This is a genomic window from Ruegeria atlantica (assembly GCF_013033965.1).
GTDB classification, from domain to species: Bacteria; Pseudomonadota; Alphaproteobacteria; order Rhodobacterales; family Rhodobacteraceae; genus Ruegeria; species Ruegeria atlantica_D.
In genome coordinates, this window is sequence record NZ_WQFE01000016.1 from 1 (window position 1) to 53337 (window position 53337).

The 53337-nt window shown below is 57.1% G+C and carries 68 protein-coding genes and 1 pseudogene (1 of these 69 only partly in view); 50 read left to right on the forward strand and 19 right to left on the reverse strand.

Annotated elements, in window-relative coordinates:
• Positions 1 to 172 precede the first annotated feature (172 nt).
• Positions 173 to 628, reverse strand: a complete 456-nt coding sequence (locus GOW16_RS21105) for a hypothetical protein (protein ID WP_170419352.1) — start codon at positions 626 to 628, stop codon at positions 173 to 175.
• Between the two features lie 228 nt (positions 629 to 856).
• On the opposite strand from GOW16_RS21105, the gene rpsJ reads away from it, so the two are divergent.
• The 6 genes from rpsJ to GOW16_RS21135 all read left to right on the forward strand — a co-directional run bounded on the left by rpsJ (position 857) and on the right by GOW16_RS21135 (position 5271).
• Positions 857 to 1171: a 30S ribosomal protein S10 gene (gene rpsJ, locus GOW16_RS21110; protein WP_008756422.1), complete on the forward strand. Its 315-nt coding sequence runs from the start codon at positions 857 to 859 to the stop codon at positions 1169 to 1171.
• Between the two features lie 18 nt (positions 1172 to 1189).
• Positions 1190 to 1915 (forward strand): 50S ribosomal protein L3, encoded by a 726-nt coding sequence (rplC, locus tag GOW16_RS21115; protein ID WP_117872221.1) that lies wholly within the window; start codon positions 1190 to 1192, stop codon positions 1913 to 1915.
• The gene (gene rplD, locus GOW16_RS21120; protein ID WP_010437039.1) at positions 1912 to 2529 is read left to right on the forward strand and encodes a 50S ribosomal protein L4; all 618 of its coding nucleotides are present in this window, start codon (positions 1912 to 1914) and stop codon (positions 2527 to 2529) included. Before rplC ends, rplD begins: the two co-directional genes overlap by 4 nt.
• Positions 2526 to 2822 carry a 50S ribosomal protein L23 gene (locus GOW16_RS21125; RefSeq protein WP_058272362.1) on the forward strand — a complete coding sequence of 99 codons (297 nt, stop codon included), beginning with the start codon at positions 2526 to 2528 and terminating at the stop codon, positions 2820 to 2822. The genes rplD and GOW16_RS21125 overlap by 4 nt, the downstream gene beginning before the upstream one ends.
• Before the next feature lie 134 nt (positions 2823 to 2956).
• Positions 2957 to 3964, forward strand: a complete 1008-nt coding sequence (locus GOW16_RS21130; RefSeq protein ID WP_170419354.1) for an aldose epimerase family protein — start codon at positions 2957 to 2959, stop codon at positions 3962 to 3964.
• A 272-nt stretch (positions 3965 to 4236) separates the two neighbouring features.
• Positions 4237 to 5271, forward strand: coding sequence for a fatty acid desaturase (locus GOW16_RS21135; protein ID WP_170419356.1), 1035 nt, complete (start codon positions 4237 to 4239; stop codon positions 5269 to 5271).
• Between the two features lie 195 nt (positions 5272 to 5466).
• Here GOW16_RS21135 and GOW16_RS21140 read toward each other — a convergent pair whose 3' ends face one another.
• Positions 5467 to 5862 (reverse strand): MarR family winged helix-turn-helix transcriptional regulator, encoded by a 396-nt coding sequence (locus GOW16_RS21140; RefSeq protein WP_254429866.1) that lies wholly within the window; start codon positions 5860 to 5862, stop codon positions 5467 to 5469.
• A 149-nt stretch (positions 5863 to 6011) separates the two neighbouring features.
• Between GOW16_RS21140 and GOW16_RS21145 the strand changes: the two genes are divergently transcribed.
• From GOW16_RS21145 to rplP, 8 genes are all read left to right on the forward strand, one after another.
• Positions 6012 to 6593 (forward strand): YceI family protein, encoded by a 582-nt coding sequence (locus tag GOW16_RS21145; RefSeq protein WP_170419360.1) that lies wholly within the window; start codon positions 6012 to 6014, stop codon positions 6591 to 6593.
• Between the two features lie 85 nt (positions 6594 to 6678).
• A complete protein-coding gene (locus GOW16_RS21150) occupies positions 6679 to 7311 on the forward strand; it encodes a hypothetical protein (RefSeq protein WP_170419362.1) in 633 nt (210 codons plus the stop codon).
• Positions 7312 to 7643: 332 nt separating this feature from the next.
• The gene (locus tag GOW16_RS21155) at positions 7644 to 8831 is read left to right on the forward strand and encodes an AIPR family protein (RefSeq protein WP_170419364.1); all 1188 of its coding nucleotides are present in this window, start codon (positions 7644 to 7646) and stop codon (positions 8829 to 8831) included.
• A gap of 227 nt (positions 8832 to 9058) precedes the next feature.
• Complete coding sequence (gene rplB / locus GOW16_RS21160; RefSeq protein WP_008757664.1) at positions 9059 to 9901, forward strand: 50S ribosomal protein L2; 843 nt, start codon at positions 9059 to 9061, stop codon at positions 9899 to 9901.
• A gap of 3 nt (positions 9902 to 9904) precedes the next feature.
• Complete coding sequence (gene rpsS, locus GOW16_RS21165) at positions 9905 to 10183, forward strand: 30S ribosomal protein S19 (protein WP_005980699.1); 279 nt, start codon at positions 9905 to 9907, stop codon at positions 10181 to 10183.
• 3 nt (positions 10184 to 10186) lie between these two features.
• Positions 10187 to 10567 carry a 50S ribosomal protein L22 gene (rplV, locus tag GOW16_RS21170; protein WP_039538267.1) on the forward strand — a complete coding sequence of 127 codons (381 nt, stop codon included), beginning with the start codon at positions 10187 to 10189 and terminating at the stop codon, positions 10565 to 10567.
• Positions 10567 to 11277 carry a 30S ribosomal protein S3 gene (gene rpsC, locus GOW16_RS21175; protein ID WP_170419366.1) on the forward strand — a complete coding sequence of 237 codons (711 nt, stop codon included), beginning with the start codon at positions 10567 to 10569 and terminating at the stop codon, positions 11275 to 11277. Before rplV ends, rpsC begins: the two co-directional genes overlap by 1 nt.
• A 12-nt stretch (positions 11278 to 11289) precedes the next feature.
• Positions 11290 to 11703 (forward strand): 50S ribosomal protein L16, encoded by a 414-nt coding sequence (gene rplP, locus GOW16_RS21180; protein ID WP_058283513.1) that lies wholly within the window; start codon positions 11290 to 11292, stop codon positions 11701 to 11703.
• Positions 11704 to 11809: 106 nt separating this feature from the next.
• Here the strand turns inward: rplP and GOW16_RS21185 are convergent, their stop codons facing one another.
• Positions 11810 to 12724 (reverse strand): DUF1194 domain-containing protein, encoded by a 915-nt coding sequence (locus tag GOW16_RS21185; protein WP_170419368.1) that lies wholly within the window; start codon positions 12722 to 12724, stop codon positions 11810 to 11812.
• An 81-nt stretch (positions 12725 to 12805) separates the two neighbouring features.
• Here GOW16_RS21185 and GOW16_RS21190 point away from each other — a divergent pair, with 81 nt between their 5' ends.
• The 13 genes from GOW16_RS21190 (at position 12806) to rpmD (ending at position 18635) form a co-directional block, all read left to right on the forward strand.
• Positions 12806 to 13426 carry a 2OG-Fe(II) oxygenase family protein gene (locus tag GOW16_RS21190; protein WP_170419370.1) on the forward strand — a complete coding sequence of 207 codons (621 nt, stop codon included), beginning with the start codon at positions 12806 to 12808 and terminating at the stop codon, positions 13424 to 13426.
• A gap of 218 nt (positions 13427 to 13644) precedes the next feature.
• Positions 13645 to 14136: a hypothetical protein gene (locus GOW16_RS21195; protein ID WP_170419372.1), complete on the forward strand. Its 492-nt coding sequence runs from the start codon at positions 13645 to 13647 to the stop codon at positions 14134 to 14136.
• Positions 14137 to 14351: 215 nt separating this feature from the next.
• Complete coding sequence (rpmC, locus tag GOW16_RS21200) at positions 14352 to 14558, forward strand: 50S ribosomal protein L29 (protein WP_037311745.1); 207 nt, start codon at positions 14352 to 14354, stop codon at positions 14556 to 14558.
• A 4-nt stretch (positions 14559 to 14562) separates the two neighbouring features.
• Entirely contained in the window at positions 14563 to 14793 is a 231-nt protein-coding gene (gene rpsQ, locus GOW16_RS21205; RefSeq protein WP_039538279.1) for a 30S ribosomal protein S17, read from the forward strand.
• Positions 14794 to 14869: 76 nt separating this feature from the next.
• Positions 14870 to 15238, forward strand: coding sequence for a 50S ribosomal protein L14 (gene rplN, locus GOW16_RS21210; RefSeq protein ID WP_008757934.1), 369 nt, complete (start codon positions 14870 to 14872; stop codon positions 15236 to 15238).
• A 2-nt stretch (positions 15239 to 15240) separates the two neighbouring features.
• A complete protein-coding gene (rplX, locus tag GOW16_RS21215; RefSeq protein ID WP_170419374.1) occupies positions 15241 to 15552 on the forward strand; it encodes a 50S ribosomal protein L24 in 312 nt (103 codons plus the stop codon).
• Positions 15545 to 16105 carry a 50S ribosomal protein L5 gene (gene rplE / locus GOW16_RS21220; protein ID WP_170419376.1) on the forward strand — a complete coding sequence of 187 codons (561 nt, stop codon included), beginning with the start codon at positions 15545 to 15547 and terminating at the stop codon, positions 16103 to 16105. The genes rplX and rplE overlap by 8 nt, the downstream gene beginning before the upstream one ends.
• Positions 16106 to 16124: 19 nt before the next feature.
• Positions 16125 to 16430, forward strand: coding sequence for a 30S ribosomal protein S14 (gene rpsN / locus GOW16_RS21225; protein ID WP_010437098.1), 306 nt, complete (start codon positions 16125 to 16127; stop codon positions 16428 to 16430).
• A 13-nt stretch (positions 16431 to 16443) separates the two neighbouring features.
• Positions 16444 to 16836, forward strand: a complete 393-nt coding sequence (gene rpsH / locus GOW16_RS21230) for a 30S ribosomal protein S8 (RefSeq protein WP_010437099.1) — start codon at positions 16444 to 16446, stop codon at positions 16834 to 16836.
• Between the two features lie 11 nt (positions 16837 to 16847).
• The gene (rplF, locus tag GOW16_RS21235; protein ID WP_010437101.1) at positions 16848 to 17381 is read left to right on the forward strand and encodes a 50S ribosomal protein L6; all 534 of its coding nucleotides are present in this window, start codon (positions 16848 to 16850) and stop codon (positions 17379 to 17381) included.
• A gap of 11 nt (positions 17382 to 17392) precedes the next feature.
• A complete protein-coding gene (gene rplR / locus GOW16_RS21240) occupies positions 17393 to 17752 on the forward strand; it encodes a 50S ribosomal protein L18 (RefSeq protein WP_170356678.1) in 360 nt (119 codons plus the stop codon).
• A 112-nt stretch (positions 17753 to 17864) separates the two neighbouring features.
• Complete coding sequence (rpsE, locus tag GOW16_RS21245) at positions 17865 to 18434, forward strand: 30S ribosomal protein S5 (protein ID WP_170419378.1); 570 nt, start codon at positions 17865 to 17867, stop codon at positions 18432 to 18434.
• 12 nt (positions 18435 to 18446) lie between these two features.
• Positions 18447 to 18635, forward strand: a complete 189-nt coding sequence (gene rpmD / locus GOW16_RS21250) for a 50S ribosomal protein L30 (protein ID WP_008757946.1) — start codon at positions 18447 to 18449, stop codon at positions 18633 to 18635.
• A 99-nt stretch (positions 18636 to 18734) separates the two neighbouring features.
• Here rpmD and GOW16_RS21255 read toward each other — a convergent pair whose 3' ends face one another.
• Positions 18735 to 19166, reverse strand: a complete 432-nt coding sequence (locus GOW16_RS21255; RefSeq protein ID WP_170419380.1) for a MarR family winged helix-turn-helix transcriptional regulator — start codon at positions 19164 to 19166, stop codon at positions 18735 to 18737.
• Between the two features lie 77 nt (positions 19167 to 19243).
• Here GOW16_RS21255 and GOW16_RS21260 point away from each other — a divergent pair, with 77 nt between their 5' ends.
• The 11 genes from GOW16_RS21260 to rplQ all read left to right on the forward strand — a co-directional run bounded on the left by GOW16_RS21260 (position 19244) and on the right by rplQ (position 26949).
• Positions 19244 to 19612 (forward strand): antibiotic biosynthesis monooxygenase family protein, encoded by a 369-nt coding sequence (locus GOW16_RS21260; RefSeq protein ID WP_170419381.1) that lies wholly within the window; start codon positions 19244 to 19246, stop codon positions 19610 to 19612.
• 21 nt (positions 19613 to 19633) lie between these two features.
• The gene (locus GOW16_RS21265; RefSeq protein ID WP_170419383.1) at positions 19634 to 20083 is read left to right on the forward strand and encodes a hypothetical protein; all 450 of its coding nucleotides are present in this window, start codon (positions 19634 to 19636) and stop codon (positions 20081 to 20083) included.
• Between the two features lie 209 nt (positions 20084 to 20292).
• Entirely contained in the window at positions 20293 to 20508 is a 216-nt protein-coding gene (locus tag GOW16_RS21270; protein WP_170419385.1) for a DUF1127 domain-containing protein, read from the forward strand.
• Positions 20509 to 20686: 178 nt separating this feature from the next.
• Positions 20687 to 21547: a hypothetical protein gene (locus GOW16_RS21275; protein ID WP_368039950.1), complete on the forward strand. Its 861-nt coding sequence runs from the start codon at positions 20687 to 20689 to the stop codon at positions 21545 to 21547.
• Between the two features lie 142 nt (positions 21548 to 21689).
• Positions 21690 to 22163, forward strand: a complete 474-nt coding sequence (gene rplO, locus GOW16_RS21280) for a 50S ribosomal protein L15 (protein ID WP_170419387.1) — start codon at positions 21690 to 21692, stop codon at positions 22161 to 22163.
• A 109-nt stretch (positions 22164 to 22272) separates the two neighbouring features.
• Positions 22273 to 23637 carry a preprotein translocase subunit SecY gene (gene secY / locus GOW16_RS21285; protein ID WP_170419389.1) on the forward strand — a complete coding sequence of 455 codons (1365 nt, stop codon included), beginning with the start codon at positions 22273 to 22275 and terminating at the stop codon, positions 23635 to 23637.
• Complete coding sequence (locus tag GOW16_RS21290; RefSeq protein ID WP_170419391.1) at positions 23634 to 24302, forward strand: adenylate kinase; 669 nt, start codon at positions 23634 to 23636, stop codon at positions 24300 to 24302. Before secY ends, GOW16_RS21290 begins: the two co-directional genes overlap by 4 nt.
• A gap of 200 nt (positions 24303 to 24502) precedes the next feature.
• Positions 24503 to 24871, forward strand: a complete 369-nt coding sequence (rpsM, locus tag GOW16_RS21295) for a 30S ribosomal protein S13 (RefSeq protein WP_170419393.1) — start codon at positions 24503 to 24505, stop codon at positions 24869 to 24871.
• 15 nt (positions 24872 to 24886) lie between these two features.
• Complete coding sequence (rpsK, locus tag GOW16_RS21300) at positions 24887 to 25276, forward strand: 30S ribosomal protein S11 (RefSeq protein ID WP_008757289.1); 390 nt, start codon at positions 24887 to 24889, stop codon at positions 25274 to 25276.
• A gap of 115 nt (positions 25277 to 25391) precedes the next feature.
• On the forward strand, positions 25392 to 26408 hold the full coding sequence (locus GOW16_RS21305) for a DNA-directed RNA polymerase subunit alpha (RefSeq protein WP_113791474.1): 1017 nt from the start codon (positions 25392 to 25394) through the stop codon (positions 26406 to 26408).
• A gap of 118 nt (positions 26409 to 26526) precedes the next feature.
• On the forward strand, positions 26527 to 26949 hold the full coding sequence (rplQ, locus tag GOW16_RS21310; RefSeq protein ID WP_170419395.1) for a 50S ribosomal protein L17: 423 nt from the start codon (positions 26527 to 26529) through the stop codon (positions 26947 to 26949).
• Between the two features lie 75 nt (positions 26950 to 27024).
• Here the strand turns inward: rplQ and GOW16_RS21315 are convergent, their stop codons facing one another.
• Positions 27025 to 28005 carry a TAXI family TRAP transporter solute-binding subunit gene (locus tag GOW16_RS21315; protein ID WP_170419397.1) on the reverse strand — a complete coding sequence of 327 codons (981 nt, stop codon included), beginning with the start codon at positions 28003 to 28005 and terminating at the stop codon, positions 27025 to 27027.
• A 144-nt stretch (positions 28006 to 28149) separates the two neighbouring features.
• On the opposite strand from GOW16_RS21315, the gene GOW16_RS21320 reads away from it, so the two are divergent.
• From GOW16_RS21320 to GOW16_RS21365, 10 genes are all read left to right on the forward strand, one after another.
• Positions 28150 to 29535, forward strand: coding sequence for a trypsin-like peptidase domain-containing protein (locus GOW16_RS21320; RefSeq protein ID WP_170419399.1), 1386 nt, complete (start codon positions 28150 to 28152; stop codon positions 29533 to 29535).
• Between the two features lie 4 nt (positions 29536 to 29539).
• Complete coding sequence (locus tag GOW16_RS21325; RefSeq protein WP_170419401.1) at positions 29540 to 30850, forward strand: replication-associated recombination protein A; 1311 nt, start codon at positions 29540 to 29542, stop codon at positions 30848 to 30850.
• 76 nt (positions 30851 to 30926) lie between these two features.
• Positions 30927 to 31733: a crotonase/enoyl-CoA hydratase family protein gene (locus tag GOW16_RS21330; RefSeq protein WP_170419403.1), complete on the forward strand. Its 807-nt coding sequence runs from the start codon at positions 30927 to 30929 to the stop codon at positions 31731 to 31733.
• Between the two features lie 129 nt (positions 31734 to 31862).
• The gene (locus tag GOW16_RS21335; protein WP_170419405.1) at positions 31863 to 32906 is read left to right on the forward strand and encodes an RluA family pseudouridine synthase; all 1044 of its coding nucleotides are present in this window, start codon (positions 31863 to 31865) and stop codon (positions 32904 to 32906) included.
• On the forward strand, positions 32903 to 33574 hold the full coding sequence (locus GOW16_RS21340) for an HAD-IA family hydrolase (RefSeq protein ID WP_170419407.1): 672 nt from the start codon (positions 32903 to 32905) through the stop codon (positions 33572 to 33574). Before GOW16_RS21335 ends, GOW16_RS21340 begins: the two co-directional genes overlap by 4 nt.
• A gap of 4 nt (positions 33575 to 33578) precedes the next feature.
• Complete coding sequence (locus GOW16_RS21345; RefSeq protein ID WP_170419409.1) at positions 33579 to 34286, forward strand: ATP12 family chaperone protein; 708 nt, start codon at positions 33579 to 33581, stop codon at positions 34284 to 34286.
• A gap of 207 nt (positions 34287 to 34493) precedes the next feature.
• Positions 34494 to 35510 (forward strand): amino acid ABC transporter substrate-binding protein, encoded by a 1017-nt coding sequence (locus GOW16_RS21350; RefSeq protein WP_170419411.1) that lies wholly within the window; start codon positions 34494 to 34496, stop codon positions 35508 to 35510.
• Positions 35511 to 35638: 128 nt separating this feature from the next.
• Complete coding sequence (locus tag GOW16_RS21355; RefSeq protein ID WP_170419413.1) at positions 35639 to 36907, forward strand: amino acid ABC transporter permease; 1269 nt, start codon at positions 35639 to 35641, stop codon at positions 36905 to 36907.
• Between the two features lies 1 nt (position 36908).
• Positions 36909 to 38213 carry an amino acid ABC transporter permease gene (locus tag GOW16_RS21360; protein WP_170419415.1) on the forward strand — a complete coding sequence of 435 codons (1305 nt, stop codon included), beginning with the start codon at positions 36909 to 36911 and terminating at the stop codon, positions 38211 to 38213.
• A 12-nt stretch (positions 38214 to 38225) separates the two neighbouring features.
• A complete protein-coding gene (locus GOW16_RS21365; protein ID WP_302478108.1) occupies positions 38226 to 39017 on the forward strand; it encodes an amino acid ABC transporter ATP-binding protein in 792 nt (263 codons plus the stop codon).
• A 48-nt stretch (positions 39018 to 39065) separates the two neighbouring features.
• Here GOW16_RS21365 and GOW16_RS21370 read toward each other — a convergent pair whose 3' ends face one another.
• The 14 genes and pseudogenes from GOW16_RS21370 to rpmH all read right to left on the reverse strand — a co-directional run bounded on the left by GOW16_RS21370 (position 39066) and on the right by rpmH (position 51464).
• Positions 39066 to 39563, reverse strand: coding sequence for a SixA phosphatase family protein (locus GOW16_RS21370; RefSeq protein WP_170419417.1), 498 nt, complete (start codon positions 39561 to 39563; stop codon positions 39066 to 39068).
• Positions 39560 to 40246 (reverse strand): ferredoxin, encoded by a 687-nt coding sequence (locus tag GOW16_RS21375; protein WP_170419418.1) that lies wholly within the window; start codon positions 40244 to 40246, stop codon positions 39560 to 39562. Before GOW16_RS21375 ends, GOW16_RS21370 begins: the two co-directional genes overlap by 4 nt.
• 18 nt (positions 40247 to 40264) lie before the next feature.
• Positions 40265 to 41128: an acetylglutamate kinase gene (gene argB, locus GOW16_RS21380; RefSeq protein ID WP_170419420.1), complete on the reverse strand. Its 864-nt coding sequence runs from the start codon at positions 41126 to 41128 to the stop codon at positions 40265 to 40267.
• 105 nt (positions 41129 to 41233) lie between these two features.
• Positions 41234 to 42637, reverse strand: a complete 1404-nt coding sequence (locus GOW16_RS21385; protein ID WP_170419422.1) for a PepSY-associated TM helix domain-containing protein — start codon at positions 42635 to 42637, stop codon at positions 41234 to 41236.
• 67 nt (positions 42638 to 42704) lie between these two features.
• Complete coding sequence (locus tag GOW16_RS21390; protein WP_170419424.1) at positions 42705 to 43073, reverse strand: DUF2946 domain-containing protein; 369 nt, start codon at positions 43071 to 43073, stop codon at positions 42705 to 42707.
• Positions 43070 to 43723: a ribosome biogenesis GTP-binding protein YihA/YsxC gene (yihA, locus tag GOW16_RS21395; protein WP_170419426.1), complete on the reverse strand. Its 654-nt coding sequence runs from the start codon at positions 43721 to 43723 to the stop codon at positions 43070 to 43072. Before yihA ends, GOW16_RS21390 begins: the two co-directional genes overlap by 4 nt.
• Positions 43720 to 44457 carry an MOSC domain-containing protein gene (locus GOW16_RS21400; RefSeq protein WP_170419428.1) on the reverse strand — a complete coding sequence of 246 codons (738 nt, stop codon included), beginning with the start codon at positions 44455 to 44457 and terminating at the stop codon, positions 43720 to 43722. Before GOW16_RS21400 ends, yihA begins: the two co-directional genes overlap by 4 nt.
• A complete protein-coding gene (gene yidC, locus GOW16_RS21405) occupies positions 44454 to 46283 on the reverse strand; it encodes a membrane protein insertase YidC (RefSeq protein WP_170419432.1) in 1830 nt (609 codons plus the stop codon). Before yidC ends, GOW16_RS21400 begins: the two co-directional genes overlap by 4 nt.
• Positions 46284 to 46406: 123 nt before the next feature.
• Positions 46407 to 47939 (reverse strand): GGDEF domain-containing phosphodiesterase, encoded by a 1533-nt coding sequence (locus tag GOW16_RS21410; protein WP_170419434.1) that lies wholly within the window; start codon positions 47937 to 47939, stop codon positions 46407 to 46409.
• A gap of 71 nt (positions 47940 to 48010) precedes the next feature.
• Entirely contained in the window at positions 48011 to 48904 is an 894-nt protein-coding gene (gene ttcA, locus GOW16_RS21415) for a tRNA 2-thiocytidine(32) synthetase TtcA (protein WP_170419436.1), read from the reverse strand.
• 44 nt (positions 48905 to 48948) lie between these two features.
• On the reverse strand, positions 48949 to 50565 hold the full coding sequence (locus GOW16_RS21420) for an acyl-CoA dehydrogenase family protein (RefSeq protein ID WP_170419438.1): 1617 nt from the start codon (positions 50563 to 50565) through the stop codon (positions 48949 to 48951).
• 76 nt (positions 50566 to 50641) lie between these two features.
• On the reverse strand, positions 50642 to 50881 hold the full coding sequence (yidD, locus tag GOW16_RS21425) for a membrane protein insertion efficiency factor YidD (RefSeq protein ID WP_170419441.1): 240 nt from the start codon (positions 50879 to 50881) through the stop codon (positions 50642 to 50644).
• Positions 50878 to 51304, reverse strand: a pseudogene (gene rnpA, locus GOW16_RS21430) (ribonuclease P protein component). The gene yidD and the pseudogene rnpA overlap by 4 nt, the downstream one beginning before the upstream one ends.
• A 25-nt stretch (positions 51305 to 51329) precedes the next feature.
• Positions 51330 to 51464: a 50S ribosomal protein L34 gene (rpmH, locus tag GOW16_RS21435; protein ID WP_170419442.1), complete on the reverse strand. Its 135-nt coding sequence runs from the start codon at positions 51462 to 51464 to the stop codon at positions 51330 to 51332.
• A 296-nt stretch (positions 51465 to 51760) separates the two neighbouring features.
• Between rpmH and GOW16_RS21440 the strand changes: the two genes are divergently transcribed.
• Complete coding sequence (locus tag GOW16_RS21440; RefSeq protein ID WP_170419484.1) at positions 51761 to 52492, forward strand: TVP38/TMEM64 family protein; 732 nt, start codon at positions 51761 to 51763, stop codon at positions 52490 to 52492.
• 3 nt (positions 52493 to 52495) lie between these two features.
• On the forward strand, positions 52496 to 53337 hold the 5' portion of the coding sequence (locus tag GOW16_RS21445) for a dihydrolipoyl dehydrogenase family protein (RefSeq protein WP_170419444.1). The gene runs 577 nt beyond the window's last position; only the first 842 of its 1419 coding nucleotides appear in the window; it begins with the start codon at positions 52496 to 52498; the stop codon falls past the right edge of the window.

A 53337-nucleotide genomic window follows, 5' to 3' on the forward strand; every position in this document is an offset into this window, starting at 1 on the left:
GAAGGCGGCCGCACCGTCGGCGCCGGCGTTGTCTCGAAAATCATCGAGTAAGGCGCGCTTGCCGCGCCTGGTTGCGGCAGGCGATTTTCCAAAGGAAAATCTGCCGAGAGCAACTCGGTTGAACTAAAGAAGGCCGTCCCACAAGGGGCGGCCTTTTTCATTTAGGTGCCGTTTAACCGAGGCTCCGCCATAAGATTATCAGCCAAATTGTTGTCGGGAATACAACCAAAAACAAAATCGCAGCCGAAAGGCAGGGAGCAAACAGGAAAATTAGCAACGTCATTAAATTGGGTGCTTGCAGCAAGCCGAACCATGCGCCACTAAACGCAAAGAAAAGCAAGGTCAACACAAGAACGATTAGGCCGATCATAGTGGCACAAGTCACAATCTGCCGACCGCTAGTGTATTTTCCGTAGCGCCTAAAATACAATATAGCCGGCATGAATGCACCGATCGCAAACGGTAACAACATCAAAGATATCTGTGCAACCGTTCCCGCGACACCAAAACGCCCGAAAGGCACGCCTCGCGGTATGTCCATAAGATCATGGGAAAAAATGGAAATGAGATGAGATACCGCGACGCCAGGTATCAAGAATAGCCAAAACTGCCAGAATGATTTTGCCACTATCTCACCCCGTACTTGAATGGCAACTTTGTTGAATAGTGGCTATGTCGTCGCTATGAGAAAAGGCGGGCAATACCCCCTTGCCAAACCTCATCAACCCCACTAATACGCGCGAGTTCTCATCAAGAACGTCAAGGCGGGGTGATTCCCGCCTTTTGGGTTCGAAGAGGGTTGGCGATGCGCGCTTGTCCTCCTCTCAACCCCAACGCCTGATAAAAGGCTGTTAATATGCAAAGCCAAAACATCCGTATTCGGCTGAAGGCATTTGACTATCGCGTTCTGGATGCCAGCACGCAAGAGATCGTCAACACTGCCAAGCGGACCGGCGCGAACGTGCGCGGCCCGATCCCGCTGCCGAACAAGATCGAGAAGTTCACGGTTCTCCGTGGCCCTCACGTTGACAAGAAATCCCGCGACCAGTTCGAGATCCGTACGCACAAGCGTCTGCTCGACATCGTTGATCCGACCCCCCAGACCGTTGACGCGCTGATGAAGCTCGACCTCGCTGCTGGTGTGGACGTCGAGATCAAGCTGCAGTCGTAAGATCGGAGGGTATAGATTATGCGCTCTGGTATTATCGCAAAAAAAGTTGGCATGACCCGCCTGTTCATGGAAGACGGCAAGCAGATTCCTGTGACCGTTCTTCACCTGGACGGCCTGCAGGTCGTTGCACAGCGTACTGCTGACAAAGACGGCTACACCGCCGTTCAGCTGGGCGCCGGTGCTGCCAAAGCAAAACGCACCTCGAAGGCCATGCGCGGTCACTATGCCGCTGCAAAGGTCGAGCCTAAGCGTAAGCTGGCCGAGTTCCGCGTCTCCGAAGATGGCCTGATCGAAGTGGGCGCCGAGATTTCGGCAGAACACTTCCTGGAAGGTCAGAAAGTTGACGTTTCGGGTACTTCGATCGGTAAAGGCTTTGCCGGTGCAATGAAGCGCCACAACTTCGGTGGTCTGCGCGCCTCGCACGGTGTTTCGATCAGCCACCGTTCGCACGGTTCGACCGGTCAGTGTCAGGACCCGGGCAAGGTGTTCAAAGGCAAGAAGATGGCCGGTCACATGGGTGCTGCCCGTGTTACCACCCAGAACCTGGAAGTCGTCAAAACCGACGCCGACCGTGGTCTGGTCTTCATCAAAGGCGCCGTTCCCGGACCGAAATCGGGCTGGGTCACCGTCAAGGACGCCGTCAAAAAGAAAGCACCGGAAGGCCTGCCTTTCCCGGCTGCTGTGAAATCGGCTGCAACCGAAGCACCTGCGGAAGAAGCTCCCGCGGAAGGTGGTGAAGCATGAAACTTGATGTAATCAAACTGGACGGCGGCAAAGCCGGCAACATCGAGCTGGATGCGGACCTGTTCGGCCTCGAGCCGCGCGCGGACATCCTGCACCGTGTGGTCCGTTGGCAGCGCAACAATGCGCAGGCCGGCACCCACAAGGTCAAGACCCGCTCGGAAACCAGCTACTCGACCAAGAAGATCTATCGCCAGAAGGGCACCGGTGGCGCACGCCATGGTGACCGCAACGCGCCGATCTTCCGTGGTGGTGGTATCTACAAAGGTCCCGTCGTGCGTTCGCATGGTCATGACCTGCCGAAGAAGTTCCGCAAGCTTGGCCTGCGCCACGCTCTGTCGGCCAAAGCCAAGGCAGGTGAACTGGTCGTGATCGAGAACGCCGAAGCCGAAGGCAAGACCGCCGCTCTGGCCAAACAGGTTGCAAACCTGGGCTGGAAACGCGCTCTGGTCATCGACGGCGCGACCGTGAACGAAGGGTTCCTGAAAGCGTCCAAAAACATCGAAGGTCTGGATATCCTGCCGTCGATGGGCGCAAACGTCTATGACATCCTCAAGCGTGACACTCTGGTGCTCACCAAAGCGGCTGTCGAAGCACTGGAGGCTCGTCTGAAATGAGCGCGAAGGCAGAACACTACGACGTGATCCGCAAGCCGATCATCACCGAAAAGTCGACCATGGCGTCTGAGAACGGCGCGATTGTCTTTGAAGTGGCGATCGACAGCAACAAACCGCAGATCAAAGAAGCGGTTGAATCGCTGTTTGGTGTCAAGGTGAAGGCGGTGAACACCACCATCACCAAAGGCAAGGTCAAACGGTTCCGCGGCCAGCTGGGCAAGCGGAAGGACGTCAAAAAAGCATATGTGACCCTGGAAGAGGGTAACACCATCGACGTGAGCACCGGTCTCTGATCGGAGCCGTCTTTGGAGAGAACCGAAGGCCCCTGCAAGCGCAGGGGCCTTTTTTGTTGGCTATAGCTTGTCCGGTCACGTTGTGTATGGGTCAATCCTATGCACAGTAACCGACGAGCAGTGAGGTGGTTGATATGCAGGCTGGGCAGCAGGTTCGTGACTTCGGGACAACCCGCGATGGTCAAGTCATCAAAAGCATCGACATCGGGCAGGGGGTGCTTTCTGCACGTATTCTGACCTACGGCGCGACACTGCAGGATCTGCGTCTGCAGAAATGTGGGCATCCGCTGATTTTGGGCTGGCCGAAAATCGGGAGCTATGAGGACAGTACCGCTTATCTGGGTGCTATGGTTGGCCGTTGCGCCAATCGGATCGCGCGCGCGACATACAGTCTGGATGGCGCAACCTATCAACTTGATCGCAATTATTTGGGTACGCACACTTTGCACGGCGGAGCGTGGGGTACGGACCGCATGGTTTGGGACATCACCAGCGTGACTTCGGAAGCCGTCACTTTGAAGCTGAACCTTCCGGATGGTCACATGGGCTTTGGTGGCGACTTGGCAGTGACAGTGACCTATCGGATCGAGGCGGAGGCCACACTGAGCGTCGAAATGGAAGGGCGTACAACGTCGGCAAGCCTGTGCAATCTGACCCCGCATATCTATTTCGACCTCGACGGCGGTTCAGACATCCGCAAGCACGAATTGACAATACATGCGGATCGCTTCACCGCCGTTGACGACGACCTCATTCCCACGGGCGATACCCTCAGCGTTGGGGGCACGCCCTTGGACCTGCGGTTACCACGACCTTTGGGGGACTGGGCATATGACCACAATTTCTGCCTGTCCGAAAACCGCATGCCCTGCCGTCCTGTGGCGACGTTGACCAGCCCGTCCGGTCTTTCGATGAAACTGGAAACGACCGAGCCAGGTTTGCAGGTCTATTCAGGCGCGTCTTTGGATGAAGGTTTGCGTAGTGGTTTGGGCGGCCAGCCCTACGGACCTTTTTCCGGCGTCGCACTGGAACCACAAGTCTGGCCCGATTCAATCAATCAGAAAGGGTTTCCCAACGCGGTATTGCGGAGCGGTGAAACCTATCGCCATGTTTCACGATATGTGTTCCAGGGCGAGGTTTGAGGCCAAGCGGATCCGCCGCCAGTTGGGCCACCGGACAGACGTCAATAACGCAAATTTAACCAAGGTTGAGGGTTACACCATCGGCCAGAGCACCTATCTCTGATCGGATACGTCGATGGGTAACCATGAGGACCCCTGCGAAAGCTGAGGCTTTCCTGAGTAACGACATCAAAGAAAATGAGCGTGAGGCCATCGCCTCTTCCAGAATTCGCTTGCTATGCCCCGGCGGTAGGCTATGCGGTTTCTACAAACAAAAAAGACATGGCAGGCGCATGACCACACCCATTCCTTCGACCCGGGGCAACCCAAATATGACCGCTGCGCGGGATTGGGTTACAACACTTGCCAAATACCGCGAGCCGAACGAATGGCGCAGCTCCTTTGAGCTGGGCGTCAGCATTATCCCCTTCTTCATGCTATGGACGCTGTCCTGGATGTCGCTGTCGATTAGCTATTGGTTGGCATTTGTGATCGCAGTTCTCAACGCGGCCTTCCTGCTGCGCCTGTTTGCGATCCAACACGATTGCGGACACGGGGCGTTCTTCAAGAACCGGACGGTCAGCGACTGGGTTGGACGGGTGATCGGCGTGCTGACCCTGACGCCCTATGACGTCTGGCGCCGTACGCATTCCAACCATCACAACAGCTCGGGCAATTTGGACAAACGGGGGATGGGCGATATCCACACCCTGACTGTGGCTGAGTACCAATCCAAGACGCCCATGAACCGGTTCTGGTATCGCGTTTATCGCAATCCTATCACCCTGTTTGTCCTTGGCCCCGGTTATCTGTTCCTGTTCCAGAACCGCCTCCCGCTGGGTCTGACGGGTAGCGTCAGGTTCTGGGTTAGCGCGATGGGCACCAACGTCGCCATTCTGGCCGCACTTCTGGCGGTCTACTACTTTGGCGGGCTGATGCCGGTGCTGCTGATCTTTCTGCCCTCAACCCTGATTGCCGCAACTGCCGGAGTATGGCTGTTCTATGTGCAGCATCAGTTCGAGGACACGCACTGGAATCCCGATGAGGACTGGCAATTGCACGAGGCCGCCTTGCACGGAAGCTCACACTACATCCTGCCGTCCCTGTTGCAGTGGTTCAGCGCCAATATCGGCATCCACCACGTGCACCACCTGTACAGCCGCATTCCGTTCTACCGCCTGACCGAGGTGCTGCGCGATCATGATGAGCTGGCTAACAGCAACCGGATGACGATCCGCGAGAGCCTCGCCAACGCGCGCCTACACTTGTGGGACGAGCAAAGCCGTCGTCTATTGTCCTTCGCCGAGGCCCGCGCGCTTTATGAGTGAAGGGTAGGATCTGCGGCCAGCTGGGCCGTCGGAAAAGAGCAAAAAACACATGTAACCTGGAAGAGGGGAGCACTATCGACATGTCTACCGGTCCCTGATCGAACCCGTCTTTGGTGAGAGAAAAAGACCCCGCGATAGCGGGGTTTTTTGTGCCCCAATATGCGGTGCCGGCCTATGCACGCTATCTGAGACCCTTCAGTCTGGACTGGCCTGATCCTGTTCCGCTTCGATGAATGCCTGCCATCCGTCGACTTTGCCAAAGGCGCGCAATCTTTCGTGCAGCATAGGGCCGTAGATGGACCACATGCGTTTTCGCAAGTCCCGGCCCTTTTCCGTAACTTTCAGAACTTTTCCACGTCTGTCACTATCATATTCGACGAACTCCACCAGGCCTTCTGCCGCGAGCCGCTTGCTCAAATGAGAGAGGTTCGACTGTTCGAATATAGTGTCTTGTGCAAGCTCATACGGACGCAATCGGCCCCCGTGCCGTTCGAGAGACCAAAGTAGATCGTACCATTTCAGCGGTGGAAGGCCCGCTTTTTTCAAAGCCATGCCGATGTCAGACTGGATACGTCGGGTGGCTCGGTTCATTGCGACCCAGATTTCTGTCTCAAATTTTGTTGGCAGATCGTTCTTCACAACTTCGTGTTTGCCTTGTTTCTGATTGCGGTCTTGGCTCGATTTTATTAGATGAAAATTCATCTACATTCCAGTGCCTTTCGGATAAAAGGAATACCACCATGACCTTAAAGTCTATGATTGCCGCCGCTGCTTTGACCGTTGCAGTGACACCTGCACTCGCGCAGACCTATAAGACCGATCAGGGGCATACCGAAGTCCGGTTCGGTTGGAGTCACGCAGGTGTCTCGAACCAAACAGGCGAGTTTACCAAAGTAGACGGCACGTTGGATCTGAATGCCGATGATGTGGAAGCTTCGGCGTTGAGTGTGACGATTGATGCCAACAGTTTGGCTTCGGGATTTGGACCTCTGGATGACCACCTCAAATCTGCGGATTTCTTCGAGGTTGAAACCTATCCCGAGATCACCTTCGTAAGCACCGAAATCAAACGGACCGGCGATACAACGGCGGATGTGACCGGAGATCTGACCATCCATGGCGTGACCAAGCCCGTAACCCTGCAGGCCACGCTGACCCATCAGGGCGAGCATCCTTTGGGTGGCGCTATCGAGTATTACAAAGGAGATTGGGTTGCTTTCTCGGCGACCGGAGAGATTGATCATACGGAATTCGGTGTCGGTCCGTTCTCGACCGGACCGATATCCATCATGATTGATACCGAGATGAAGGCGGACGGGTGAAATCGTAGCTGGGCCATCGGAAGGACGTCGATTCAGCATAGTTTACTGTGGAAGAGGGTAACTCAATCGACGTGAGGACAGGCCTTTGATCCGCCGCTTGCTGCAACTATTCACGGCCTCGGAGGTTCAACCCGCCGGGGCCGACTTCGTTTCTGACCCTGCGACTGTTCGTGTGCAGGTGCTGGAACAGATGCGGGCGTTCAGCGCCGAGCCGTATTTTCAGATCGCTGATGAACGGCTTGGGCTGTTATCGGTGTTCGATGACCTGAAATACGACCGGGCGGATGTGGACATGATCTCTCCGGCGATGCGCAAGCATGTGATCGGAAAGCTTGGGCCGCTTGGGTTTCGTCAGATATCCGGCACCGTGCTGGAGCACGCCGAGGCCGATATGCGCGTGCACATCCCCAAGTTCCATGCCCTCGGTGCATCGCCCTTCGACATCACGCGATACACTGACAAACGCCCGCAGGACTACTGTTTGCTGACGCCCACGCAGGTGGCCTGCCAGTACGTGGATCACTACACGCTGGACGACGCGGTGCAGCGGATCGAGGCGCTGATTGCAAAGCACCCGATCAACCTGCTTAAACTGGTGGATTATCTGGAGGGCAAACCCAAACATCGTGCCTTTCGCGAGGTGTTGGGCCATATCAAACTCAAGCAGCGGATTGCGGTGGAGTCCGAGCCGCTGTGCCGCAGGCGGTCCCTCGGATAGGGGCACAAGCCGCGCCAGTGATTGCCCGTGGGATGGCGCGGCAACGGCTTATCAGCGCAGTTTATGGTGCCAAATACATCCGAACTCCTAGTGAGACGCAAACGTCCCCAAAGCGCCGGCCCGCCGGGACGGGCAGTCGCTGGCGCGGCGGCCTTCGGCCTTGTCCCGCGCCGGGTTAAACACGGCGGTGGGGACTAAGCATGACCAATTGATCACATTCAAAAGATTGACTGTGTGATCCTTGTGTGTAATCTGATGATGTCGGTCGCCGGATGGCGGCACGGCAGTTCGAAATGAGCAGTCGGAGACTGCATCAATATAGGAGACTTGGTATGACCAATACCAACAAGGCGACAATTGTCGTCCCGCTTGCGCGTCGCATCCCTGATCCCAACTTCAAAGATGAGTTTGGCCTCGAACGGCACATATTCGTTGTGCCGGTTAAGAACCTACCGAAAGGTATCAAACTCGATCCCAATGCTCGCCGGCCCAAAACCAGCAAACGAGTGTATCAGAAAGTAAAGGCAAGTCTTTTTAATCAAGACTGCGAGCCTGGCACCTTCCATCTTAAAAACAAAGGCATCACTATTGTTGCTCAGAGTGTTCAAACGGTAGCCAAAGACACTTATGAAATATCAATGGTTAATGGTGTTCATGGTATTGTGGATGGTGGGCACACATACACAATAATTACTGACGCCCAGTCGAGTGCCGACTTGCCTGAAGATCAATACGTCACTGTAGAAGTTCGTGTTGGTGTACCTGAGGTGTGGATACCGGATATTGCAGGTGGCCTGAATACTTCGGTTCAGGTGCAAGATATGAGCTTAGACAATTTGGCTAATGCTTTCCAGTGGATAAAAGACGAAATCAAGTCGAAATCTTACTTTGGCAAAATCGCATGGTCCGAGAATGATCCAGGCGAATATGACGCCCGCGACTTAGTGAGTCTGATGGCAATGTTCAACGTGAGTTTGCACCCAAACGATGGTGACGAACACCCAGTTTATGGCTACGAGAAAAAATCGGTTGCTCTCAAGTCATTTGAGCAAAATCCAGCCAGCTTTAAACTGATGCGCCCAATTCTCAAAGACATCCTGCGTCTGCACGACATAATACGTCGTGACTACTATCACATTTGGAATGAGAATATCGACGGTGGGAAAGCGGGGCACTTGGCATTCTCTGAAAAGAAGTCAAAGGGTGTTTGGGAGTTTCCTTTCACAGGCCAGAAATCAGAGTACCGTATGGTTAACGGTGCTCTATATCCGATACTGGCATCGTTTCGTTGGTTTGTGGTGCAAGATCGGTTCTCTGGCGAAATGAAGTGGCGGGATGGTTTTGATGGCATCCTTGGCGCTTGGGACGATGATGCTGTGACACTGCTGAAATCGACTCATGAGATGAGTAATTCTCTTGGTCGAAATCCGCAGTCGGTAGGCAAGAGCCGACCGCATTGGGCTAACCTCCACAATATCGTTGCGAAGCGAGATTTGCAGCGCAAGGCATCCATTGCCTAACTATTGGCGGACGCACGCGTCCGCCAAACATCGAAAATTCAGTCTATACCCCATGGACACCCACCCCCAACACTGCTACATGCTCCCAATCTTGCGGCCCCGGATTCGTTCCGGGGCCTCTGATATTTGTAACCGGGGACCTTCGGGGCCCTATACCCTTGGCACCTACGGGGGCCTATCACATAGCGGGGAACATCCTCGCACTTGCTAAACGGAAGACAGAAAGCATGGCACTCAAGTCGTACAAGCCGACGACGCCGGGCCAGCGCGGGCTGGTGCTGATCGACCGTTCGGAGCTTTGGAAAGGACGTCCGGTCAAGTCTCTCACAGAGGGTTTGACCAAATCGGGCGGCCGGAACAACACCGGACGGATCACTTCACGCCGCCGCGGCGGTGGCGCAAAGCGTCTCTACCGGATCGTTGACTTCAAACGGAACAAATTTGATGTCGCGGCAACCGTCGAGCGGATCGAATATGACCCGAACCGGACCGCATTCATCGCACTGGTAAAATACGAAGACGGCGAGCAGGCATATATCCTGGCTCCGCAGCGTCTGGCTGTTGGTGACAAAGTCGTGGCATCCGCCAAGGCCGACATCAAGCCGGGCAACGCAATGCCGTTCTCGGGCATGCCCATTGGTACCATCGTCCACAACATCGAGATGAAGCCTGGCAAAGGCGGTCAGATCGCACGTGCGGCCGGTACTTACGCTCAGTTCGTTGGTCGCGATGGCGGCTACGCTCAGATCCGTCTGAGCTCGGGCGAACTGCGCATGGTCCGTCAGGAATGCATGGCCACCGTTGGTGCCGTGTCCAACCCCGACAACAGCAACCAAAACCTCGGTAAAGCCGGTCGTATGCGCCACAAAGGCGTGCGCCCGTCGGTTCGTGGTGTTGCAATGAACCCGATCGATCACCCGCATGGTGGTGGTGAAGGTCGTACCTCGGGTGGCCGTACGCCGGTTACTCCTTGGGGTAAGGACACCAAGGGTAAGCGTACCCGCAACAAGAACAAAGCGTCCCAGAAGCTGATCATCCGCTCGCGGCACGCCAAGAAGAAGGGACGTTAATCTATGTCTCGCTCTGTTTGGAAGGGTCCTTTCGTCGATGCTTACGTGCTGAAAAAAGCCGAAGCAGCGCGCGAGTCGGGCCGCAACGAAGTCATCAAAATCTGGTCGCGTCGTTCCACCATTCTGCCCCAGTTCGTGGGTCTGACCTTTGGTGTGTACAACGGCCAGAAGCACATTCCCGTCAACGTCTCGGAAGACATGATCGGTCAGAAGTTCGGTGAATACTCGCCGACCCGGACCTATTATGGCCACGCCGCAGACAAAAAAGCGAAGCGGAAGTAAGTCATGGGCAAGGAAAAGAACCCCCGCCGCGTGGCTGAAAACGAAGCAATGGCGAAAACCCGCATGCTTCGCACCAGCCCGCAGAAACTGAACCTGGTTGCGCAAATGATCCGCGGCAAGAAAGTTGAGAAGGCTCTGACCGACCTGACTTTCTCGAACAAGCGTGTCGCGCAGGACGTCAAGAAGTGCCTGCAGTCCGCAATCGCGAATGCCGAAAACAACCACAACCTGGACGTTGACGAGCTGATCGTCGCCGAAGCATGGGTTGGCAAGAACCTGGTCATGAAGCGCGGTCGTCCGCGTGCCCGTGGCCGTTTCGGCAAGATCATGAAGCCGTTCTCGGAGATCACCATCAAGGTGCGTCAAGTTGAGGAGCAAGCCTAATGGGTCATAAAGTAAATCCGATCGGCATGCGCCTGCAGGTCAACCGCACCTGGGACAGCCGCTGGTACGCCGACACCAAGGACTACGGTGATCTTCTGCTGGAAGACCTCAAGATCCGTGAGTTCATCAACAAAGAGTGCAAGCAGGCCGGCATCGCCCGTGTGATCATTGAACGTCCGCACAAGAAGTGCCGCGTTACGATCCACACTGCACGTCCCGGTGTCATCATCGGCAAGAAAGGTGCAGACATCGAAGTTCTGCGCAAAAAGCTTGCTCGTATGACTGACAGCGAACTGCACTTGAACATCGTCGAAGTGCGCAAGCCCGAGCTTGACGCGCAGCTGGTTGCCGAATCCATCGCTCAGCAGCTGGAACGTCGTGTTTCGTTCCGTCGCGCCATGAAGCGCTCGGTTCAGAACGCCATGCGCATGGGCGCCCTGGGTATCCGGGTGAACGTCGCTGGTCGTCTGGGCGGCGCCGAAATCGCACGGACCGAGTGGTACCGCGAAGGCCGCGTGCCTCTGCACACCCTGCGTGCCGACATCGATTACGCACATGCCGAAGCGATGACTCCTTACGGGATCATCGGGATCAAGGTCTGGATCTTCAAAGGTGAGATCATGGAGCACGATCCGCAGGCACGTGACCGTAAAGCACAGGAACTCCAGGACGGCCCTGCACCTCGTGGTGCTGGTGGCGGTCGTCGCTAAGGAGGGAAAGATATGCTTCAACCAAAGCGTACTAAATTCCGCAAGATGCACAAAGGCCGGATCAAGGGTCTCGCCAAGGGCGGCTCTGATCTGAACTTTGGCACCTACGGCCTGAAAGCTCTTGAGCCTGAGCGTGTAACTGCACGCCAGATCGAAGCTGCACGTCGTGCCATGACGCGTCACATGAAGCGTCAGGGTCGTGTCTGGATCCGCATCTTCCCCGACACTCCGGTCACTGCAAAGCCGATCGAAGTTCGTATGGGTAAAGGTAAAGGTTCGGTCGACCGCTGGGCATGCAAAGTCAAGCCTGGCCGCGTGATGTTCGAGATCGATGGCGTCAATGACGACATCGCCCGCGAGGCCCTGCGCCTGGCTGCGATGAAGCTGCCGATCAAGACTCGCGTCGTGGTTCGCGAAGACTGGTAAGCGACCCGGGGGCGACCCCGTTCGTGACAAGAATGACCCCCGTCGGGAAACCGGCGGGGGTTTTCTTGTTGGCGATCATCTGGCTTCAGGCGCGCCACCGCGTGCCTCAGTCGAGACGCGACAGATTCGGCGTAAGCTCTCGCAGCAATTTCCGCTTCATTGCTTGGTCGTAGTCATCATAGCTATGCGTTACTTCCACAAACGAAAGAGGCCCGCGGACAACCTCGGACAGGTAGTAGACCACCGGATCAGGGCGGGCCCCTGCGACGACCAAACCATTTATGGTGATCCCCCGCGTGGCAATCGTGTCCGAGATCGGTTTGGCCTCGGGTCCGGCGTTCGAGATCCCGTCGCCTGACACATCAATCACCTGACGGCGACAGGGATTTTCAAGCTGATGAAACATCAGATCGGCATGAAGCAGGGCCTCGGAAACGGATGTTTCAGCCATCCAGAAACCACGATTGATCGTTATCAAATCTTCGACAAATTCGATGACGCTTTGCCGGTTGGACAATCGACGCCAGGCGATGGGCTGGCGCTGCTGACCGGAACCACCCCACTGCGTTACGGTGACCTGCATGCCGCCGGGCATCCAAGAAATCAAGCGAATGATTTCGTCATCCAGAAAAGCGTGGCCGATGCCATTTCGCATCAGAACATATTCGAACTTGTCTACCGAGCGCGATACGTCGAGCGCAACAACCAGCGCAACTTCACACGCACGGGACCCCAGCGGCACAAGCGTGATAAAAAGTGATAGAACCAGAGCTTTCACAGGGAAAGACGCTAGCAGTGGCCGCTGTGATCGGCAATTCAATTCATCGAGACCGGTTTTGGTTGCCGGTATGGCGAAAAGTAAACAGAAGCCATTCAACCCACATTTGGACAGGTTGAATGGATCCGGATTTACCTGGACGGCCTGCTCGGGATCATGGCCCAGAAGGCCAAGCAGCACATCGGGTTGGTCACGTTCGCGATCCTGAGCCTGATGATCCCAAACCACTAGACTAGGCTGCACTCTTCTGAAACACACCCGACAGCGCGATTTTCTAAGTCGGCTGGTCTCGCCCTCCTGCCCCGGCTGAGCTATAGCCGGGACATGGCACAGATTGAATCGCTCTTCGTTACCCGTCTTTATCGCGCCGCTTTGTCCGAGTTCGATCCCAAGATCGACGCGGAGGAATTGGAAAACTCCTGCCTTGTTATCGCCGAGGATGATGAGGCCGGGCAGGAATGGTGCGAAGAAAACGGCTATCCGGGTTATACCAGCTATGCCTCGTTGACCGATCTGCCCTGGCGCTTTCCGATCTTCGCCGATCTGGTCGCGGCGTTGGACCAGCACGTCGCGGCCTTTGCCAAAGATCTGGAGTTTGATCTGGGCGAGGGTGAGCTGAAGCTGGAAGACATCTGGATCAACATCCTGCCCGAAGGCGGCATGCACTCCAGCCACTTGCACCCGCACAGCGTAATCTCGGGCACAACCTATGTGACGATGCCCGAGGGGGCGAGCGCGCTGAAACTGGAAGACCCTCGCTCAGGCCGTATGATGGCTGCACCAACGCGTCTAAAGGGCGGGCGGCGGGACTTGCAGCCGTTCATTTATATGAAGCCGCAGGTGGGCGATGTCCTGCTTTGGGAAAGCTGGTTGCGCCACGAGGTGCCGATGAACATGGCCGAAGAAGAGCGGATCAGTGTTAGCTTCAACTACAAGTGGGAGTGAGGCTTCGATATTAGAGGCGGTTCGCTATCGGATGGGTAGTTTTTCCCCAGAGACGTAGGGATTGCGGCAAACTTTACGAGATACTTGGAAGAGGTGAATATTTGAGAACTCTGTTAATTTCATCGCTGATTTGCTTGATAGCTCAGTCTTCGTTTGCAGAGTGCCCGACCAAGAGCGATTCCGGAAAGGGTATCTCTTTGTTCAGCAATGGATCACGGGTGGTTGTAGAACTATTGCCGGGGGCAGACGGTATCATCGATAGGCGTATAAACAAGAGAACTCGCAAACCTATTCTGATCTGGCACTACCCGCACCCTATGCTATTCGGCGAAGCTTTCTTTGCGAAAACAAGTGCAGTAAATCCTCAGCGCGATTACGAACGTGAATTCGAAATGCTGGACAATTTGAACAATGAAAAAACTTGGAGTTCCGAATTTAGTGTGAGATCTGGAGATGGTGTTCCGGATAAGGGGAGCGTCTTTGTCGAGTTCCAAAAGAACCGCATAGAAAGAATTGGAGATTGCAAATACAAAGTCTGGGAGGTTCTAGTGCGTGAGCGGCTATCGGGATCTAAAGAATCTTCAATGAAGGTTCTGTATTCTCCAGACTTAAGGCTGGTTCTAAGAAGAGGGGGCTCCTTGCTCAATTCTGGTGTGGTTTGGGATAAACCGTTTGATCGCATTGAAGCCATTAGTCGGGAAAAGGGATGAGCATTGTCGTGATCCGTTTTCATTTCTGCTGCGCACGCAGTCCGGGGCATTAGCCGCCTAAACTTCCTCTTGCCACCCACCCCCTAAACCCTTATACGGCGGCATCCTGCGATCTCCCGGCGTTGTCGGGCGATTCGTATGTCTATCATTCATCCACCAGGTCAAAGGTGACCCTGTAAGGGGCCTTCTGGTGTTTTGAGCAAAGGAAAAAGGCGATGAACGCCCAAGAACTGCGTGACAAGACCCCGGACCAGCTCCGCGAGGAACTGGCTAACCTGAAGAAAGAAAGCTTTAACCTGCGCTTTCAACAGGCAACCGGTCAGCTGGAAAGCACCGCTGGCATCAAAGCGGCCCGCCGCAACGCTGCCCGCGTCAAAACCATTCTGAACGAAAAGGCCGCTGCTGCGGCATCCGAGGAGTAATCAGATGCCCAAGCGTATCCTGTCCGGAATCGTAACCAGCGACGCCAACGAGCAGACCGTGACCGTTTCGGTTGAACGCCGCTTCAAGCACCCGCTGCTGCACAAAACCGTTCGTAAGTCCAAGAAATACCGGGCTCACGACGAGAAGAACGCCTTCAAGGTCGGTGACACCGTACGCATCATCGAATGCGCACCGAAATCGAAGACGAAACGTTGGGAAGTTCTGGAAGCGTAAGCTTCCGGGATTTTTCCATTTGTCGAAACCCTGGGGGATCTAACGAGACCAGCCCCCACAGGTCGGGAGAAACCACATGATCCAGATGCAGACCAATCTGGATGTCGCTGACAACTCCGGCGCTCGCCGAGTTCAGTGCATCAAGGTCCTGGGTGGTTCCAAGCGTAAATACGCCTCCGTCGGCGACATCATTGTCGTCTCGGTGAAGGAAGCCATCCCACGCGGCCGCGTAAAGAAAGGTGACGTCCGCAAGGCCGTCGTCGTACGCACCGCCAAAGAAGTTCGTCGCGAAGACGGCACCGCGATCCGTTTCGATCGCAACGCCGCCGTCATCCTGAACAACAACAACGAGCCCGTAGGTACCCGTATCTTTGGCCCGGTTGTTCGTGAACTGCGCGGCAAGAACTTCATGAAAATCATCTCGCTGGCTCCGGAGGTGCTGTAATCATGGCTGCTAAACTCCGCAAAGGCGACAAGGTCGTCGTGCTGGCCGGCAAGGACAAGGGCAAAGAGGGTACTATCACCTCGGTTGACCCGAAAGCCGGTAAAGCTGTTGTCGATGGTATCAACATCGCCATCCGTCACACCCGCCAGACCCAGAACTCGCAAGGTGGTCGCCTGCCTCAGGCAAACCCGGTTGAACTGTCGAACCTGGCTCTGCTGGACAAGAACGGCAAAGCAACCCGCGTTGGCTTCCGCATGGAAGGTGACAAGAAAGTGCGCTTCGCCAAGACCACGGGGGACGTGATCGATGCTTGATAACGCAACCTACACCCCGCGTCTGAAAGCTCAGTACGCTGAAACCATCCGTGCCGCTCTGAAAGAAGAGTTCGGCTACAAGAACGACATGCAGCTGCCCAAGCTGGAAAAAATCGTTCTGAACATCGGTTGTGGTGCCGAGGCGGTCAAAGATTCGAAGAAAGCAAAAGCTGCTGTCGAGGATCTGACTGCGATTGCCGGTCAAAAGGCCGTTGCAACCAAGGCGAAAAAGTCGATCGCGGGTTTCCGCGTCCGTGAAGACATGCCGCTGGGTGCGAAAGTAACCCTGCGCGGTGACCGGATGTACGAATTCCTGGATCGTCTGATCACTATCGCGCTGCCGCGCGTTCGTGACTTCCGCGGTGTGAAGCCGTCTTTCGATGGTCAGGGCAACTTTGCCATGGGCATGAAAGAGCACATCGTGTTCCCGGAAATCGATTTCGACAAAGTCGACGAAGTCTGGGGCATGGACATCGTAATTGCCACCACAGCGAAAACCGACGCTGAAGCAAAGGCACTGTTGAAAGCTTTCAACATGCCGTTCAACGCGTAAGCGCCGGGAGGATTGAGACATGGCTAAAAAAGCAATGATCGAACGCGAAAAGAAGCGCGAACGCCTGGTGGCCAAATATGCCGCAAAGCGTGCCGAGCTGAAAGAAATCGCGAATGACGAGAGCAAGCCGATGGAAGAGCGTTTCAAAGCGCGTCTGAAACTGGCGAAACTGCCGCGCAACAGCTCGGCTACCCGTCTGCACAACCGCTGTCAGCTGACCGGTCGTCCCCACGCTTACTACCGTAAGCTGAAGGTCAGCCGTATCGCGCTGCGCGAGCTGGGTTCTGCTGGTCAGATCCCCGGCATGGTGAAATCGAGCTGGTAAGGGAGACATAGATATGAATGATCCTATCGGCGATATGCTCACCCGTATCCGCAACGCGCAAATGCGCGGCAAGTCCACTGTTTCCACCCCGGCTTCCAAGCTGCGCGGTTGGGTCCTGGATGTGCTGGCGGACGAAGGTTACATCCGTGGCTACGAAGCGACGACCGGTGAAAACGGTCATCCGGCCATCGAAATCAGCCTGAAATACTACGAAGGCACCCCTGTTATTCGCGAACTGAAGCGGGTCTCGAAGCCCGGTCGCCGCGTATACATGGGCGTCAATGACATCCCGCAGGTCCGTCAGGGTCTGGGCGTGTCGATTGTCAGCACTCCGAAAGGTGTGATGTCGGACGCAAACGCTCGCTCCAACAATGTTGGTGGCGAAGTGCTCTGCACCGTCTTCTAAGGAGGTCTGCAATGTCTCGTATTGGTAAAAAACCGGTCGAGCTGCCCAGCGGCGTTTCCGCCTCTGTGTCGGGTCAGACCATCGAAGTCAAAGGTCCGAAAGGCACCCGCAGCTTCACCGCGACTGATGACGTAACGCTGTCGGTCGAAGACAACGTTGTGCAGATCAACCCCCGTGGGATGTCCAAGCGCGCGCGCCAGCAGTGGGGCATGAGCCGCACTATGGTTGCCAATCTGGTTGAAGGCGTCACCAACGGCTTCAAAAAAGAGCTGGAGATCCAGGGTGTTGGTTACCGGGCTCAGATGCAGGGCAACACCCTGAAGTTGAACCTGGGCTACAGCCACGATGTTGATTTCACTGCTCCGGAAGGTGTCACCATCACCGCGCCGAAGCAGACCGAGATCGTTGTGGAAGGTATCGACCAGCAGCAGGTGGGCGAAGTCGCGGCCAAAATCCGCGAATGGCGCCGTCCCGAGCCCTATAAGGGCAAAGGCATCCGCTATAAGGGCGAATTCATCTTCCGCAAGGAAGGCAAGAAGAAGTAAGGACGCAAACAATGGCAAACAGCAAAAGAACCCTGTTTCTGAAGCGCCGCCTGCGCGTTCGGAACAAACTTCGCAAAGTCAACGCGGGCCGTGTACGCCTGTCGGTTCACCGTTCGAACAAGAACATCAGCGTTCAGCTGATCGACGACGTTCGTGGCGTGACCCTGGCTGCAGCCTCGACCCTGGAAAAAGATCTGGGTGTTGTTGGCAAGAACAACGTCGAAGCGGCCACAAAAGTGGGCGCGGCCATCGCCGAGCGTGCCAAGAAGGCAGGCGTCGAAGAGGCCTATTTCGATCGTGGTGGCTTCCTGTTCCACGGCAAGGTGAAGGCAGTTGCCGACGCCGCGCGTGAAGGTGGTCTGAAGATCTAAGACTTGCGGGCAGCTTTGCGGCTGCCCCGATGATCCGGGGGCCCTGACAACAGTCGGGGCTCACTTGGATTGAACAAACGGCGCCGAGCGCCACAGTAAAAGGGATGCCAAGATGGCAGAACGTGAAAACCGTCGGGGCCGTGGCCGCGACCGTGAAGAAGCACCGGAATTTGCAGATCGCCTGGTCGCAATCAACCGCGTGTCGAAAACCGTAAAAGGTGGCAAGCGCTTTGGCTTCGCCGCTCTGGTGGTTGTCGGCGATCAGAAAGGCCGCGTCGGATTTGGCAAAGGTAAAGCGAAAGAAGTACCTGAAGCCATCCGCAAGGCGACCGAACAAGCCAAGCGTCAGATGATCCGCGTGCAACTGCGCGAAGGTCGTACCCTGCACCACGACATCGAGGGCCGTCACGGCGCTGGTAAAGTGGTTATGCGCACAGCACCTGAAGGTACTGGTATCATCGCCGGTGGTCCGATGCGTGCCGTGTTCGAAATGCTGGGCGTCAAGGACGTTGTTTCCAAGTCGCTGGGCTCGCAGAACCCGTACAACATGATCCGTGCCACCATCAACGGCCTGCAAAAAGAGCAGAGCCCGCGTTCGGTTGCACAGCGTCGTGGCAAGAAGGTTGCCGACATCCTGCCCAAGCGGGACGAAGCACCGGCTGCTGCTGAAGCAGAAGCATAAGGAGAGCGACCCATGGCAAAAACCATCGTCGTCAAGCAGATCGGCTCGCCGATCCGCCGCCCCGCAGAACAGCGCGCAACCCTGATCGGACTGGGCCTGAACAAGATGCACAAGACCCGTGAGCTGGAGGATACTCCTTCGGTCCGCGGCATGGTCAACAAGATCCCGCATCTGGTTGAGATCATCGAAGAGCGCGGCTAATCGCCAATTCTTCAAAAGATTGCAAACGCCTCCGATTACTTCGGGGGCGTTTTTTATGTGGGTCTGTCTAGCATTTTGCCCGCAGTCAAAGGCGCGCACTCAACCTGAACGCATGCCTTTGATAACCAAGCGCATATAGTCCATGAACTGCGCGCGTTCGGGTGTACTCAAAACCTGCAGAGCCTCGGCATTCACGTTTTGCGCGGCCTCATAGGCGCTGTCTCGAAGAGCGGCCGCCTTGTCGGTTAACCAGATCAATTGGGCTCGGGCGTCAGTCGGGCTTTTTGTTCGTTTTATCAGGCCGTCGCGCTCCATACGGTTGAGCGTGTTGGCCAGCGTTGCCTGCTCGACGTCAATTTTGCCCAGCAGATCCCTTTGCGTCACCCCGTCTTTCACCCAAAGCTCCAGCAAGATCGGGAATTGCCCGACAACGATGCCCAAAGGCGCAATGCGGTTCTGCAGCTCTTTCGCAAACAGCCGCGCCATGTGATTGACCAGATAACCGGCCGAGTTTTCTTTTTCGAATTCCATATCGCAGAATAGCACTTGAATAGCATGCTATTCAATAATATATAGCAAGCTATACAAAAGAATGGAAAGGAATCGAAATGGCTGGAATTGAAGAGTTGGACAGAATCGTCACCCTCGCAGATCAGATGCAGGTCGACGAAGGCCCGGTGGTGCTGATCAACCTGTTTACGGTGGACGCGAACGACGAAGAGGCGCTGCTAAAGGCCTGGGCGCATGATGCGGACTTTATGAAATCCCAGCCGGGATACATTTCGACCCAACTCCATCAGGGCATCGCCGGCAGTTCGACCTTCGTGAATTACGCGATCTGGCAGGACGTCAAAAGTTTCCGCGCCGCCTTCACCCATCCCGAGTTCCAGCGTCGGATCGCCGACTATCCTGAAAGCGCCGTGGCGCGCCCACATCTTCTTCGAAAGATAGCGGTCGAAAACCACTGCGTCGCCTGATGCAAAAACCGGAGTAGCCACATGTTACGAGCAATCCACCCCATCGCCGGAGTAATTGGGTTTTTGACAATCCTCGTATTCTGGACATCCACCTTGTACAGCGAGTTGTTCTCAACCCACGCGACCGTCGCTGCGGTGAAGTCGATGATTGTCAGTGGGCTTTTCATTCTTGTACCCGCAATGGTGATCGTGGGTGCATCAGGCATGACGCTTGGGCGTCGGCGCAAGGATGCGCCGGCGCTTGCCAAGAAGAAACGGATGCCGATCATTGCCATGAATGGCTTGCTGATCCTTGTTCCCGCCGCGATCTACCTGAATGCGAAGGCAAGCGCTGGGTCCTTTGACCTCAGCTTTTATGCCGTGCAGGTCGTCGAACTGATCGCTGGGGCAACCAATTTGACACTGATGGGTCTGAGTATTCGTGATGGTCGCGCTATGACCGCCCGTAAGAGACATGCGCGAAAGAGGTGAAAGCAGCACTTGCTTGCTGCAGTCGGCTGACTCTGTGCGGTTGATTTCTGAAGGCGCATCTGGCCGCTCAGCTATTCAATAGACGCATATCGGCTAGACCGAAACTTCGGTTGTTAGCGTTATCGCCTGAACCTATCTCAGCCCTGTCCAAACAAGGAACGCAAACAGTATCCGGGGAATTCGCCCCGGGCAGAGAAAGGAAGCAAATCATGGCTCACACAGCAACATATTCCCGCGAAGGTTTTGGCCTGAGCGCCCGCATCGTGAACTTCTTCGAGCGTATCAAAGAGGCAAATGCCCTGCGTGCTCAGTTTAATCAGACTTACTCAGAATTGCAGAGTCTGACGGACCGTGAACTGAACGACATCGGCGTTCGCCGCTGCGATATCAAGGACATCGTTCGGGATCACGTTTATTGTTCGTGAACTCACCTATGACCTGACCAAGAGACGCCTGCGGGCGTCTCTTTTGATTCTGGGGTGCCCTTGGCACAATCGACAGGAATTTCGCGCCGACCGTTGCGACCTAGCGGGAAATGAGCCAAACACGCCGTAAGGCGCCTGTCGGAGCCGTTATTGGGAACAGTGCGAAGGGTCAGATCCAGTGAAAGAGTATCAGGTTGGCATGCTATGGATTGAAGGCCCCCTCAGCTTTCTCGAGCAGTTATGTATCAAATCTTTTCTGGATGTCGGTCAGCATGTTCGCCTTTATACTTACGGGCCGGTCACAAACATCCCCGATGGTGTTGAAGTGTGCGACGCGCGCGACGTGCTGCCGGATGAAGAGGTGATCCTGCACAAACGCACAGGCAGTCCCGCGCTGCATTCCGACAAGTTTCGTGTGCAGATGCTGGCGAAAGTGCCGGACATCATCTGGGCCGATACCGACGCGTATTGTGTCAAGCCGTTTACAACTGAAAATGGTCACTTGCATGGTTGGCTGGCTGCGCATGAAATCAACGGTGGCGTGTTGGCTTTGCCCCGTGACAGCGCGACGCTATATGACTTGATCGACTACACCAATCACCCGTATCGCATTCCGCATTGGCTGTCGCCCAAGCAACGGCGACCGCTGATTGACATGGCATTGAACGGCGATACGCCGCACGCAAGCGATATGCCGTGGGGGATTTGGGGGCCGCGCGCCCTGACCTGGCTTTTGCGACAAAACAAAGAGGATCGGTTTTCCCAGCCGCAAGAGGTTTTATACCCTGTAACGTTCAGGGATCGGCGGGCAATGGTACGATCCAACGGAAATGCCGAGAGGTTCCTGACCGAGAACACCATGTCGATCCACTTTTACGGCCGCCGCATGCGTTCATTCATCCACAATCGGTTCAATGGCATTCCGCATCCCGAAAGCATGGTTGGCCGGTTGGTCGAAAAGCATGGTATCGACCCGCATGCAGCGCCCTTGCGGGTGAAAGCCGCAGCAGACGACCGCATCGATCCACCCGACGAATGACGTGTAGGGGCTGCGGGCTTGCCAACTTGCCCCAACAGTCCTATACGCCTGCGGTGGCTTTGCGCCATACGAATCAAAACCAAGAAATGCCGTGTCTGACCCATCACGCTTCGGGGGTCATTTCCGGCTTAGGAGAAGCGAAATGAAACTGCACGAATTGCGCGACAATCCCGGCGCCACACCGAAACGCACTCGCGTTGGCCGTGGTCCCGGTTCCGGCAAAGGTAAAATGGGTGGCCGTGGTATCAAAGGCCAGAAATCCCGTTCGGGTGTGGCCATCAATGGCTACGAAGGCGGCCAGATGCCGCTGTACCAACGCCTGCCCAAGCGTGGGTTCAACAAGCCGAACCGCAAGGAATTCGCCGTTGTCAACCTGGGCCTGATCCAGAAATTCGTCGACGCCGGCAAACTGGATACCAAGGCTGCGATCACCGAAGATGCACTGGTTGCATCCGGTCTGGTCCGTCGCAAACTGGACGGTATCCGCGTTCTGGCCAAAGGCGAAATCAGCGCGAAAGTGAATCTGGAAGTCACCGGTGCTTCGAAATCTGCTGTAGAAGCAGTTGAGAAAGCGGGCGGCTCACTTAAGGTCACAAAAGCTGCTGCGGCAGAGTAAGCGCTTGTGAGCGGGCGCAGACCCGCTTACATAGACCTCAGAGTTTTCCAAGACGCCGCCCGAGCCGGAAAACGGTTCCGGGCGGTGTTTTCATAAGAGAGACCGATTTATGGTATCAGCAGCAGAACAAATGGCAGCCAACACAAGCTGGTCTGCCCTTGGTAAAGCCACCGATCTGCGCAACCGCATCCTGTTCACGCTTGCATTGCTGATCGTCTATCGTCTGGGCACCTTCATTCCGGTTCCGGGCATCGACGGCCAAGCATTGCGCGAGTTCATGGAGCAGGCGGGGCAGGGCATCGGCGGCATGGTTTCGATGTTCACCGGCGGGGCGCTGGGGCGGATGGGTATCTTTGCCCTCGGCATCATGCCTTACATTTCGGCCTCGATCATCGTGCAGCTGCTGACATCGATGGTTCCCGCGCTCGAACAACTCAAGAAAGAGGGCGAGCAGGGCCGCAAGAAGATCAACCAGTATACCCGTTTCGGCACCGTGGCTCTGGCCACCGTTCAGGCTTATGGTCTGGCCGTTTCGCTGGAATCGGGCGATCTGGCGACCGATCCGGGCATGTTCTTCCGTATGTCGACCATGATCACTCTGGTTGGCGGTACCATGTTCCTGATGTGGCTGGGTGAACAGATCACTGCGCGCGGCATCGGTAACGGCATCTCTCTGATCATCTTCGTCGGCATCATCGCCGAGGTTCCGGCCGCATTGGCGCAGTTCTTTGCGTCGGGTCGTTCGGGCGCAATCAGCCCAGCCGTGATCATCGGTGTGATCGTCATGGTCATCGCGGTCATCACTTTCGTGGTGTTTATGGAACGGGCTCTGCGTAAGATCCACATTCAGTACCCACGCCGTCAGGCCGGTATGAAAGTGTACGAAGGCGGCTCGAGCCACCTGCCGGTCAAGGTTAACCCAGCTGGCGTTATTCCGGCGATCTTTGCAAGCTCGCTGTTGCTGCTGCCGGTGACGATCTCTACCTTCTCGTCGGGTGCGACCAACGGGCCGGTGATGTCGTGGCTGCTGGCCAACTTTGGCCCCGGACAACCGCTGTACCTGCTGTTTTTCGCCTCGATGATCGTGTTCTTTGCCTATTTCTATACGTTCAACGTGTCGTTCAAACCGGATGATGTTGCGGACAACCTGAAAAAGCAGAACGGTTTTGTGCCCGGTATTCGCCCCGGCAAGAAAACCGCCGAGTATCTGGAATACGTGGTCAACCGCGTGCTGGTTCTGGGCTCGGCTTATCTGGCGGCTGTCTGTCTGCTGCCTGAAATTCTGCGGAACCAGTTCGCTATCCCGTTCTACTTTGGCGGCACGTCGGTTCTGATTATCGTCTCTGTGACTATGGACACCATCCAGCAAGTCCAGAGCCATCTGCTGGCGCATCAATACGAAGGGCTGATCGAAAAGTCCCAGCTGCGCGGTAAAAGCAAGAAACGCGGCAGGAAGGGACCCGCTCGTCGATGAACATCATTTTGTTGGGCCCGCCGGGTGCGGGTAAAGGAACGCAAGCGCGCCACCTGGTTGAGACACGCGGCATGGTGCAACTGAGCACCGGCGACATGTTGCGCGAGGCCAAGGACAGTGGCACCGAAATGGGCAACCGCGTGGCCGAGGTGATGGCCAAGGGCGAACTGGTTACCGATGAGATCGTCATCGGCCTGATCCGCGAAAAGCTGGAACAGGGTGCCGAAGGTGGTTTCATCTTTGACGGTTTCCCCCGCACACTGGCGCAAGCCGATGCACTGGGTGAATTGCTCGAAAGCACCGGCGAAACGCTGGACGCCGTCATCGCGATGGAAGTCAACGATGACGCTTTGGTGGCGCGGATCACAGCCCGGTCGACCTGCGGCGGTTGCGGCGAAGTCTACAATGACATCACCAAACCGATCCCGGCGGATGGTAAATGCACCAATTGCGGCAAGGAAAACGATTTCAAGCGCCGCGCGGATGACAATGAGGAAAGCCTCAAAACCCGTCTTATGGAATACTACAAAAAGACCTCGATGCTGATCGGCTATTACTATGCCAAGGGTAACTTGTCCTGGGTTGATGGTTTGGGTGAGATTGACGCCGTTCGGGGGGAAATTTCTCAGGTCCTGGATGGTGGTGACTACGTCGGCAACGGCTGATCCAATTCTGCTCTTGACCTAAGCGGTAAAAGCCCATATCGACCCACATCCCTATGGGAATCACGATCGCATGCGGGATTCGTCCCAACTGCCCCGACCACCTCGAATAATACTGGACCCTCTGGCGTCACTGCCACGGTCAAGTGTTGTGAAAAAAGGTTCCGGAGTTACGGAACCGCAACAAAAAAGGAAAGTGACACGTGGCACGTATTGCCGGCGTAAACATCCCGACTGCAAAGCGGGTACCAATCGCCCTCACATATATCACCGGTATCGGAAACACCTCGGCCAAAGCAATCTGCGAAGCCGTTGGCATCGAAGCGACTCGTCGCGTTAATGAACTGTCCGACGCCGAAGTTCTGGCCATCCGCGAACATATCGACGCAAACTTCACTGTCGAAGGTGACCTGCGCCGTGAAGTTCAGATGAACGTCAAGCGCTTGATGGACCTGGGCTGCTACCGCGGTCTGCGTCACCGCCGCAACCTGCCGGTTCGCGGTCAGCGCACCCACACCAACGCTCGTACTCGCAAAGGCCCCGCAAAGGCCATTGCTGGTAAGAAGAAATAAGGGAGGGTCTGACTGATGGCACGTGATAAGACTCGCGTTAAGCGCAAAGAGCGTAAGAACATCGCATCGGGCGTTGCCCATGTGAACTCGACCTTCAACAACACCAAGATCCTGATCTCGGACGTACAGGGCAACGCCATCTCGTGGTCGTCTGCCGGTACCATGGGCTTCAAAGGATCGCGGAAATCGACACCCTACGCCGCTCAGATGGCTGCAGAAGACGCAGGCAAAAAGGCGCAGGAACATGGCGTCAAGACGCTGGAAGTCGAAGTTCAGGGCCCCGGTTCGGGTCGTGAATCGGCTCTGCGTGCGCTGGCTGCAGTGGGCTTCAACATCACGTCGATCCGCGACGTGACTCCGATTGCTCACAATGGCTGCCGCCCACCGAAGCGTCGCCGCGTCTAAGCGATTTTGAATTGAGCTGGGGCTGTGTCTTTTGCACGGCCCCAGCACGTCATTTTAAACCTCGGGCGTCTGCACCTTGTTGGTCATGGGGCGCGGACAGGAATGGAGGGATTACATGATCCATAAGAATTGGGCAGAATTGATCAAGCCGACCCAGCTGGAAGGCAAGCCGGGCAACGATCCCGCACGTCAGGCAACTCTGGTTGCCGAGCCGCTCGAGCGTGGCTTTGGTCTGACTCTGGGCAACGCGCTGCGCCGCGTTCTGATGAGCAGCCTGCAAGGTGCGGCCATCACCAGCGTTCAGATCGACAACGTCCTGCACGAGTTCTCGAGCGTCGCTGGCGTGCGCGAAGACGTCACCGACATTATCCTGAACCTCAAGCAGGTTGCCCTGCGCATGGAAGTCGAAGGCCCCAAGCGGCTGTCGATCAATGCCAAAGGCCCCGCAGTTGTCACCGCTGGTGACATCAGCGAAAGCGCCGGTATCGAGGTTCTGAACCGCGATCACGTCATCTGCCACCTGGACGATGGCGCCGACCTGTTCATGGAACTGACCGTCAACACCGGTAAGGGTTACGTCTCGGCTGAAAAGAACAAGCCGGAAGACGCGCCCATCGGCCTGATTCCGATCGATGCGATCTATTCGCCGGTCAAAAAGGTTGCCTATGACGTTCAGCCGACTCGTGAAGGTCAGGTTCTGGACTATGACAAGCTGACCCTGAAGATCGAAACCGACGGTTCGATCACCCCGGAAGACGCGCTGGCGTTCGCCGCACGTATTCTGCAGGACCAGCTGTCGATCTTCGTCAACTTCGACGAGCCCGAAGCGGCTGGTCGTCAGGACGAAGACGATGGTCTGGAGTTCAACCCGCTGTTGCTGAAGAAAGTGGACGAGCTGGAACTGTCGGTCCGTTCGGCAAACTGCCTGAAGAACGACAACATCGTCTACATCGGCGACCTGATCCAGAAGACCGAAGCCGAGATGCTGCGCACCCCGAACTTCGGCCGCAAGTCGCTGAACGAGATCAAAGAAGTGCTGTCCGGCATGGGTCTGCACCTTGGCATGGATGTCGAGGATTGGCCGCCCGACAACATTGAAGATCTGGCGAAGAAATTCGAAGACGCGTTCTAAGCGCGTCTTCCCCAATGCCCGGGCTTTCCGGGGACAATACGGGCACTTCCGCCCCAAGGAGAGCCGGTGACACGCATCGCCGGCCAGACAAAGCAAAACGCAAGATAGGAATTGAAAAATGCGTCACGCACGTGGTTACCGCCGCCTGAACCGTACTCATGAGCACCGCAAGGCTCTGTTTGCAAACATGGCTGGCTCGCTCATCGAGCATGAGCAAATCAAAACAACCCTGCCCAAGGCAAAAGAACTGCGCCCGATCATCGAAAAGCTGGTCACTTTGGGCAAGCGCGGCGACCTGCACGCCCGCCGTCAGGCCGCAGCTCAGCTGAAAGAAGACAAAGACGTCGCAAAGCTGTTCGAAGTTCTTGGCCCCCGCTATGCCGAGCGTCAGGGCGGTTATGTCCGCATCCTGAAAGCTGGCTTCCGCTATGGCGACATGGCTCCGATGGCGATCATCGAATTCGTTGACCGTGATCTGGACGCCAAAGGCGCGGCCGACAAAGCCCGCGTTGCAGCCGAAGAGGCCGCTGACGAAGAATAAGAAAGCCCGGCTTTCTGATTTAAACCCCTGCGTCCTGGACGCGGGGGTTTTCTTTTGGGCTAAGCTCGCCGCCTCCTATTTCAACCAGCCCCGTTCCCGATAATAACGAGCTGCGCCCGGATGCAGTGGTGCGGGCAGGCCATCTTTGATCATGCTTGCTGGTTTCAACCCGTTCAAAGCTGGGTACCGACGCGCTAATTGGGGCAGGTTTTCAAACGTGGACTTTACGAATGCATAGACGTCGCCTTCAGGCACGTTGGCGCTGCTTAGCAGGGTGGCCTTGTAGCCAAAGGTCTTGGTCGGTGACGTCACGCCTTTATACACGTTCGCAGGAATTGTCGCTTTGCTGACCGTCCTGGAACCGGCGATCAGGCGATCAATCTCGCGCCCTGATACAGCAACCAGTTTAATCGGGCAGGTCTGGGCGGTCTTTTGAACCCAGCCTGACGGGTAGCCGACGATGCTGACAACGGCGTCAATGTTGCCGGAACACAGAAACTTTCGCTGTTTGTTCAGGTCACCGTTTCGGAACGTGCGAAATGCGGAGGTATCCCAGCTTCCCTCGTAGGGAAGTTCTCGGACCAAGCGGGAAGCCGATCCTCCCAGCTGAACACGTTTTCCACTCAGATCCTTGAGCGACGCTATCCCTGATCCTTCGCGCGCAATAACGGTAAGGGCTTCACTGTGAATTGAAAATAATGAGCGTAGCGAAGTGTCCGGCCCGTCATTTTTGAATGCGCCCGATCCATCCAGCGCGTTTTGAGCCCAATCGGATCTCGCGACGACGATATCAAACTTTCCGCGGCGCAGTTTTGGCAGGTTTTCGCGCGCTCCATCCGTGGCACGGGCACTGCATTTGTAACCGTCTGTATCCTTGACGAAGGACTTGCATAGCAGATCACCGACTTTGAAATAGTAACCGCCTTTCCCTCCGGTCCCCATGGTCAGCTTGGTGTCCGCAGCATGAGCGGCTGGTGCAATCGACCAAAAGAGAGTGATCAGAGCGAATGAGGACAAACGAGCGCAAGATAGCTTTTTCAAAGTGAGCCGTTTCAAAGGAGTTCTTCGATTGCTGTAAACTATTTCGGGCCGACATTCCCCGGGTAGCAGCCTCAAGTCAACGCGCGACGCGCATCGACACGCTTGCAATCCGACCATAGGCCTCGCATATCCGGAGAGCGGAAAAACGACGGATACACCATGCGGAAAGTTCTCTGTTCCATGTTGCTGGCGGCCTTTGCCGTCTCGGCAAGCGCCGAAACGAAAGTGCCCCAATCGCAAGCGGAAATTAGCCTTGGCTTTGCACCGGTCGTCAAACAGGCGGCCCCGGCGGTCGTGAACATTTACGCTAAGATTGTCCGTGAGGGGCGCGCCAACCCGTTTTTCTCGGACCCCTTCTTTAAGGATTTCTTTGGCCGCGGATTTGGCGAGCCGCGTCAGCGGGTACAGAACTCGTTAGGCTCTGGTGTCATCTTGACGGCGGATGGTTATGTGGTTTCCAACTATCACGTTGTCGGTACGGCTACCGAAATACGCGTCGTAACCACGGACCGGCGCGAGTTCTCGGCGCAGGTCGTGCTGGGCGACAAGGAAAGCGATATCGCAATTCTCAGATTGGATGCGGCCGAAAACCTCCCTTTCCTGTCACTTCGGGATTCGGATCACGTCGAAGTCGGTGAATTGACTCTGGCAATCGGAAACCCATTCGGAGTGGGCCAGACGGTGTCGTCGGGCATCATATCGGGTCTGGCGCGGACGGGTACGGCCACGGGCAATGCGCGTGGGTATTTCATTCAAACCGATGCGGCGATCAATCCGGGCAACTCCGGGGGGGCGCTGATCGACGTGAATGGCGATCTGATCGGCATTAACACTTCGATCCTGACGCGGTCCGGTGGGTCTAACGGTATCGGGTTTGCGATTCCGGCTAATCTGGTTGCTGAGTTTCTGCGTCAGGCGAAGGCTGGGAATGACAGTTTTGTCAGCCCGTGGGCAGGCGTGACGGGTCAACACATGAGCGCCGATATAGCTGAATCGCTTGGTCTGGTCATTCCGATGGGTGTAGTCATCGCCAACCTGCATGACCTCAGCCCGCTTGCCGAAGCTGGTCTGCGCGTTGGCGATGTGATAACCCATGTGGATGGCGATGAGGTGAACTCACCGGCCGAGATGAAATTCCGCATGTCCGTGGCCGGTGTCGGGGGCACATCGATCCTGACCCGTTTGCGGGGCGAGGACAGCGCAAATGTTGAGGTTGCCCTGATCAAAGTCCCGGAAACGCCACCAGCTGATGAAACCGTCCTAAACGATGAAACCGTGATGCCGGGGTTGAAGGTGGCACGCGTCAACCCAGCCGTGATTGCCCGGTTTGGGTTGCTACTGACGCAAACCGGTGTGGTTGTTGTAGACTCGAATCGTTATGGCGGACGTTCCGGACTGCGTTCCGGTGACGTGGTGCAGAGCATCAATGGTGCGGATATCAAGCACCCGCAGGACGTCGTGCGGGCCTTAACGGATCCCGGACGTCGCGTGAACCTGAATGTGCTGCGCGGCGGGCAACAGATTTCCCTGCGTTTCCGGCTGTGACCGCATGAGTGACCTGTTCGATACAGGGGCAGCCGAGCCTGCACCAAACCCGCACCGCCCATTGGCGGATCGGTTGCGCCCGCAGTCGTTGGCTGACGTTATCGGACAAGAGCAGGTTTTGGGACCGGACGCTCCGCTGGGGGTCATGTTAGCCTCGGGCAGTTTGTCCAGTTTAGTTTTCTGGGGGCCGCCAGGTGTTGGGAAAACCACTATCGCACGCCTGCTGGCGCAGGAAACGGACCTGCATTTCGTTCAGATCAGCGCGATTTTCACCGGCGTGCCAGACCTTAAAAAAGTGTTCGAGGCCGCTAAAATCCGCTGGCAGAACGGGCAGGGCACACTGCTGTTTGTTGACGAGATCCACCGCTTCAACAAGGCGCAACAGGACGGGTTCCTTCCACATATGGAGGATGGGACGATCCTGCTGGTCGGGGCCACGACCGAGAATCCTTCCTTTGAACTCAACGCCGCTGTGCTCAGCCGCGCGCAGGTTCTGGTGCTGGAGCGGCTCAGTCTGGCTGATCTTGAACGCCTGACACAGCGCGCTGAGAAAGAGCTGACCCGTGCCCTGCCGCTGACAGGCACAGCGCGCGAAGCTCTGCAAGAGATGGCGGATGGCGACGGGCGCGCGCTTTTGAACCTGATCGAACAGGTCGCAGCGTGGGCTGTGGATGCGCCGCTGGACCCTGATGCATTGTCCACGCGGCTAATGCGTCGTGCGGCCAAGTACGACAAGTCCGGGGACGAACATTACAATCTGATCTCGGCGCTGCATAAGTCAGTACGCGGATCTGATCCGGATGCGGCGCTTTATTGGTTTGCGCGAATGCTGACAGGGGGTGAAGACCCAAGATATCTGGCGCGGCGGATCACGCGGATGGCGGTCGAAGATATCGGTCTCGCCGATCCTCAGGCGCAAACGACATGTCTGCACGCGTGGGAAACTTACGAACGCTTGGGCAGCCCCGAAGGTGAATTGGCCCTGGCGCAGGCTTTGGTCTATCTGGCTTTAGCTCCCAAATCGAATGGTTCCTATGTCGGATTTAAAGCCGCCATGCGGTTGGCCAAACAGTCTGGCAGCGAGCCGCCGCCCAAACATATCCTGAATGCGCCTACGTCATTGATGAAAGATCAGGGATATGGAGCGGGCTATGCCTATGACCATGATGCCGAAGATGGATTTTCCGGCCAGAACTACTTTCCCGATGGCATGAAACGACCGGTTCTGTATCAACCGGTGGAACGCGGGTTTGAGCGCGAGTTGAAAAAGCGCTTGGACTATTTCGCGAAACTTCGGGCACAAAGGAACGGTTAGAACGCCGCTGCGTCACAGGCGACAGAGCGGATAAAACGGGTTTCCCTTGGGTATTGAGATTCGAGGGAGGAAACTCATGTCCGTTTCAATCGACAAGACAGATGACGTTTGGACCATCATCCTCGACAGGTCGGGCGTTCGCAACGCGGTAGACAGCGAGCACGCCGAGGCAATGGTAGCCGCGTTTCTGGAGTTTGAACAAAGCCCGGCCAAGGTCGCTGTGTTCTGGGGCAAGGGTGGCAACTTCTGCGCCGGATGGGACCTTAAAATGGCTTCGACCCTGTCCGATCCGGAATTGGGTGAGCCTTACTACGAGAAACACGCGTTTCCCATTGGCTCGGCCCCTTCGACGCTGGGCCCGATGGGGCCGTCGCGGTTGGAGTTGTCCAAACCTGTCATCGGGGCGATCGAAGGTGCAGCTGTGGCTGGCGGGATGGAACTTGCGCTTTGGTGCGACATCCGGGTGATGGCCGAGACCGCCTATCAGGGTGTCTTTTGTCGCCGATGGGGCGTCACGTTGATGGATGGGGGAACCGTGCGACTGCCGCGTTTGGTCGGGCAGGGCAAGGCGTTGGAAATTGCCCTGACGGGGCGCAAGGTCGAAGCCGAGGAATGCTATCGCATCGGTCTGGCCGAAAAGATCGTTCCGCATGGTGAGGCGCGTGGCGCCGCCGAAGCTATGGCGCATGAAATTGCCGGTTTCCCGCAGGAGGCCGTGCGCGCCGATCGCCGTTCAATCATCGAGACGCGGGGCATGCCAGTGCGCGACGCGCTGAAGGTGGAATGGACTAACGGTCTGGATGCAATCCGACGCGAAGGTACTGCAGGCGCAGGGCGTTTCCGTGACGGTGTCGGTCGACATGGGGATTTCTCAAACATCTGACCGGTGAAGGCTCAGCGCTGTCCCGGCTTGACTCTTGCGTTGCGGCGCGCGACAGACGCGCATGTTTTCTTGGGCACTTACAGATATGCTTACCGCGCGGACAACCAGCGCGACGCAGGAGATGTCGGCATGAGCGGCGTACAGATGATCACCGTGGCAGAAGGTGACGGCGACCAGCGTCTGGATCGTTGGATGCGCCGCCTGTTCCCGCATGTCAGTCAGGGCCGCATCGAAAAAATGTGCCGCAAGGGTGAAGTGCGTGTGGAAGGCGGACGGGTCAAGGCCTCGACCCGGCTTGAGGCCGGTCAGGTCGTGCGGGTTCCGCCTCTGCCGGAAGCTGATTTCAAACCTGCCGAAGTCAAGCGTCGGATCTCGGACGCGGACACCAAGATGATCCAGTCCTGCGTGATCTATCGCGACGATCATGTTCTGGCTCTGAATAAGCCACAGGGCCTGCCGGTTCAGGGCGGCAGCGGCCAGACCCGCCATGTCGATGGCCTGTCCGAGGCGCTGCGTTTTGGCTATGACGAAAACCCGCGCCTCGTGCACCGCCTAGACAAGGACACGTCTGGCGTCCTGTTGATGGCGCGCACGCGCGAAGCCGCGAAAGGGCTGACAGCTGCGTTCCGCCACCGCGATACCCGCAAGATTTACTGGGCACTCGTGGCTGGTGTACCGACGCCTTATCTGGGCGAGATCAAGACCGGGTTGGTCAAAGCGCCGGGTCATGGCAAGCATGGCGAAGGCGAAAAGATGGTCCCGGTGTACCTGAACGAAATTGACGAAACCCCGGGCGCGAAGCGAGCGCACACGCTCTATGCCACGCTGTACCGGGTGGCCGGGCGCGCCTCGTGGGTGGCGATGGAGCCGATCACAGGTCGTACACATCAATTGCGGGCGCATATGGCGGCGATCGGGCATCCAATCGTCGGGGATGGTAAATACGGTGGCTCAGGTCAGGAAAATCTGGGTGATGGTTGGGGCGCGCAATTGGGCGGAATCATCAGCAAGAAACTGCACCTGCACGCGCGGCAAGCCTCGTTCCAGCATCCGGTCACGCGCAAGACGATCACTGTAAAAGCACCGCTGCCTGAGCATATGAAGCACAGCTGGGACACCTTCGGTTGGACCGAAGATCTGGCCGCTGATGATCCGTTCGAGGAACTGCAATGAGCGCACCCTTGCGTTTGGTGCTATTCGACGTGGACGGAACCCTTGTCGATAGCCAAGGTACCATCGTCGCTTCGATGACCGCCAGTTTTCAGGCGCTGTCCCTGCCGGTTCCCGATCGCAAGGCGATTTTGTCCATCGTCGGTCTGTCCCTGCCCGTTGCTCTGGCGCGGCTCGCGTCCGACCAGAGCGACGCGGTTCAGCAAAACTTGGTTGAGGGCTACAAACAGGCCTATCACGCAAATCGTCTGGCACACGGTGCAGCAAGTTCACCGCTTTACCCCGGGGCGCGGGATGTGATCGAAGCTCTGCATGCCGTCCCCGAAGTGCTGCTGGGTGTGGCAACCGGAAAATCGCAGCGCGGTCTGGACGCTTTGATCGAAGCGCACGATCTGGAACGCTATTTCGTCACCCGACAGGTTGCGGACCATCATCCGTCAAAACCTCATCCGTCGATGATTGACACCGCCAGGTTTGAAACCGGGGTTGATGCCGCGGATACAGTGATGATTGGCGACACCCGGTTTGACATGGATATGGCGCGGGCCGCCGGGGTGAAGGGGATCGGCGTATCCTGGGGCTATCACGACCGATCCGCCCTGAACGGCGCGACCTGCATAATCGAAACATTTGACCAGCTGCCCCGTGCGCTGGATGACATCTGGACCTGAAGACATGAGCGAGTGGAAGCCCAAGCGATTTTGGACCGCAGCGACGGTTGTCCAAGCAGAAGATGGATACACAGTCGAACTCGACGGTCGCCGGGTTAAAACTCCGGCCAAGGCCGGGTTGATTTTGCCGACACGCGCTATGGCTGATGCGGTCGCGGCCGAGTGGGACGCGCAGGAAAAAGAGGTTGATCCGACCCAGATGCCGTTTACCCGGTCTGCAAATGCGGCCATCGACAAAGTGCACCATCAGCACGCCGAGGTTGCAAATATGCTGGCCGACTACGGCGATTCGGATTTGCTGTGTTATCGGGCGACCCACCCGCAGGCGTTGCAACAACGGCAAGCCGATCGATGGGACCCGGCCTTGGATTGGGCCGCTGAAACCCTGGCCGCGCGATTGGTTCCGGTGATTGGTGTGCTGCATCAGCCACAGTCTGTTTCAGCACTCGACGCACTGCGAGGCCGTGTTCACGATTTCAACGACTTCCAGCTTGCTGCTTTCCATGATCTGGTCAGCCTGTCGGGTTCGCTGGTGCTGGGATTTGCCGCCGCTTTGAACTGGCGCCCCGCCGAGGAAATCTGGGAGATTTCAAGGCTCGACGAGACCTGGCAAATCGAGCAATGGGGCCACGATGACGAGGCGCATGCGGCCGCTGAGATTAAGAAAGCTGCGTTTCTACACGCTAAACGGTTCATTGAAATCTCTATCTGAGCCTATTCCGCACCAATTTTTGTTACAGATACGGTCATCGCAGAGTTGACTCATCGTTTTCGCTGATCCGGCCCTTGACGTTTGTTTATGAATGCGAGCAAACTCATGCCCACTAAAGGGGAGACACCTTTGGGGAAACCTTTCTGGTGCCAGAGGTGCCGGACAGAGCCGTCCCGGACAGGGGCGGAAAATCAGGAAGAGGTAAAAATGAAAAAATCCGTAATCTTGGGCGCGGCAACTATTGCCGGTCTGGCTGCTGGTGCAGCTGCGGCGGGCACCGTTGACGACGTCAAGGCGCGCGGCAAACTGAACTGTGGCGTATCCTCGGGACTGGCAGGCTTCTCGCTGCCCGACGCGAATGGCGATTGGCAAGGTTTTGACGTTGCCGTCTGCCGTGCCGTAGCCGCAGCCGTTCTGGGCGATTCCAACGCTGTTGAGTTCGTGCCGACCACCGGTAAGACACGCTTTACCGCGCTGGCTTCGGGCGAGATCGACATGCTGGCCCGTAACACCACGTGGACCTTCAGCCGCGATGTTGATCTGAAGTTCGAGTTCGCTGGCGTCAACTACTATGACGGTCAAGGCTTCATGGTTCCCAAGGCGCTGGGCGTAAGCTCGGCCAAGGAACTGGACGGCGCTACTGTCTGCATCCAGACCGGCACCACCACCGAGCTGAACCTGGCCGATTTCTTCCGTGCCAACAACATCAGCTACGAGCCGGTTCCGATCGAAACCAACGCCGAAGCGCAGCAGCAGTATCTGGCTGGCGCATGTGACGTCTACACCACCGACGCATCGGGCCTGGCTGCAACCCGCGCCACGTTCGAAAACCCCGGCGACCACGTCCTGCTGCCCGAAATCATCTCGAAAGAGCCGCTGGGCCCGCTGGTCCGTCATGGCGACAACGAGTGGGGCGACATTGTCCGCTGGACTCTGAACGCGCTGGTCTCGGCTGAAGAGCTGGGCGTGACCTCGGCAAATATCGACGAGCTGAGCGCTGGCACCGACAATCCGGAAGTAAACCGTCTGCTGGGTACCGAAGGTACTCTGGGTGAGATGCTGGGTCTGAATGCAGACTGGGCAGCGAACGCAATCAAAGCGGGTGGTAACTATGGCGAAGTGTTTGCCAAGAACATCGGTGAAGAAACTCCGATCGGTCTTGCGCGCGGCCTGAACGCCCAGTGGACCGATGGTGGTCTGCTATACTCGCCGCCGTTCCGCTAAAATCCACGGAAAAGGGCGCAGGGCAACCTGCGCCCTTTTTCCATGAACTAAGAAACACTCCCGAATGGATTGAGCGAAGACCAACTTTGCCGGCAAAATATCGGGATGCACGGGGATATACATAGGTCATGACGACTCTCACTGACCCGCCGAAGGAGCAGTTCCGGCTGTCCATGCTCCTTTACGATACGCGGTACCGATCAGCGACCATCCAGGTCATTGCATTGATTGGTTTCATGCTTCTGGCAGCCTGGATTATTTCGAATACCATCCAAAACCTTGAAGGTCTGGGAAAACCGGTCGAGTTCGGCTTTTTCGGCGAACCGGCAAGCTATGACATCAACCAGCGTCTGCTGGAATACACCTCTCGTGACAGCCATCTACGCGCCGCATTCATCGGATTGTTGAACACGCTGGTCGTCGCGGTCCTTGGGTGTATCACGGCGACAATAGTCGGCGTTTTTGTTGGCGTTCTGCGTCTGTCCAATAACTGGCTGGTCGCGCGGATCATGACCGTCTACGTCGAGATGTTCCGTAACGTGCCTGTCTTGCTTTGGATCGTACTGGCCATGGCCATCCTGATCGAAAGCCTGCCCGCGCCAAGAGCGTTCCGGGGCGAGGACGCAACCGCGTCGATGAACTTTTTTGACACGGTCGCAGTGACCAATCGCGGAGTTTATATTCCCGAATTCCTGTTCTCGCGCAGTCTGGGCGACATTCATCTGTTCGGTACATCCAGCATTCGGTTCGATATCTCGCTGGATCTGATCGCGTTTTTGATTGTGCTGGGTGGCAGTATCTTTGCCATGCGCAAAGTGTCGGCCTGGGCCGCAGCGACGCAAGAGTCTACCGGCGATCGCCCGAAAATCTGGCACATCCAGTTGGGTATCCTGTTCGTTCCGATGATCATCCTGCTGGTCGCGCTGGGCTTTCACCTTGGATACCCTGAATTGAAGGGTTTCAACTTCAAGGGTGGTACCCATATGCGCAACTCGCTGATCGCACTGTGGTTGGCTTTGTCGCTCTATACGGCGGCCTTCATCGCCGAGATCGTGCGCGCGGGTATCCTTGCGATATCCAAGGGTCAGACTGAAGCCGCATCTGCGCTGGGTCTGCGCCCGGGTCGCACCATGCGTCTGGTGATCTTGCCTCAGGCGCTGCGGGTCATCATCCCGCCGATGATCTCGAACTATCTGAACCTGACCAAGAACTCGTCACTGGCGATCGCGGTCGGATATATGGACATCACGGGGACTTTGGGTGGCATCACCATGAACCAGACCGGCCGCGAGCTGGAATGTGTTCTGCTGCTGATGCTGGTCTACCTGACGATCTCGCTGAGCATTTCGGCGGTGATGAACTGGTACAACAACCGTGTCAAACTGGTGGAGCGGTAATATGAGTGATGTTTCATTTGTCCGCACGGAGATGTTGCCAGAACAGGCGCCACCCGCGTCCGAGGTTGGAATAGTTGGCTGGATCAGGCACAACCTGTTTTCTGGCTGGTTCAACTCGATCCTGACCGTGCTTTCGCTCTATGCGATCTGGTACGTATTGTCGGGCGTTCTACCATGGACGTTCCAGTCCGTCTGGAACGCCAACTCACTGAACGAATGCCGTGAGATCATGATTGCCACCTGGGGTTCAACCCACGGCCACGCCTGTTGGGCGGTGATCAACGACCGCTGGTTGCAGCTGTTGTTTGGGTTCTACCCAAGCCATCTGTACTGGCGTCCAATCCTGGCATTGATCCTGTTGTTGGTCGCGCTGGCTCCGGTGCTGTACTCGGATCGTGTGCCGACCAAGATGCTGATCGTTACTGCACTCTATCCGTTCCTGATGCCATTCCTGATGTGGGGCGGCACCATTTGGGGGCCGATTGCGGCGGCGTTGGGTTTTGTTGTCGGCTGGGGTGTCTACACCATAGTCAGCAAACAGCTGAGCGGCCTGTTCGGGATCGTCCTGGGTATCGCCGCATCAATCATCTGGTGGCTGGTTCTGTCGAGCTATTTCGTCGGTGCCCTGGACTCGATTCTGCCAATTGGCATCGAGGCCGTACAAAGCCGTCAATTCGGTGGCTTCATGCTGGCGATCTTGCTGGGTGTTGTGGCCATCGGTGTCTCGTTGCCGATTGGAATCGTGCTGGCGCTTGGCCGTCAGTCCGACCTGTTGATCGTCAAGTACCTGTGCGTGGGCTTTATCGAGTTCATCCGCGGCGTACCTCTGATCACCCTTTTGTTTGTGGCCTCGCTGCTGCTGAACCTGTTCCTGCCACCGGGCACCAACTTTGACATCATCCTGCGGGTGATGATCATGATGACTCTGTTCTCGGCTGCCTATATGGCCGAGGTGATCCGGGGTGGTCTGGCTGCTCTGCCACGGGGTCAGTATGAAGGTGCCGACAGTCTCGGCCTGAACTACTGGCAAGCTCAGCGACTGATCATCATGCCGCAAGCCCTGAAAATCTCAATTCCGGGCATCGTGAGCACATTCATCGGGATATTCAAGGATACGACACTGGTGTCGATCATCGGGCTGTTCGACGTGATCGGACTGGCATCCGCCATCCGTGCCGACACCGCCTGGAACGGCATCTACTGGGAACTGTTCGCGTTCATCGCGGCGCTGTTCTTCGTCGTCTGCTTCTCCATGTCCCGTTATTCCATGTACCTGGAGCGCAAGCTTCAGACTGGCCACCGTTAAGGAGTTCAACACATGTCTGAACTTGCAATTGAACGCGAAATCGACCGCTCCAAAATGCAGGTGAGCGACGAGGTCGCCATCGAAATCACCAACATGAACAAGTGGTACGGGTCCTTCCATGTGCTGCGCGACATCAATCTGACCGTCAACCAGGGCGAGCGGATCGTAATCGCGGGGCCGTCGGGGTCGGGCAAGTCCACCTTGATCCGCTGCCTGAACGCGCTGGAGGAACACCAGCAGGGCAAGATCGTTGTGGACGGAACCGAGCTGTCGAATGACCTCAAGAACATCGACAAGATCCGGTCTGAGGTTGGTATGGTGTTCCAGCACTTCAACCTGTTTCCGCATCTAAGCATTCTGGAAAACTGCACGCTGGCCCCGATCTGGGTGCGCAAGACGCCCAAGAAAGAGGCCGAAGAGCGCGCGATGCACTTCCTGGAAAAGGTGAAGATTCCTGAACAGGCCGACAAGTATCCCGGTCAGCTTTCGGGTGGTCAGCAGCAGCGTGTGGCGATTGCCCGCTCGCTCTGCATGATGCCTCGGATCATGTTGTTTGACGAGCCGACATCGGCGTTGGACCCCGAGATGATCAAAGAGGTGCTCGACACCATGATCGAGCTGGCCGAGGAAGGCATGACTATGCTGTGCGTCACGCACGAGATGGGCTTTGCTCGTCAGGTTGCCAACCGCGTGATCTTCATGGATGCCGGTCAGATCGTGGAACAGAACGAACCGGAAGAGTTCTTCAACAACCCACAATCCGAGCGGACCAAGTTGTTCCTCAGCCAGATTCTGGGGCACTAAGCCGGATCAGATACCTAAAGAAAGGCGGGGCTTTGGCCTCGCCTTTTTCTATTCCAGCAACTCGCGTGGAATGGCAAACCCCAGTACATCGCCGCTGCGCCACTTGAGGTCTGCCCAGCTTTCAATTTCGAACCTGAGTACCGTCGTTGCGCAGGTGGGGTAATCGTAGAACCGGGCGTGATCAGGTGGTCTTTTGACGAGGAGGCTCGCGAAACCGGCAATACCGGGATTGTGGCCCAGCATCAGAACTGATTGCTCTGTTGCGCCTGTCAGTTCGGCCAGCATATCTTCGGGATCCGCATGATAAAGCGTTCGCAGAAAGCTAAGTTTTTCGGCTGGCAACCCCATCAGATCCCAGGTTTCCCGTGTGCGGGCAGAGCTTGAACTAAGCACCTCATCCGGTAACCAACCGCTTTCTCGCAGCCAGGCTGCAATTGCGGGGGCTGATTTGCGTCCCCGTCTATTCAGTGGGCGATCATGATCAGAGAGTGTCGGGCTATCCCAACTGGATTTCGCATGGCGCGTCAGGATCAGGGTGCGTGTCATGACGGGTGAAACGCTCTCATGTGGTGGGCCGATTGTTCCGGGTCACGTCCTGCGCCAACGCTGAGGGGGCAGGATAGCCGTGCAAGGCAACCACCGGCCAAACAAGTTTGCCCTTCGGGCGTGGCAAGGTAGCCGTGGCAGGCCTCTACATCATAAAACGTCTGACTGTTCAGCGCTCCGACCGGGCAGGCTTGGGTACAGGGTGCTGCACATATTGAGCAGGGGGACGGGTCAGATGCCTTCGGTACTGCAAACTCGTCGGCGAAATGCAGAGCACCGCGGAAAGAGATCATCATCCCAACCTCGTCGTGCACCAAAGCACCCACCGGGCTGCTGAAGGTGCGGCCAGATTTCAAAGCCCAGTCGATAAACGGCGCATAGGGCGGGCCGCCAAATGGAAAGTGAGCCTGGGCCGACAGGTCCTGCGCCATTTGTCCGATCACACGCGACGACCAACGGTCAACCGGATCGTCGCTCTGCCATTCAGGTGAGGATTTCAAAGCTGGCCAGAACGCGGCCCCTGCACCTAACAGGACCAGCGTGCCGCCTTCCAATTGCTTTGCGTCAGCAATGCGGGGGTGCAGCGCCCCCATGATGATCAGGCCAACGTCCCGTGCAGCCTGTTCGATTTCAGCATAGGTAAGCGCCGCCGGGTTAGAGGAGGGGGAAAGGCGTTCTGTCATGTCTCCTCCGCCAATGGCTTAGTCCGGTCGGATCAGCGATCCGGCACCGTGTTCGGTATAAAGCTCAAGCAAGACGGCGTTTGGCGCGCGCCCGTCCAGGATAACGACGGCGCGAACCCCGCTATGCAATGCGTCCAGCGCCGTTTCGGTCTTCGGGATCATGCCACCCGCAATTGTACCGTCCAGTGTCATCTCGCGGATCTGACCGGCCTTCAGCTCGGTCACGACATCCCCGGCGGCGTTCTTGACGCCCGAGACATCCGTGAGCAGAAGCAGGCGATCGGCCTTTAGCGCGGATGCAATAGCGCCTGCGGCAGTATCGCCGTTGACGTTGAAGGTTTCTCCATCCCGGCCTGCACCCAGAGGAGCAATCACCGGAATAACGTCATGTGCAAACAGGTCATGCAGGATCTTCGGGTTCATCTCTGCCGGACTTCCGACAAAACCCAGAGATTCATCGGTCTGATCACAAATCATCAGTTGCGCGTCCTTGCCCGACAGGCCCACGGCCGAGCCGCCCTGGCCGTTGATCGCCTGCACGATGCGCTTGTTCACGAGACCGGACAGAACCATCTCGACCACTTCAACGGTTGCTTTGTCGGTGACACGCTTGCCATTCACAAACTCAGATTGGATATCCAGCTTGTCCAGCATCGCGTTGATCATCGGACCACCGCCGTGCACGATGACCGGGTTTACCCCAACCTGACGCATCAGGACGACGTCGCGGGCAAAGCTTTCCATTGCCTCGTCGCTGCCCATGGCGTGGCCGCCAAGTTTGATGACGACAATCGCGCCGTCGTAGCGTTGCAGGTAAGGCAGTGCGCTGTTCAGCGTTGCGGCGGTGGCGATCCAGTCCCGGTTCATGTCTCGTGTCTTCATGGCTGCAGTCCCTCTGGGAACCCGTGTTAGGGCCTTTGTGAAGCTCTGCCAAGACCGGATCGCGTATAGGGCCGCACCAGTTGCCCCGGTGCGGCTCCTTGCGTGTCAGCTTATCGCGCGTTTCATCGCCGGGATGTTGCTAACCACCAGCAGGTCAAAAGCAAGTACCGCAATCAAGGTCAGGCCCACCAACGGGAAGGCCATCGCGGTGAACAACCCAATCAGGATAGCCCCCTTCCACAAAGGCAGTTCAGTAGGCATCGACGGCGCAGCCAGACGCACGACCCCCTGAGGCCGACGTTTGACCCACATCACAACACCCGACACGCAGACAAAGATGACCGACAGGCAGAACACCAGATTCAGGATAAAGTTCCATGTGCCCATCAGCCCCATGTGAAACGGGATGCCAACGGCCATGGATTTTCCCATCAACGAGTAATCCTCATACCTGACATCCGCCAGAATCTTGCCGGTGTACTGGTCCACATGAACGGTGCGGTCATTTATCGGGTTGGTTGAGTCGCTGCTCATGCTGTCCCGGTTCAGGGTCCAGACACCATCCTCGCCACTGGGATAGGCAACGCGAAAGCGTCCGGTCATGTCCAGTGCGGTCCCAAGCGCCACAAGTGCATCGATGCCTACGGGAGTGCCTTGGGGAATACCGTCGATACCGGCCTTGGACCCAGAAGCGGGCATTGGCGTTTGCTCCAGCGCCCAGGGTACGTCGTTTTGGTGCCCGTGGTTCATGCTGGCATGGATATCGTCGGACAACGGAACGTTATCCCATTTCTCGGCAGGGAAACTGCTCCATGGCTGGACGATCATCCCGCCCCAAACACCGGCCCAGGACAAGCCTGAGATTAAGAAGACCACCAGCAACCCGGACATCCAGAATCCGATCACAGCGTGCAGCGATTTCCACAAGGCGCGACCGCGAACACGCAAATTGGGTACAATTGCGGCCAGGGCATTACCACGCGGCCACCACATATACAGGCCCGTTAAGACCAGCAGCAGGCTGAGCCCCGCTGCGATTTCAAGGATACGGTCTCCGGTCGTGCCGATCATTAGGGTTGAGTGGATGTTGTCGGCTAAATCGTACCAACCCGCGCGCCGGTTCCATACGGTCAAAACTTCCCCTGCATAGGGGTCGACGGCCACAAGACGCTGACCCTCTTCGGTTTTGATGCGGAAGACGGTTGCCAGATCGGCGGCCTTCGGACCGATCCACTCAACAACAGTGCCCGGAACTTCTTCCAGCGCGATAAGCGCTTGTTGGGAGGCGGGTTGCGATTGCCCGTGGACACCTACAACGATTTTTTCGCCGTCGCGACCGTCAAACTGGGTGATGAACATCATCATCAGCCCTGTGACGGCTAAAATGATCAGAAACGGGATGACGAATATCCCTGCATAGAAATGCCACCGCCAGGCGGCGAAATAGAATTTTTGCGCAGTAGTGTTTTGCGCCGGGGTTTCCCCCAGATTTTGGCTGTTCAGTGCCATTCTTGTTCTCCGGATTCGAAAAATGCCCTGCGCAGCGTTTGCGCAGGTTCAAAAGTGCTGAGGTGAATCAGGAGAAGAAGGGAGGCCCCCGCGCATCATAGCGGGCATAGAACCCGGCACTGCGATGGGTGAAGTCGCGGTGCACCCAACGTGGCTGAATCACCGCAGCGAAGGGGATGGTCGCGCCGACCAGTGGCAGTTGTGCATCCGACGTCAGACCCGCGAACGGGCACAGTGTGCGCGAATCCGTGTCGTCGTGCACAGGACCATCTGGGTCCAGATCGACCCATTGTTCGACCGTGCCCTCGCCCGTACAGATCACCAGCAGCACTTTCCCATCACTGCCCATCGCGGGCATCCAACCCTGAGGAATTGCGCTGGTCAGCACAATTGCCGCCAACGTCAGAACAGGAAAAAGGCGGCCGATCAGGATCATTCCAGATGTGCGATGATCGAACGGAGGGTCGAGATCCCGTCACCCTTTTCGGATGAGGTCAGCACGATTTCCGGATATGCGGCGGGGTGTTTCGACAGTGCGCCGCGTACCTGATCCAACACTTTAGCTCGATCATTAGCTTTCACCTTATCCGCCTTGGTCATCACGCACTGAAATGTGACAGCGCTGGTATCCAGAAGTTTCATGATCTCGGCATCGACGGGTTTCACCCCATGGCGTGAGTCAATCAGGACAAAGGCCCGGCGCAGGGTCTGGCGACCGCTCAGATATTGCTTCAGCAACCGCTGCCATTTTTCGACAACCTTCACCGGCGCGTTGGCATATCCGTATCCGGGCAGGTCGACCAGATAGAGCTCGGGGCCTTGGGTGAAAAAGTTGATCTCTTGTGTGCGGCCCGGAGTGTTGGACGCGCGCGCCAGCCCCTTGGTGCCGGTCAGCGCGTTGATCAGGCTGGACTTGCCCACGTTTGAACGTCCGGCAAAGCAGACTTCAAGCCGGTCAGGTACCGGCAGTCCGTTCATCGCGACAACGCCTTTTACAAACTCGGAAGGCCCCGCAAACAGTTTGCGGCCGCGTTCCAGCGCGAACTCGTCCGGGTCTTCGACCAGTGGGAAGGGAAGGGTGCTCATAACGGGTGAACCTTATCGCCAACTGAAATTGCGCCGCCTCGGACGACTTCGGCGTAGACACCGAAATCCTGATGGCCCCAACTGTTCAAGGCGCCCAGCGTATCCGTATCGCGCACGCCGGTTTCCGGATTAGCAGTTGTCGCCATACAGCGCTGGATGCGTTCCTTGACGTGGAACACAGCCTCACCAATCTGTACCTCGCGACCCAGCCAGCCGAATTCTTCCCACAAGGGCAGGCCATCGAACCAGATGTTGCCACGCCAGCGTTGGATCGACAGATCGCTGCCAAGCTTTTGCCCGACAGCGCGATGCGACGCCAAGTTGCACAGGCTGATCGATGGAAAGTCACTGTCGGTCATGCCGCGACCCGGCACTCGGACGATCCGGGCTGACGCCGCCCGATCCGCAGGCATCAATGGTTGAACCCAGTCCAAAAAGACTTGTTGCTCTTTATCCGGGTCAAAGGTCAGATCCGGACGATCCGAATGCGTCAGGGTTATCGTATCGCCGTTCAATCGGGCAGAGATCGCCATTAACTGCGGTGCCTTTGACCCGCGGCTGAAGTTGGCGCAAGGGACCCATTGCGAGCCATCCGCATTCGACGCCTCATGCGCGACCGCCCAAACGCGATCCCCGGGCATGGTCTGCCCGGGGCTCACTGTAACGGTCTGAACGGCTTCACGACCATGGCTTTTGATCGGATGTCGCCAGATATGGGTTACCTCAGCATTCATTTGTCGTCCGTTTTGGGCGTCCGCTTGAAGCCGGATTTGATGTTGCCGAACACATCCGGCTTATAGCCTTGGCTGCGCATGATCAGGTATTGCTGTGTGAACGTGATCGTGTTGTTGGCGATCCAGTAAACGACCAGTCCGCTGGCAAAGCTGCCCAGCATGAACATGAAGACCCAAGGCATCCAGGCAAAGATCATCGCCTGCGTCGGATCGGTTGGTGCCGGGTTCAGTTTCTGCTGCAGCCACATCGAGATACCCAGAAGCAGCGGTAGAATGCCAATGAAGATCAGCGCCATGAAGGTATCTGGTTGCGGACCGGCAAAGGGCAGCAGACCAAACAGGTTCATGATCGAGGTCGGATCAGGCGCGCTGAGATCCTGGAACGGGCCGAACCAAGGCGCCTGACGCAGTTCGATGGTGACAAAGATCACTTTATACAGCGAGAAAAAGATCGGGATCTGCATCAGGATGGGCAAACAGCCTGCGGCCGGATTCACTTTTTCCTTCTTGTACAACTCCATCATACCCTGCTGCATCTTCTGGCGATCATCGCCCGCGGCCTCTTTCAAGGCTTCCATTTGCGGCTGCAGCTCTTTCATCTTCGCCATCGAGACATAGGACTTGAACGCCAGTGGGAACAGGATCGCCTTGATGATCAGGGTCAGGCCGATGATCGACCAGCCCATATTTCCGATCAGAGCGTTGATGTTGTGCAGCAACCAGAATATCGGCTTGGTCAGGAAGTAGAACCAGCCCCAGTCGATGCTGTCGACAAACTTCTGTACGCCCTCTTTCTGATACTCGCGAATGGTCTCCCATTCTTTGGCACCTGCGAACAGACGTGTGGTGACTTCTTCGGTCGCACCGGGCGCAACCGCCAGTGTCGGTAGAACGGTTTCGGTCTGGTAGATCTTGCGGCGAGCGTCATACTTTGCCGCCGCTTTGAATGCCGACCCCTCAGCAGGGATCAGAGTGGTCATCCAGTAGTGATCGGTAAAGCCGACCCAGCCGCCTTCCTTGATCTGGAAGACTTCGGCCTGCGCACGTTCGTTCGGGTCAATGTCAAAATCGCGCACATCGCCATAGTCGATTTCGTCCAGAACGCCGTCGGCCATGACCATCACGCCTTCATGCAGGATGAAGAAGTTCTTGAGCTCCGGCAGGTCGCCGTCTTCACCCATGCCGTGACGGGCCAGGATGCCGTATGGGGCCATGCCGACCTCGGCCTGGGTGTTGTTTTCAACCGACTGGGTGACAGTGAACATATAATCCTGATCCACTGCGATGTTGCGACGGAAGGTCAGGCCCTTTCCGTTGTCCCATTTCAGAGTGACCGGAGTATCGACCCCAAGGGTTTCACCACTTTCAACAGTCCACAGCGTATTCGGGCCGGGAACGTCCGCGCCAGCTACGCCAGCGCCCGGTGCCCATCCGTACAAGGCATAATAAGCGGAATCCGACCCGACAGGCGACAGCAGCTCAACAATGGGCGCACCTTCTTCGATCGAAACTTTGTAGTCTTTCAGGAACAGCTCATCGATGCGACCGCCGGACAGAGACAGGCTGCCTTTCAGGCGCGGCGTTTCGATCTCGATCCGTGGTGCCTCGGCGTCAGGCTCGATCTCGGTGGCGTCTGCTGTTGCTTCACCAACCGTGTTCGTGCCGGCGGCGCTTGGCGTTTGCACCTCAGTACCGTCTGTCACGCTGATCTCGGTGGCATCCGGTGCCGTCGTCGGCTCGGGTGGAGGAAACAACACGAACCAGACCAGGATCACGAGAAAGCTGAGCGCGGTTGCGAGGATGAGATTCTTGTTCTGATCGTCCATCGGGGACAGCCACCTTGAGCAGTGAAAGACACCCGGTGGGTTCAACAGAGTGCGGACCCAAAGGTCAAGCGGAATCGCCCCGTAATTCATCACTGACCGGGGTTCTGTGGCGTTAATTCGCGCCTAGGGACCTGCCTGGCGTCCGATTTTTGGCATTCCATTTAGTTTGTTCTGATGTGTGGCCATCCAGTCCAATGTTTTTTCGAAGGGCATAGGCTTGCCAATTCCAAACCCCTGCACGTGGTCGCAACCAAGTTGAGCCATCAAGGCATGCTCGCCCGGCGTCTCGACCCCTTCGGCCAGAGATTCGACGTTCAGCCGTTCCGCCATTGTCAAAATCGCGCTGACCAACTGCTGCTGGCTTGCGTCCCGATCTGCTTTGGTCACAAAAGACCGATCGATTTTTATGCGTGAGACGTCAAAGCGTTTGATCGACGCAATAGACGCGTGGCCGGTGCCAAAATCATCAAGATCAATGCAGCAACCGAGTTTGGACATGCTTGTCACGTTGCGGGTGATCACATCATCGGGCCGTCTGGAAAACACTGTTTCAAGAATCTCGACAGCCAATCTGTCGGGGGTCAGGTTGTTTTGATCCAGTTCCCATTTCAGCCGATCAATCAACGTCACGTCGCGCAGTTCGTCTGATGAGAAATTCACGCCAATCCGAGGCACGATTGCACCGGCCTGATCCCACGTTCGCATGGCGGCGAACGCGTGGTGCCGCATCACCTGGCCCAGGCGCTCCATCAAGTCGGCTTGTTCGGCAAAAGGCAGGAAAACCTGTGGTCCCAAAACACCTTTTTGGGGGTGTTCCCAACGGGCCAGTGCCTCGAATCCTGTGACGCGCCCGGTGTCGGTGGAAATCTGCGGCTGAAACCAAGGGCGGATTGCGCCGCTATCCAATGCAGCAATGAACTCGCTGCGTAGGTTGGCGCGCACCCGTGCCCGCCGCTGCGTTTCCGAAGAATAGGCGCGGATGGTTGCGGGCCCATTTCGTTGCGCTTCGGCCAAGGCTGCACCGGCGGCATCGATCCAACCAGAAAAGGCGACGTCGGGCAAAGTGGATTGCAGGCAAAACCCGATAGAGCATGTCATGTAAACGCTGGTGCCATTCAGCATGATTGGCTCATCCACGGCGGTCTGGATGCGCCCTGACATCTGAATGCAGGCCTCAAGATCCAGATTCTGTGCCGCACGCAGCCCAATTGCGATCTTGCCTTGATCCAGACCGGCGGCAATGTCATGCGATCGGATAACAGACACAACGCGGCTGCGGAACTGGTCCGCCATCACGTTTCCGGCCGCATTGCCGTGCAGGTCAAGACACTCGGAAAATCCGTCCAATTCAACGATCATGCAGGCGGCTTCGTGGCCGGTGCGCTGGTTTTGTGCGAACAGCGTTTCCATCTCGGCAGCAAACATGTCGAGGGGCATGAGGCCGTTATCATCTTTCGTACGACTGACCACCTTGCGTGCGCTTGATGCGATGGCAAGGACAAGCGGCAGAGCAAGCGCTACGATAATCAATGCCCGCTCTCCTCCGATCCAATACGCGGCCAGACTGATCGCTGGCGCGAAAGCCAAAGCGGGAGGGCCGCTCAGCCCAATGGAAAGCGCATCAAGAGTTTTTCTGACTGAGATATGTTTCCACATCGGATCTTCGGGCCTCTACCTTGCGTCTGCAACGCTTTGGTCGACCCTAGGAAACCAATCTGAGTCACTCGTTAACGGAGCTGAGGAATTTCGCCGGAATTTTCGTCGTTTTCGCTCGGGTTGAGCGCAAGATTCTGAAAATCAAACAGTTTTGGGTCCAAAAGATGTGACGGGCGCGCGTTTGTCAGTGCCCTGAACATCACCTGTCTGCGTCCTGGGCTGTTCTTTTCCCATTGGTCCAGAATCTGTTTCACCTGCTGGCGCTGAAGGCCATCCTGACTGCCGCAGAGGTCGCAGGGAATAATTGGATAGTTCATCGAAGTGGCGAATTTCTCGCAATCGGCCTCGGCCACATGGGCAAGAGGGCGGAACACGAACAGGTCCCCTTCTTCATTCACCAGCTTGGGCGGCATGGTGGCCAAACGCCCGCCGTGGAAGAGGTTCATGAAGAACGTCTCAAGAATATCGTCACGGTGATGGCCCAGTACGACGGCCGAACAGCCCTCTTCCCGGGCAATACGATACAGATTGCCGCGACGCAGGCGCGAACACAGGGCGCAATAGGTACGGCCCTGCGGAACCTTGTCCATGACGACAGAGTAGGTGTCCTGATACTCGATCCGATGCGGTACGCGCATGCGTTCCAGAAACTCGGGCAGGACGGTGGCCGGAAATCCGGGCTGACCCTGATCAAGATTGCAGGCCAGCAGATCAACGGGCAGCAACCCGCGCCACTTCAATTCGTACAAAACTGCCAGCAGGGTATAGCTGTCCTTGCCGCCGGACAGGCAAACCAGCCAGCGGGGCGGTTTGCCGTCTTTGTCATGTGCGGACGGGTCCACCATCCCATAGTGTTCGATGGCTTCGCGGGTCTGGCGCACGATGCGTTTGCGCAGCTTCTTGAACTCGGTGGTCGAGGGCGCGCCAGCAAAGAGTGGGTGGATATCGTCAGCTTCGTCAAACATGCGCAGCCCCTACAGCAGTTGCGGCAACCGGGCAAGTGGCCGGGTCAGCCAAGGCGTGTCAGCAAGGCGTTCGTGTCCAACCCGGATACCGATCCGGGGATGCGCCCGCCTTCGCCTAACAGCCGCGTGGAGATGAACCCATCGGCAACCGCAGACGGCGAGTGGCGTAACAGTTGAGAGGCCGTCAACAACAGGGCCGTGCGTTCAGCAAACCACCGGGCCTCCTGTTCAGGTGGCAGGCCTGGCCACCGGTCGCGATGGGCCTTAAGCGCGGCGTCGTACCCACGGTCACTGCCTGTGGCAGCGTTCAATTCAGCTTGCAGAACCTCAGCAGCCAGCGGGTCACGAGCGAGGGTGCGCAGGATATCGAGGCAGATCACGTTGCCCGACCCCTCCCAAATGCCGTTCAAAGGCGCTTCGCGGTAGAGCAGGGGCAGGGGGGTATCTTCGACATAACCCATGCCGCCCAGCACTTCCATTGCCTCGACCACTACGGCAGGGCACCGTTTGTTGTTCAGGAATTTGGCCAGAGCAACGCTGATGCGGGCAAAGGCTTTCTCTTCAAGCGACTGGCCGTCGAAGGCTAGCGCAACGCGCATCCCCAGCGTCACTGCACCTTCCCAATCCAAGACGAGATCGGCCAGAACGGCGCGCATCAGCGGTTGGTCGATCAACCGGCGCTGAAAGGCGCTGCGGTGCGTGACCCAATGATGTGCTTCGCCAAGCGCTGCGCGCATCAGACCCGCCGGGGCAATGGCCGTATCCAACCGGGTGTGATGGACCATCTCAATAATTGTCCGCACACCCGCGCCTTCATCCCCCAACTGATAGGCCAGCGCGTCGTGATACTCGATTTCGGCAGAGGCGTTGGATCTGTTGCCCAGCTTGTCCTTCAGCCGCATCAGGTGGATTGCGTTGCGCTCTCCCTCCAGCCAGCGGGGAACGAGAAAACAGGTCAGCCCGTCCGGAGCCTGTGCCAGCGTCAGAAATCCATCGGACATCGGGGCAGAGCAAAACCACTTGTGCCCGCGCAGACGCCAATGCTCGCCGTCCCTGGTGGCGGCCGTGGTGTTTGCGCGGACGTCCGAGCCACCCTGTTTCTCGGTCATCGCCATGCCCAGAGTCGCGCTGGTTTTTTGGTCGATTGGTTTCAGCGACGGATCATAGCAACGCGCCGTGAGTTTTGGCCGCCAAACTGTTGCAATCTGCGGGTTGGTCGCAAGCGCAGGGATCGCTGCGTAGGTCATGGTCATCGGGCAGCAATGTCCGGGTTCGATCTGGCCGGCCAGGTACACCATCGCGGCATGAGTCACGTGACCTCCGGGTTGACCGTCCCAGGCCAACGCGGCGTAACCGCCTGTTTGACTGATCTGCATCATTTGATGATAGGCTGGGTGAAACCGAACCTCGTCCAGACGTCTGCCGCCCGGATCGAAAACTCGAAGCTCGGGCGAATGCCGATTGGCCACACGCCCCAATTCCCTTGTTTCTGCCCGTCCCAGTGTCTTGGCATAGGTCGCCAGCGGCGTGGCGCGGCCACCCGTAAAGCGTACGGCGTTTTGCAGCACAGGATCTGCGGACCACAAGTCGATGTCCCCGCGCACCGGTGGCTGGTTCAAAACGTCATGTGTCGGCAGGTTGTCGCGGGCGTCGGATGTCATCTGGACCTCGGGTTGAACGCATCCAAGTGTTCAGCGGAGCTCTGGATCGGTCAAGCGTGACGAGGGGTCACAAAGATCAGCCGATGTCGTCCTTGCGATCCGGTACGGGATCATACCCATCGCCACCCCAGGGGTGACACCGGCCAATCCGCCGCGCTGCCAGCCAGCTTCCTTTGATGGCGCCGTGCTTTTCCAATGCTTCCAGCGCATAGGCTGAGCAGGTTGGCTGATACCGACAATTGAAGCCAACCCACGGGCTGAACACCAGCCGATAAGCCCGGACGGGCAGAGCGACGATATGAGAGAAGAGGGTCATTTCCGCGCGCTGTGCACTTTGCGCAGCGCATAGCTGAGGTCGTCCAAAAGCGCCTCATACGGTCGCGTGGCGGTCGTTTCCGCCCGGCCGATCAGGACGTAATCCCACCCGTCTTGCCCGTTGATGGGCAAAACAGCCCGCGCGGCCTCGCGCAGTCGGCGCTTGGCGCGATTGCGGGCGACGGCGTTGCCAACCTTTTTGGAGCAGGTAAAGCCAACCCGAATTCCTGTCGCCTCATCGGGGGCGCGTTTGCGGGCCTGCACCATCATCGAGGATGTGCCCTGTCTGCGGGCACGCGCGGCTTTCAGGAAATCAGATCGTTTCCTGAGAACGGTCAGAGTTTCAGGCGCGCAAACGGACGCCGCCGGGGGCATATCCCCGGGCTGGTTCTTACCATCCACGAGGGGCCTCCGGCGGCGTCATGTTCATAACCTGATCGGTGAGCGGTTTACGCGCTCAGCGATTTGCGGCCTTTTGCACGGCGCGCGTTCAGGATCTTGCGACCGGCTTTGGTGGCCATGCGCGAGCGGAAACCGTGGCGGCGTTTGCGAACCAGGTTCGAAGGCTGATAGGTGCGTTTCATCGCTCCGTCTCCATTAAATGCGGTCGGGTGCGGCGCGGATTCGCCTGCCCGTGGTGTTCGAAGCCCGTCCTCTACTGGGTAGCGGGGGGTAAGTCAAACCCCTAGGTGGGGGTTTTCGCGCCTTTTGCAACAATTCTGTAATCGGGGCAGGCAAAAGGTTTCAAAACAGCTGGTTTGTCGCCTCAAACCCTCACATTCGCTACCAAAAACATCAAGGCAGCGTGAGGTCCCTGTTGCCAGCGGCGCAAGCAGCGCATGTTGGGGACAGAATGAAACGTAACAAACCGGACAGCCTTATGAGCGATACGACTCAGGCGCCGCGCAATGGGCTTGCGCGGCATATTCCTTTGCTGGTGATTCTCGCCGTTGCGGTGGCGGGGTTCTTCACGCTGGGCGACTATCTGACCTTTGAAACCCTGCGGGACAATCGCGAGGCGCTTTTGGCGTGGCGTGATGCGAATTACTGGGCAATGGCCGCAGCATTTGTGGGCATCTACATCGTCATCGTCGCGTTTTCGCTGCCAGGTGCCGCAGTGGCGTCGATGACGGGCGGGTTTCTCTTTGGCCTGTTCGCCGGCACCGTGTTCAACGTGTTTGCCGCGACCATCGGGGCGTCCGCGATCTTTCTGGCCGCACGTTGGGGCTTGGGCGAATCCCTGACCAAACGGCTTGAGTCTTCAGAGGGGACAATCAAAAAACTCAAGGATGGACTGCGCGAGAATGAGATTTCGGTGCTGTTCCTGTTGCGCCTGGTCCCCGTTGTCCCGTTCTTTGTGGCCAATCTGGTGCCGGCTCTGGTCGGTGTGAAGTTTCGCAATTTCCTGATCACGACGGCGCTGGGCATTATTCCGGGTGGGATTGTCTACACCTGGATCGGCGTTGGGCTGGGTGGGGTGTTCGACCGGGGCGAAACGCCGGATGTTTCGCTTTTGTGGGAACCCTTTATCATTGGCCCGATTATCGGATTGTGTGTTCTGGCCGCGTTGCCAATTGTCATCAAATCCCTGCGTGGCCGAAAGGACGCCTGATCTATGCAAGAGTTGAAAACCGATATCCTGGTGATTGGCGCCGGGTCAGGCGGTCTGTCGGTGGCCGCAGGCGCAAGCCAAATGGGGGCCGATGTCGTCCTGCTGGAAGGACACAAGATGGGGGGCGATTGCCTGAATTTCGGCTGTGTTCCATCCAAGGCCCTGATTGCCAGCAGCAAGGCGGCTTACGGTCAGGCGCACTCTGCTGCGCTGGGCGTGGCAGACGTTGTGCCTCAGGTCGACTACGCTGCCGCCAAGGACCACGTCCACGATGTTATCGCTCAGATCGAGCCGATGGATAACCAGGAACGGTTCGAGGGCTTTGGCGTCAAGGTGATCCGGGAATACGGCAGCTTCATCTCTCCGACCCAGGTGCAGGCGGGCGACAACCTGATCACCGCACGTCGTGTGGTGATCGCGACCGGGTCATCGCCATTGGTCCCACCGATCCCGGGTCTGGATCAGGTGCCGTTTTATACAAATGAGACGATCTTTGATCTGCGCGACAAGCCGGAGCATCTGCTGATCATCGGCGGTGGCCCAATCGGGATGGAGATGGCACAGGCGCATGTACGGCTGGGCTGCAAAGTCACCGTGATTGAAGGATTGCAGGCGCTGGGCAAGGACGACCCCGAGGCCGCGGCCATTGTTCTGGACAGCCTCCGGGCGGAAGGTGTGGCGATCCATGAACAGGCGATGGTGGCTCAGATTCGCGGCAACGAAGGCGCGGTCGAGGTTGTGACCGAAAACGGCGAGATTTTTGCCGGGTCACACCTGCTGATCGCGGCAGGGCGCAAATCCAATGTGGATCGTCTGAACCTGAAGATCGCAGGGATTGAACAGAC

Excerpts from the sequence above, each read along its gene's own strand:
- rplO (WP_170419387.1), top strand. The coding sequence starts at position 21,690 with ATGAAACTGCACGAATTGCGCGACAATCCCGGCGCCACACCGAAACGC.
- rplP (WP_058283513.1), top strand. The coding sequence starts at position 11,290 with ATGCTTCAACCAAAGCGTACTAAATTCCGCAAGATGCACAAAGGCCGG.
- GOW16_RS21335 (WP_170419405.1), top strand. The coding sequence starts at position 31,863 with ATGAGCGGCGTACAGATGATCACCGTGGCAGAAGGTGACGGCGACCAG.
- GOW16_RS21370 (WP_170419417.1), bottom strand. The coding sequence starts at position 39,563 with ATGACACGCACCCTGATCCTGACGCGCCATGCGAAATCCAGTTGGGAT.
- GOW16_RS21360 (WP_170419415.1), top strand. The coding sequence starts at position 36,909 with ATGAGTGATGTTTCATTTGTCCGCACGGAGATGTTGCCAGAACAGGCG.
- GOW16_RS21325 (WP_170419401.1), top strand. The coding sequence starts at position 29,540 with ATGAGTGACCTGTTCGATACAGGGGCAGCCGAGCCTGCACCAAACCCG.
- rpsJ (WP_008756422.1), top strand. The coding sequence starts at position 857 with ATGCAAAGCCAAAACATCCGTATTCGGCTGAAGGCATTTGACTATCGC.
- GOW16_RS21410 (WP_170419434.1), bottom strand. The coding sequence starts at position 47,939 with ATGTGGAAACATATCTCAGTCAGAAAAACTCTTGATGCGCTTTCCATT.
- GOW16_RS21155 (WP_170419364.1), top strand. The coding sequence starts at position 7,644 with ATGACCAATACCAACAAGGCGACAATTGTCGTCCCGCTTGCGCGTCGC.
- GOW16_RS21265 (WP_170419383.1), top strand. The coding sequence starts at position 19,634 with ATGTTACGAGCAATCCACCCCATCGCCGGAGTAATTGGGTTTTTGACA.
- GOW16_RS21385 (WP_170419422.1), bottom strand. The coding sequence starts at position 42,637 with ATGGCACTGAACAGCCAAAATCTGGGGGAAACCCCGGCGCAAAACACT.
- rpsC (WP_170419366.1), top strand. The coding sequence starts at position 10,567 with ATGGGTCATAAAGTAAATCCGATCGGCATGCGCCTGCAGGTCAACCGC.
- GOW16_RS21320 (WP_170419399.1), top strand. The coding sequence starts at position 28,150 with ATGCGGAAAGTTCTCTGTTCCATGTTGCTGGCGGCCTTTGCCGTCTCG.
- yihA (WP_170419426.1), bottom strand. The coding sequence starts at position 43,723 with ATGAGCACCCTTCCCTTCCCACTGGTCGAAGACCCGGACGAGTTCGCG.
- rplD (WP_010437039.1), top strand. The coding sequence starts at position 1,912 with ATGAAACTTGATGTAATCAAACTGGACGGCGGCAAAGCCGGCAACATC.
- GOW16_RS21350 (WP_170419411.1), top strand. The coding sequence starts at position 34,494 with ATGAAAAAATCCGTAATCTTGGGCGCGGCAACTATTGCCGGTCTGGCT.
- GOW16_RS21130 (WP_170419354.1), top strand. The coding sequence starts at position 2,957 with ATGCAGGCTGGGCAGCAGGTTCGTGACTTCGGGACAACCCGCGATGGT.
- GOW16_RS21140 (WP_254429866.1), bottom strand. The coding sequence starts at position 5,862 with ATGAACCGAGCCACCCGACGTATCCAGTCTGACATCGGCATGGCTTTG.
- rplQ (WP_170419395.1), top strand. The coding sequence starts at position 26,527 with ATGCGTCACGCACGTGGTTACCGCCGCCTGAACCGTACTCATGAGCAC.
- GOW16_RS21390 (WP_170419424.1), bottom strand. The coding sequence starts at position 43,073 with ATGATCCTGATCGGCCGCCTTTTTCCTGTTCTGACGTTGGCGGCAATT.
- rplC (WP_117872221.1), top strand. The coding sequence starts at position 1,190 with ATGCGCTCTGGTATTATCGCAAAAAAAGTTGGCATGACCCGCCTGTTC.
- GOW16_RS21375 (WP_170419418.1), bottom strand. The coding sequence starts at position 40,246 with ATGACAGAACGCCTTTCCCCCTCCTCTAACCCGGCGGCGCTTACCTAT.
- rplE (WP_170419376.1), top strand. The coding sequence starts at position 15,545 with ATGCTTGATAACGCAACCTACACCCCGCGTCTGAAAGCTCAGTACGCT.
- GOW16_RS21190 (WP_170419370.1), top strand. The coding sequence starts at position 12,806 with ATGGCACAGATTGAATCGCTCTTCGTTACCCGTCTTTATCGCGCCGCT.
- rpsS (WP_005980699.1), top strand. The coding sequence starts at position 9,905 with ATGTCTCGCTCTGTTTGGAAGGGTCCTTTCGTCGATGCTTACGTGCTG.
- rplV (WP_039538267.1), top strand. The coding sequence starts at position 10,187 with ATGGGCAAGGAAAAGAACCCCCGCCGCGTGGCTGAAAACGAAGCAATG.
- GOW16_RS21290 (WP_170419391.1), top strand. The coding sequence starts at position 23,634 with ATGAACATCATTTTGTTGGGCCCGCCGGGTGCGGGTAAAGGAACGCAA.
- rplB (WP_008757664.1), top strand. The coding sequence starts at position 9,059 with ATGGCACTCAAGTCGTACAAGCCGACGACGCCGGGCCAGCGCGGGCTG.
- GOW16_RS21270 (WP_170419385.1), top strand. The coding sequence starts at position 20,293 with ATGGCTCACACAGCAACATATTCCCGCGAAGGTTTTGGCCTGAGCGCC.
- GOW16_RS21345 (WP_170419409.1), top strand. The coding sequence starts at position 33,579 with ATGAGCGAGTGGAAGCCCAAGCGATTTTGGACCGCAGCGACGGTTGTC.
- rplX (WP_170419374.1), top strand. The coding sequence starts at position 15,241 with ATGGCTGCTAAACTCCGCAAAGGCGACAAGGTCGTCGTGCTGGCCGGC.
- GOW16_RS21135 (WP_170419356.1), top strand. The coding sequence starts at position 4,237 with ATGACCACACCCATTCCTTCGACCCGGGGCAACCCAAATATGACCGCT.
- GOW16_RS21355 (WP_170419413.1), top strand. The coding sequence starts at position 35,639 with ATGACGACTCTCACTGACCCGCCGAAGGAGCAGTTCCGGCTGTCCATG.
- rpmC (WP_037311745.1), top strand. The coding sequence starts at position 14,352 with ATGAACGCCCAAGAACTGCGTGACAAGACCCCGGACCAGCTCCGCGAG.
- GOW16_RS21145 (WP_170419360.1), top strand. The coding sequence starts at position 6,012 with ATGACCTTAAAGTCTATGATTGCCGCCGCTGCTTTGACCGTTGCAGTG.
- rpsN (WP_010437098.1), top strand. The coding sequence starts at position 16,125 with ATGGCTAAAAAAGCAATGATCGAACGCGAAAAGAAGCGCGAACGCCTG.
- rpsE (WP_170419378.1), top strand. The coding sequence starts at position 17,865 with ATGGCAGAACGTGAAAACCGTCGGGGCCGTGGCCGCGACCGTGAAGAA.
- yidC (WP_170419432.1), bottom strand. The coding sequence starts at position 46,283 with ATGGACGATCAGAACAAGAATCTCATCCTCGCAACCGCGCTCAGCTTT.
- rpmD (WP_008757946.1), top strand. The coding sequence starts at position 18,447 with ATGGCAAAAACCATCGTCGTCAAGCAGATCGGCTCGCCGATCCGCCGC.
- rplF (WP_010437101.1), top strand. The coding sequence starts at position 16,848 with ATGTCTCGTATTGGTAAAAAACCGGTCGAGCTGCCCAGCGGCGTTTCC.
- secY (WP_170419389.1), top strand. The coding sequence starts at position 22,273 with ATGGTATCAGCAGCAGAACAAATGGCAGCCAACACAAGCTGGTCTGCC.
- rpmH (WP_170419442.1), bottom strand. The coding sequence starts at position 51,464 with ATGAAACGCACCTATCAGCCTTCGAACCTGGTTCGCAAACGCCGCCAC.
- rpsK (WP_008757289.1), top strand. The coding sequence starts at position 24,887 with ATGGCACGTGATAAGACTCGCGTTAAGCGCAAAGAGCGTAAGAACATC.
- GOW16_RS21420 (WP_170419438.1), bottom strand. The coding sequence starts at position 50,565 with ATGACATCCGACGCCCGCGACAACCTGCCGACACATGACGTTTTGAAC.
- GOW16_RS21365 (WP_302478108.1), top strand. The coding sequence starts at position 38,226 with ATGTCTGAACTTGCAATTGAACGCGAAATCGACCGCTCCAAAATGCAG.
- GOW16_RS21260 (WP_170419381.1), top strand. The coding sequence starts at position 19,244 with ATGGCTGGAATTGAAGAGTTGGACAGAATCGTCACCCTCGCAGATCAG.
- rplN (WP_008757934.1), top strand. The coding sequence starts at position 14,870 with ATGATCCAGATGCAGACCAATCTGGATGTCGCTGACAACTCCGGCGCT.
- GOW16_RS21255 (WP_170419380.1), bottom strand. The coding sequence starts at position 19,166 with ATGGAATTCGAAAAAGAAAACTCGGCCGGTTATCTGGTCAATCACATG.
- GOW16_RS21340 (WP_170419407.1), top strand. The coding sequence starts at position 32,903 with ATGAGCGCACCCTTGCGTTTGGTGCTATTCGACGTGGACGGAACCCTT.
- GOW16_RS21330 (WP_170419403.1), top strand. The coding sequence starts at position 30,927 with ATGTCCGTTTCAATCGACAAGACAGATGACGTTTGGACCATCATCCTC.
- yidD (WP_170419441.1), bottom strand. The coding sequence starts at position 50,881 with ATGACCCTCTTCTCTCATATCGTCGCTCTGCCCGTCCGGGCTTATCGG.
- argB (WP_170419420.1), bottom strand. The coding sequence starts at position 41,128 with ATGAAGACACGAGACATGAACCGGGACTGGATCGCCACCGCCGCAACG.
- GOW16_RS21125 (WP_058272362.1), top strand. The coding sequence starts at position 2,526 with ATGAGCGCGAAGGCAGAACACTACGACGTGATCCGCAAGCCGATCATC.
- GOW16_RS21440 (WP_170419484.1), top strand. The coding sequence starts at position 51,761 with ATGAGCGATACGACTCAGGCGCCGCGCAATGGGCTTGCGCGGCATATT.
- rpsQ (WP_039538279.1), top strand. The coding sequence starts at position 14,563 with ATGCCCAAGCGTATCCTGTCCGGAATCGTAACCAGCGACGCCAACGAG.
- ttcA (WP_170419436.1), bottom strand. The coding sequence starts at position 48,904 with ATGTTTGACGAAGCTGACGATATCCACCCACTCTTTGCTGGCGCGCCC.
- rplR (WP_170356678.1), top strand. The coding sequence starts at position 17,393 with ATGGCAAACAGCAAAAGAACCCTGTTTCTGAAGCGCCGCCTGCGCGTT.
- GOW16_RS21305 (WP_113791474.1), top strand. The coding sequence starts at position 25,392 with ATGATCCATAAGAATTGGGCAGAATTGATCAAGCCGACCCAGCTGGAA.
- rpsH (WP_010437099.1), top strand. The coding sequence starts at position 16,444 with ATGAATGATCCTATCGGCGATATGCTCACCCGTATCCGCAACGCGCAA.
- GOW16_RS21400 (WP_170419428.1), bottom strand. The coding sequence starts at position 44,457 with ATGAATGCTGAGGTAACCCATATCTGGCGACATCCGATCAAAAGCCAT.